The sequence below is a fragment of the Mesorhizobium sp. M4B.F.Ca.ET.214.01.1.1 genome, from assembly GCF_004791545.1.
Taxonomy (GTDB): domain Bacteria; phylum Pseudomonadota; class Alphaproteobacteria; order Rhizobiales; family Rhizobiaceae; genus Mesorhizobium; species Mesorhizobium abyssinicae.
The window spans coordinates 1-56351 of sequence record NZ_SRUX01000018.1; the positions used below are offsets into that span (position 1 = coordinate 1).

The window sequence follows — 56351 nt, forward strand, 5'->3', positions numbered from 1 at the left end:
AGGCGTATGACGCTTGTCCGCTGCAGCGCCGCGCCAACCAATCCGCTTGGCGCTGCAGCGGACTCATAGGGGGAGAACTGTTACCTATGTATCCGGTCCATTCTGTTACCCATCTATCGGCTGGACACTGGCCGCAACCTCGTCGCCTTTCCTGAAACGTTAGCGATTGGCGAGACCGGCGATGAGAGCGCCCCTCTCCCCGTCACTATACGGGGAGAGGATGCCGGCAGGCAGGTGAGGGGCAGCGCCAACGCCTGAGGAATATCCGCTGGCCAGCTCAAATGCGCCGTACTCGCTCAAATACCCCCAACAAAGAAAAAGGCCCGCGAACCTTACGGTTCGCGGGCCTTCGTCAGCCGTAAACGAAGCGAAATCAGCTCTTCAGCTTGGCATTGCAGAGGCTGTAGAAGCCGCCGCCCTTCTGGATCCACCTGAGCCCATTCAGCGTGTTGGCGTCCTTGTTGGCGTAGTAGAGCTCGAGGCAGGTGTGCATGCGGCCCTTGCCCGGCGTCTCGCTGGCATACTTCTTGGAGATCGCCGTCGGGAACTTCACGCCCTTGGGAGCGGCAACGGTGGGCTTCTCGGGCTCGCTGGTGTAGGTCGCCTCGGTCGGAGCCGGCACCGTGTCGTCGTCGTCCGCGGCAGCGCCGCACTCTGCCTTGCGGAAGTCGTTCCACTTCATGCCGTTCAGCTTGTTGGCGGTCTTGGCCGCCTGATACTTGGCGCTGCAATCGGCCATGCTGAGGCCCTTGCCGCCTTCAGCGGCGGCGGCTTTGGTGGTTGCCTTGGCGGGTTCCGCCGCGGCGGTGGCGCCGGGGCCGCATTCGGCCTTGCGGAAGTCGTTCCACTTCATGCCGTTCAGCGTGCCGGCGGCCTTGGCGGCCTGGTATTTGGCGCTGCATTCCTTGGCGGTCAGGCCCTTGGCGGGTTCTTCGGTCGCGGCCGCCGCCTTGGTCGTCTTGGCGGGCTTGGCGTCGGCAGCAGCGGCGGTGGCACCGGCGCCGCACTCGGTCTTGCGGAAGTCGTTCCACTTCATGCCGTTCAACGTGCCGGCGGCCTTGGCGGCCTGGTATTTGGTGCTGCATTCCTTGGCGGTCAGGCCCTTGGCCGCGTTGTCGTCGGTGGCAGCGGCGGCCTTGGTGTCGGTCTTGGCCGCATCGCTCGCCTTCGCCGTCTTCTTGGCGGCTTTGGTCTCGGCGGTCGTTGCCGCCGCGTCGGTGCCGCATTCAGCCTTGCGGAACTGGTTCCATGTCTGGCCGTTAAGTGTTCCGGCGTCCTTGGCCGCGTTATACTTGGTGCTACACTCGGCCATGGTCAGCGCATTGGCCGGCGCCGCCAGGAACAGGGTTGCGACGGCTAATCCCGTCAAGGTTGCAAGTCGGTGGATGAGCATGGCGTTTTCTCCGTTGCTGCCGCCCATAGGTTGTCCCTTTGCGAAACCAATAGCCCTCAACGCCCGCCCGCGCCAGATGCCAGCGGCGCGGACACCCTCACAAACTGTGTTGCTCCCGATAAGGTGATGGAATCCTTGCGCTCAGATGCCCTCGAGCAAGGTCTGGCGGGCGATTCCGGACCCCATGGAGCTGCAACGCCTGGTCGTTCCCGCAAGAAGGACCGCCATGATAGACTGTCGAATCGCTTGCACGGCCCGCAACAATGATTTTCTAAGGAATGGTAATATATAATCACGAAATGTGATGTTCGGGTGCGGCTCAATTGTGGCAATACGAGCGGCTGAAAAACCGACGGGGATCAGGGAACGCATGGCAGGGCAGTATTTCGGCACCGACGGTATTCGCGGACGCGCCAACAAGTTTCCGATGACGGCGGAAGTCGCCATGAGGGTCGGCATGGCCGCCGGCCTTTCGTTCCAGCGCGGCAGCCATCGCCACCGTGTCGTGCTCGGCAAGGACACCCGGCTTTCCGGCTATATGATCGAAAACGCCATGGTCTCGGGCCTGTGCGCCGCCGGCATGGACGTGTTCCTGCTCGGTCCCATCCCGACGCCGGCCGTCGCCATGCTGGTGCGCTCGCTGCGCGCCGATATTGGGGTGATGATCTCGGCCTCGCACAACCCCTACTACGACAATGGCATCAAGCTGTTCGGCCCTGACGGCTACAAGCTCTCCGACGAGATCGAGGAGCGCATCGAGGGCATGCTGGACAAGGACATCGATCTGGCGCTTGCCGATTCCGACGGGCTGGGCCGCGCCAAGCGCGTCGACGGCGTGCATGACCGCTATATCGAATTCGCCAAGCGCACGCTGCCGCGCTCGATGTCGCTGTCGGGCCTGAGGATCGTCGTCGACTGCGCCAACGGCGCCGCCTACAAGGTGGCGCCCGAGGCGCTGTGGGAACTCGGCGCCGAGGTCGTGGCCATCAATGTCGAGCCCAATGGCTTCAACATCAACAAGGAATGCGGCTCGACCCATCCGGCCGGCCTGCAGAAGAAGGTGCATGAGGTGCGCGCCGATATCGGCATCGCGCTCGACGGCGACGCCGACCGGGTGGTGATCGTCGATGAGAACGGCACCATCGTCGACGGCGACCAGATCATGGCGCTGATCGCAGAGTCCTGGCACCAGAGCGGGCGGCTGGCCGGCGGCGGCGTCGTTTCGACGGTGATGTCCAATCTCGGCCTGGAACGCTTCCTCGGCGACATGAAGCTGCAGCTGCACCGCACCAAGGTCGGCGACCGCTATGTCGTCGAGCACATGCGCGCGCATGGGCTGAATGTCGGCGGCGAGCAGTCGGGCCACATCGTGCTCTCCGATTTCTCGACCACCGGCGACGGGCTGGTCTCGGCGCTGCAGGTGCTGGCCTGCATCAAGCGGCAGAACCGGCCGGTCAGCGAGCTGTCGAAGAAGTTCGAGCCGGTGCCGCAGCTTCTGAAGAATGTCCGCATCGCCGGCGGCAAGCCGCTCGAGGAAGCGCCGGTCAAGGCGGCGATCGAGGAGGCGCGCAACCGGCTTGGCAAGGCCGGGCGCCTGGTCATCCGCCCCTCCGGCACCGAGCCGCTGATCCGCGTCATGGCCGAGGGCGACGACCCGCAGCTGGTCGAGGCTGTCGTGAACGATCTCGTCGGCATCATTTCGGAAACCCGCAGCGCCGCCTGATCCGAGCGCGCACGGCCGCCGAATTCGCGAAGCCCGCCATCCGGCGGGCTTTTTTGCGCAATCGCCTCGGCAAGGCCGGGCCGGCCGGGCGAGCAGTTCGCTCTAAAATTGTATAGATTCGTAGTTAATCGGTACGGTTAAACGGCTTTTAACCTTTGCAATTCATTATCCACACCCGAGGTCAATCGCATTCGGGCGGATTCGTTGTTCCGAGGCTTCTTAGGGGTGACAAGCATGTTCAATACAGCAAGAATGGCACTGTTTGCCGCGCTGTTCGCGGGGGTGGCCGGACCGGCGCTTGCCGCCGATCTCGCGGAACCGCCAGTGGTCGAAGCGGCGCCGCCGCCGGTCACCTACGAGCAGCCCGTCGACGTCGGCGGCTGGTATATCCGCGGCGACATCGATTATCACTGGTCGCGTTTCGGCGGCGGCGACTATATCACCTATGGCGCGGCACCGCAGATCCCCGGCAGCTTCGACAGCGGCAAGCTGAAGGGCGCCTTCTCCGCCGGCGCCGGCGTCGGCTACCAGATCAACCAGCACTTCCGCACCGACCTGACGGGCGACTGGATGTTCGGCTCGAAGTTCCGCGGCTCGACCAGCGGCTTCTGTAACACGCCCGCTCCTGGCACGCCTTGCGTGTCGACCGACACCTCGTCCTATTCGGCGCTGCTGCTCCTGGCCAATGCCTATGTCGATATCGGCACCTGGCACGGCTTCACGCCCTATGTCGGCGCCGGTATCGGCGGTGCCTGGGTGAAGTGGGACACGCTGCACAACAGCGACGCCGACGGCGATTTCTTCCATCGCGGCGGCAAGGGCTGGCGCTTCGCCTATGCCCTTATGGCCGGCACGTCCTACTGCCTGACCGACCGCGTCAAGCTGGACGTCGGCTATCGCTACAGCCACATCAACGGCGGCAAGATGTTCGACTACGAGGCGACCAGCAACGTCGGCCCGGGCTACGACCGCGGCATCGACGTGCACGAAGTGCGCGGCGGCCTGCGCTACCAGTTCGGCAGGTCCGACTGCGCCCCGCCGCCGGAGCCTTATGTTCCGGAGCCGGAGCCGATCTACACCAAGTAAGCGCCTGAATATTCGAGAAGTTCCTCAGCCGCCCGACCTTGCCGGGCGGTTTTTCGTTTGCAAGAAAAGTCAGGTCGAAAGCTCTTCGAAATCAATTCGCTAACGCTCTGTTATCCTTAACCGGCACTTAACCACTATGGTTAACAATGCTCCTTGAAAAACGGTGCTGCGCTTGCGGCGCGCGCCAAGTTCGGGAGCCGGGGACATGGTATTCAAATCGCGTATTGCGCTGGCGCTGGCCGCCATCGTGCTGATGCCGGTGACGCAGGCGCTGCCGGCCGACTACGATCCGCCGATCTATGTCGACCAGGCGCCGGACTACGTGCCGGTCGAGGTCGGCTCGGGATGGTATCTGCGCGGCGATATCGGCTACGCGTTCAGCCATCCGTTCGAGCATCAGATCTCGGCGAGCGGAGCGACCAGCTTCACCAACGACAGCAGCCTGTTCACGGGCAGCATCGGCATGGGCTACCACCTCAATGACTTCCTCAGGGTCGAACTCAATGGCGGCATCCTGCCGACCAACAAGTTCGGCGACCACGCAGTGGTGCCGGACGGCTGCGCCGGCCACACCAATACGGTGACGATCGGGCCCGGCGGCGTCATCATCATCGGCACGGCCCCGGATACGGAAGACTGCGTGGCCACGAACCGCGCCACCAACAAGGGCTACAGCGTGATGGCCAATGGCTATGTCGACCTCGGCACCTATGTCGGCATCACGCCCTATGTCGGCGGCGGCATCGGCGTCGCCTACAACAAGTATTTCAAGACCCAGGGCGAGCGCAATTGCGTCGAGATCGCGCCGGATTCGTCGGGCGGCGGCGGCTTCACCTGCGATGATCCGGCGGGTTACCAGGGATCGGAGGATTCCGAAGCAAAATTCAACCTCGCCTATTCGATCGGCGCCGGGTTCTCCTATCAGGTGAGCAAGAACCTCTCGGTCGATCTCGGCTACGAGTACTTCTCGGTGCCGAGCGCCAAATACGTGGCCTTTGACAGCGGCGCCTTCAACATCCACAAGGGTATCGACTACCAGACGGTCAAGCTCGGGCTGCGCTACGATCTCTGGTAGGTCCGCCGGGGCAGGATTCTTGACGGCGGGTCCGTGGCCCGCCGTTTGCTTTTGCGGGCCGCTGCTTGCCGACTCAGCGCGAGTATCCCGCCAGCGACAAAAACTTTCCTCTTGACGCCGGAAGCCTGAACGCATATCGCCGTCCGTGGGCCACCCCTCCCCAACGAGGGGCCACTATCTGGAAGGATAGACCACGATGACGACGCTTACGAAGCCCGGACTCCGTCCGGCAAATCCCAATTTCTCCTCAGGTCCCTGCGCAAAACGTCCCGGCTGGTCGGTCGAGGCGCTGAAAGCTGCCGCGCTCGGGCGCTCGCACCGCGCCAAGATCGGCAAGAGCAAGCTCGAACAGGCGATCGAGCTGACGCGCGACATCCTCAAGGTTCCGGCCGACTACCGCATCGGCATCGTGCCGGCGTCCGACACCGGCGCGGTCGAGATGGCGGTTTGGTCGCTGCTCGGCGAGCGCGGCGTCGACATGGTCGCCTGGGAAAGCTTCGGCTCGGGCTGGGTCACCGACGTGGTCAAGCAGCTGAAGCTCGCCGACGTGCGCAAGTTCGAGGCCGGCTATGGCGCGCTGCCGGACCTGGCCGGCATCGATTTCGACCGCGACGTGGTCTTCACCTGGAACGGCACGACGTCGGGTGTGCGGGTGCCGAACGGCGATTTCATTCCCGCCGATCGCAAGGGTCTGACCATCTGCGACGCGACCTCGGCGGCCTTCGCGCAAAGGCTCGATTTCGCCAAGCTCGACGTCGTCACCTTCTCCTGGCAGAAAGTGCTGGGCGGCGAGGGCGCGCACGGCATGCTGATCCTGTCGCCGCGCGCCGTCGAGCGGTTGGAGACCTACAAGCCTTCGTGGCCGCTGCCGAAGATCTTCCGCCTCACCTCGGGCGGCAAGCTGATCGAGGGCATCTTCAAGGGCGAGACCATCAACACGCCGTCGATGCTGTGCGTGGAAGATTATCTCGACGCGCTTCATTGGGCGAAATCAATCGGTGGCCTCGACGCCCTGGTCGCCCGCGCCGACGCCAATGCGGCGGTGCTCGACCGGTTCGTCGCCAAATCATCCTGGCTCGGCCATCTCGCCGTCGACCCGGCGACGCGCTCGAACACCTCGGCGTGTTTTTCCTTCACAGATCCAGATGTCGCGGCGCTCGACGCCGACGGGCAAGCGGCTTTCGCCAAGGGGCTGGTCTCGGCGCTCGACAAGGACGGCGTCGCCTATGACATCGGCGCCTATCGCGATGCACCGCCTGGCCTGCGCATCTGGTGCGGCGCAACCGTCGAGACCGCCGACCTCGAGGCGCTGCTGCCTTGGCTCGACTGGGCCTTTGCCGCGCAGAAGGCGTCGCTGAAGGCAGCGGCCTGAGTTTCTGGCGGGCGGCCCGCAAAGGCCGCCCATTCCCAACCGGATCAATCTCATTCGAAGGAGGCCGCTATGGCGCCCCGCGTTCTCGTCTCAGACAAGCTTTCAACCACCGCAGTGCAGATCTTCAAGGATCGCGGCATCGAGGTCGACTATCTGCCCGATCTCGGCAAGGACAAGGAAAAGCTCGCCGAAGTCATCGGCCAGTATGATGGCCTCGCCATCCGGTCGGCCACCAAGGTCACCGAAAAGCTGATCAACGCCGCGACCAATCTCAAGGTCGTCGGCCGCGCCGGCATCGGCGTCGACAATGTCGACATCCCGGCGGCCAGCCGCAAGGGCATCATCGTGATGAACACGCCCTTCGGCAATTCGATCACCACCGCCGAGCACGCGGTCGCGATGATCTTCGCGCTCGCCCGCCAGATCCCGGAGGCCAATGCCTCGACGCATGCCGGCAAGTGGGAAAAGAACCGCTTCATGGGCATCGAGATCACCAGCAAGACGCTGGGCGTGATCGGCTGCGGCAATATCGGCTCGATCGTCGCCACGCGCGGCGTCGGGCTGAAGATGCATGTCATAGCCTTCGACCCGTTCCTGTCGGACAGCCGCGCAGAGGAGCTCGGCGTTCAAAAGGTCGAGCTCGACGAGCTTTTCGCGCGCGCCGACTTCATCACCCTGCACACGCCGCTGACCGACAAGACACGCAACATCATCGACGCGGCGGCGATCGCCAAGATGAAGACCGGCGTGCGCATCATCAACTGCGCCCGCGGCGGCCTGATCGTCGAGGCCGACCTGGTTGCGGCGCTGAAGAGCGGCAAGGTGGCGGGCGCCGGCATCGACGTGTTCGAGGTCGAGCCGGCCGAGAACAACGAACTGTTCGGCATGGAGAATGTCGTGGCGACGCCGCATCTCGGCGCCTCGACCACCGAGGCGCAGGAGAACGTCGCGCTGCAGGTGGCCGAGCAGATGTCCGACTACCTGATCAAGGGCGCCGTCTCCAACGCCATCAACATGCCCTCGATCACCGCCGAGGAAGCGCCGCGGCTGAAGCCCTTCGTCAAGCTCGCCGAGGTGCTCGGCGCCTTTGTCGGCCAGGTCACCGAGGATCCGATCAAGGAGGTCGAGATCCTGTTCGACGGCTCGACCGCGACCATGAACACGCGCGCTTTGATCAGCGCGGCCCTTGCCGGCCTGATCCGGCCGCAGGTCTCCGACGTCAACATGGTGTCGGCGCCGATCATGGTGAAGGAACGCGGCATCATCGTCGCCGAGGTCAAGCGCGACAAGTCGGGCGTCTTCGACGGCTACATCAAGCTGACCGTCACCACCGAGCACAGGACCCGGTCGGTCGCCGGCACCTGCTTCTCGGACGGCAAACCGCGCTTCATCCAGATCAAGGGCATCAATCTCGACGCCGAGGTCGGCCGCGACATGCTCTACACGACCAATGCCGACGCGCCCGGCATCATCGGCCTGCTCGGCACGGTCTGCGGTGAGAACGGCGTCAACATCGCCAACTTCCAGCTTGGCCGCAACCGGCCGGGTGGCGACGCCATCGCGCTGCTCTATCTCGACGCGCCGTTCCCGGAAACGGTCCTGGAGCAGGTGCGGGCGCACAAGTCGATCGACTCGGCGAAGCGCCTGCGGTTCGACGTCGGCGCCGACTGAACGAAGTCTCGCCGTTTGCATGACAGCGCCGCGCGTGCGATAGCCGCGCGGCGCTTGCATTTGTGCCGGCGTCGGCTTGGCGGGAGCGCCCGGGAGCAAAGCCGCGGCATCGCGCCCCGCTCGCCCGGGCAAATGGCGCGGCAGGCAAAATTCTTATGCCTTTGGCCGTTTTCGGCGGCAAAGAATGGTCGCGTTCGCCGGGTCTTGACGCTATAGAGGCCTGTCGTTTTCAAGCCGCAAGTCGGCATCTCAAGGGAAAAGCAACATGGCCAATGTGGTGGTCGTCGGCTCGCAGTGGGGCGACGAAGGCAAGGGCAAGATCGTCGACTGGCTGTCGGAGCGGGCCGACGTCGTCGTGCGCTTCCAGGGCGGCCACAATGCCGGCCACACGCTGGTCGTCGACGGCAAGGTCTACAAGCTGTCGCTGCTGCCCTCCGGCGTGGTGCGGCAGGGCAAGCTGTCGATCATCGGCAATGGCGTGGTCTTCGATCCGCACGCGTTCGTCGCCGAGGCGGCGAAACTGAAGGCGCAAGGCGTCGAGGTGACGCCGGACCGCCTGAAAATAGCCGAAAACACCGCGCTTATCCTGTCGCTGCACCGCGAGCTGGACGGATTCCGCGAGGACGCCGCCTCCAATTCCGGGACGAAGATTGGCACGACCCGCCGTGGCATCGGACCCGCTTACGAGGACAAGGTGGGCCGGCGCGCGGTCAGGGTGATGGATCTGGCGGATTTGGAAACGCTTCCCGTGAAGGTCGACAGGCTGCTGACGCATCACAATGCGCTGCGTCGCGGGCTCGGCCACCCGGAAGCGACGCATGAGGCGATCATGCAGGAGCTGACCTCGGTCGCCGGCGACATCCTGCCCTACATGGACCGGGTGTGGAAGGTTCTCGACGACCGTCGCCGCGCCGGCGAGCGCATCCTGTTCGAAGGCGCGCAGGGCACGCTGCTCGACATCGACCACGGCACCTATCCGTTCGTCACCTCGTCCAACACCGTCGCCGGCCAGGCGGCAGCCGGGTCGGGCGTCGGTCCGGGCGCCATCGGCTATGTGCTCGGCATCACCAAGGCCTACACGACGCGTGTCGGCGAAGGTCCGTTCCCGACCGAGCAGAAGAACGAGATCGGCGAGTTCCTCGGCACGCGCGGCCATGAATTCGGCGTCGTCACCGGCCGCAAGCGCCGCTGCGGCTGGTTCGACGCGGTGCTGGTGCGCCAGGCGGTGGCCGTCAACGGCATCAAGGGCATCGCGCTGACCAAGCTCGACGTGCTCGACGGGCTGGACGAGATCAAGGTCTGCACCGCCTACCGCCTCGATGGCGAGACGATCGACTATCTGCCGGCAAGCCAGGGCGCGCAGGCACGTGTCGAGCCGGTCTACGAGACGCTCGAAGGCTGGAAAGGCACCACCGCCGGCGCGCGCAGCTGGAACGATCTGCCGGCCCAGGCGGTCAAGTATGTCCGATACATCGAGGAGCTGATCGGCGCGCCGGTGGCGCTGCTTTCCACCAGCCCGGAGCGGGATGACACGATACTTGTGACCGATCCGTTTCAAGACTAGTTTCTCAGCCTTTCCAGGCATAGCGGCTGATTTGCGGGGGCCGGCCCGGGAACAAAATGCAGGTCCACTGAAGCATGGCAGATTTCATCACCGTTCTGAAAAAGACGATCGACAGTCTCAGCGAGAACACGCCGGAGATGCGGTCGAAGGTCTATGACAAGGCGCGGGCGACAATCGCCAAGAAGCTTGCGGACCACGTCCCGCCTTTGGCGCCGTCGGTCGCCGATCAGCAGAAGCGCACTCTCGAGGATGCCATTTCCAGCGTCGAACGGGGCTATGCCAAAAGCGCGCCGGCGGCCGATCCGCTGGCCGAGCTGGAGCACATCTTCTCCTCGATCGACCGCAACAAGAACCAGCCGAGCCATGTCCGGCAGCCTGTCGTCGCCAAACCCGAACCGGCCAGGCCGGAGCCCGCCAAGCCCGAACCGTTCCGGCCGGCGCCGCCCGTCGCCAAGACGGAGCCAGGCTGGCAGAAGGCGCCGCCAGCGCCGCCGCCATTCGAGACCGATGTCCCCCTGGCTGGCATGGACAGCTCGGTGCCGAACGACCAGGATGAGGTCTTCGACAACGACCAGGAGCCGGCGCCGGCCGAAACTTTCCAGCGGCTGCGCCCCGCCGCGCGCAAGCGCAGCTATGGCGGGCTCATCGCCGCGGCCGCCGTGCTCGTGGTGATCGGCGGCGGTGGCTACGGCATCTGGCTGAACAAGGACGCGTTCGGCTCGATGCTCGGTCTTGGCGGAGATAAGACCGTCACCACCGAGCCGCTGGTGAAGCCGGCCAAGCCTGCCGCCGACGCCGCGGCGGCGCCGCCGGCGGCGGGCGCCGGCGAACCGGCCGAGGCGACCAAGTTCACCCAGCGCCTGACGCCCGAGGGCAAGGAGACCGATCCCGGCCCGGCCGGCGGGCAAAGCGGCATTGGCGAAGGCGAATCCGTCGCTGCGCTGACGACACCGCCGTCAGCCGCTCCGCCGCCAGTCAGCCAGCCGGCAGCGGCTACCGCCGCACCCGCGGTTCCCGCGCCCGGTGCAACGCCGCCGGCCGATGCTGCCGCACCTGCCGCTCCCGCCGATGCTGCCGCACCCGCCGCGCCGGCTGATGCGGCCGCTGCGCCGCCAACACCGGCCGCCGGCGCACAGCCCGCGCCGGCAGCCGGCGCCGCACCGGCCGCTGGCGCTGCGCCAGCCGCACCGGCCGCCGCGCCGACTGAAACCGCGCTGCCGGTCGGCCAGAAGGCGATCTTCTATGAAGAGCGCACCAGCACCCAGCAGGGCTCGGCCGAGCCCGGCAACATCGTCTGGTCGCTGGTGCAGGAATCGCCTGGCGGCGACCTGCCGCCGGAACCGGCGATCCGCGCCGAAGCGACCATTCCGGGCAAGGACATCCAGCTGCGCATGACGATCAGGCGCAACACCGACCAGACGCTGCCGGCCAGCCACATCATCGAGATGATCTTCCTGACGCCGGAAGGGTTTGACGGCGGCGGCGTCGACAACATCCTGCGCATCGCCATGAAGAGCTCCGAACAGGATGCCGGCAGCCCGCTGATCGGCATCCCGGCCAAGATCGCAGACGGCTTCTTCCTTGTTGCTCTCAACGACACCAAGGCTGACGAGGACGCCAATCTGACGCTGCTCAGGGGCCAGGACTGGATCGACGTTCCGGTCGTCTACAAGACCGGACGCCGCGCCCTGCTCACCATGGAAAAGGGCATTCCCGGCGAGAAGGTGTTCGACGAGGCGCTGAAAGCCTGGCAGGCGAAAACGTCGGGATGAGGAAGGGCTGTCGTCGGCTCAGAAGCCTTGGAACAGCCTGGCGGCGAAGACGTCGTAGCGTGACATCAGAACTGCCGATGTTCTTTCAGCGGAACGCCATGCTTGTCGACATAGTCGTTCCAAGCATCCATGGTGGCGCGGTTCTCAAGCTTCCATAGTGGCGTTTTCTCGGCGGCGACCGCTTCGGCTATCCCGGCTTCGGCGGCTCGCGAGACGTTCACATTGAGCCCCTTCGCTTCCTTCATGATCTGTGAATCGATCGACAGATTTGCCGGCTGACGAACCGCGTTCGCGGCTATCTTGCGCATGATGGCCTCCGCAACATGCGTATATGCGCATTGTACGGTTACGGCAGCGAGGCGGCGTTGATTGCCGCTCACCCCTCCATCTCTTCCCGCAGCATCTCCAGCTCGAGCCACTCCTCTTCCAGCGCCGCGAGCGTTACCCGCTCCTTGTCGAGGGCGGCGATGGTCTTCTGGAACGAGGCCGGATCGCGCTCGTAGTAGGAGGGGTCGGCGATGTTGTTCTCCAGCCGGGATATCGAGGCGGTTACTGCCTCGATCTTCTTTGGCAGCGATTCCAGCGCGAATTTCTGCTTGAACGACAATTTCTTCGCCGGGCCTTTCGGCGCGGCCGTTTCAGATCTCGCTGCGGCGGGCGTTTCGCCGGCCTCCGCCCTTGGCCTTGCCTTGCGGTCTTCGAGCTTCGAGCCGCCGCGCTGCGCCAGCATGTCGGAATAGCCGCCGGCATATTCGATCCAACGGCCGCCGCCATCCGGTGCGATCACGCTGGTGACGGTGCGGTCGAGGAAATCGCGATCGTGGCTGACCAGGATGACGGTGCCGGCGAAGCCGGCCACCATTTCCTGCAGCAGCTCCAGGGTCTCCATGTCGAGGTCGTTGGTCGGTTCGTCGAGCACCAGCAGGTTGGCCGGCCTGGCCAGAACGCGGGCGAGCAGCAGGCGCGCCCGCTCGCCGCCCGAAAGCTCGCGCACCGGCGTGCGCGCCTGCTCCGGCTTGAACAGGAAGTCCTTCATGTAGGAGACGACATGGCGCTGCTCGCCATTGACGAGAAGGTTCTCGCCGCGCCCGTCGGTGAGGTAATGCGCCAGCGTCTCCTGCGGATCGACGGCCTCGCGCTTCTGGTCGAGCGTGGCGATCTCGAGATTGACGCCGAGCCGCACCGAACCGGCATCCGGCGCCAATTCGCCGGTCAGCATCTTCAAAAGCGTCGTCTTGCCGGCGCCGTTCGGCCCGACCAGGCCGACGCGGTCGCCGCGCTGGATGCGGGTGGAAAAACCCTTGACCACGGTGAGGTCGCCGAAGCTCTTTTCGATGCTCTTGGCCTCGATCACCAGCTTGCCGGACTCGGCGGCGTCGCTGGCCACCAGGGTGGCCGTGCCCTCGGCGCCGCGATGGCTGCGGAAACGCTGGCGCATGGTCTGCAACTCGCCGAGCCGTCGCATGTTGCGCTTGCGCCGTGCAGTCACGCCGTAGCGCAGCCAGTGCTCCTCGCGCACGATCTGGCGGCCGAGCTTGTGCTGCTCGCGCTCTTCCTCTTCCAGCACCTGGTCGCGCCACTCCTCGAAATGGCCAAAGCCCTTGTCCAGCCGCTTGGTCTGGCCGCGGTCGAGCCAGACGGTGGCGCGTGATACGCGCTCGAGGAAGCGGCGGTCGTGCGAGATCAGGATCACCGCCGAGGAGGTGCGGGCAAGGTCCTCCTCCAGCCATTCGATCACCGACAGATCGAGATGGTTGGTCGGCTCGTCCAGCAGCAGAATGTCGGGCTCCGGCGCCATGACGCGGGCAAGGGCGGCGCGCCGCGCCTCGCCGCCGGACAGGTCGTTCGGCCGCTCCTCGCCGGTGAGGCCGAGATGCTCCATCAGATAGGTGGCGCGGTAGGGATCGTCGGCCGGCCCGAGTCCCGCCTCGACATAGGCGCGCACATTGGCGAAGCCATCCATGTCGGGCATTTGCGGCAGGTAGCGCACCGTCGCCGAAGGCTGGCGGAACACCTCGCCGTCCTGCGGCTCGATCATGCCGGCGGCGATCTTGAGCAGCGTCGACTTGCCGGAGCCGTTGCGGCCGACCAGCGCGATCTTGTCCCCGGCGGATGCGCTGAGTGCCGCCCCGTCGAGCAGCGGCGTGCCGCCGAAGGTCAGTCTTATCCCGTCGAGATTGAGAAGAGGCGGGGCCATGTCAGCTTTCAGGAAGAGGATAGGGGTGAGCGAGCAGCAGCGCGCGGCCGTGGCCGAGAGCGACCTCAAGCCGCCCCTTGACCTCGTTGGATATAGTCAGCGACGAGCCGAACGCCACCTCGACATGGTCGAGCGGCCATTTGGCGCCGGTGACGCTGAAGCCGGAAAGATCGGAAAAGCCGAGCACTGAAACCAGCGTGCCGTCGGCATAGTCGAAGCCGGCCTTGCCCGGCAGAAGGGGGATGCCCTCCTGCGCGCCGCTGGTCAAAAGCACGCTGATGCCGGCCTCGGCCAGGCGGACGGCGAGCGCCAGATGCAGGAAGGCGTGGTCGGCACGCTTGCCGCCGAAGGCGCCGGCCAGCACCAGGCCGGTGGCGCCGCGCTCGAGGGCGGCAGCGATCGCCAGCTCGCCGTCCGTCTTGTCCTTCTCGGCCGGAAACACCTGGCGCGGCACGGCGGCCAGATCATGCGGCAAGTCCGCCGGCACGGAATCGAAATCGCCGACCCAGAGCTCGGGCGTCAGGCCCAGCATGCGGGCATGGCCGATGCCGCCGTCGGCGGCGATGACGCGCGCGCCGGCGAGCTGGCTGTCGAGCCTAGGCGTGCGGACGAGGTCGCCGCCAAGCAGGATGGTGAATGTGCCCATGGGCGTCGCCCTTATCAGCCTCGCCGGCGAAACGGAAGCGGCGCCTTGGAAACCCGGCAAACTTCCGCTTGCGCGGTGCCGTGGCCGGGCCTATGTGTCGAAACGCTCTAACGGGGTGCCGGACGCGGGTTTTCGCGGGCCGGCTGAGAGGCAATCGCCAACCCGCTGAACCTGATCCGGTTTGTACCGGCGGAGGGATTAGACGTTTCGGAACATCCGACGCCTCAATTCCTTTCAACACCAACGAAGGAGGCGCCGATGCGCACGCTCTTATCCCACCTTGTTCTGGCCACCGGCCTGGTTTCGCTTCTCGCGGGCCCTGCGGCCGCGAAGGACAAGCTCACCGTCTACACCTATGAAAGCTTCACCGCCGAGTGGGGGCCAGGCCCGGCGGTGAAGAAGGAATTCGAGGCCGAATGCGGCTGCGATCTCGAATTCGTCTCGGTCGCCGACGGCGTGGCGTTGCTCAACCGCGTCAAGCTGGAAGGCGCGGCGACCAAGGCCGACATCGTGCTCGGCCTCGACACCAACCTGACGGCGGAAGCCAAGGCGAGCGGCCTGTTCGCACCGCATGGCGGCGTGTCCGGCCTCAACGTCCCCGGCGACTGGAGCGACGACACGTTCGTGCCGTTCGACTACGGCTATTTCGCCGTCGTCTACGACACCGAAAAGCTTAAAGTCCCGCCGAAGAGCCTGAAGGAACTGGTCGAGGGCAGCGCCACCGACAAGATCGTCATCCAGGATCCGCGCACCTCGACGCCCGGCCTCGGCCTGCTGCTCTGGGTGAAGTCGGTCTATGGGGACAAGGCGCCGGAAGCCTGGGCCAAGCTCAAGCCCAAGGTGCTGACGGTGACGCCGGGCTGGAGCGAGGCCTATGGCCTGTTCACCAAGGGCGAGGCGCCGATGGTGCTGTCCTACACGACCTCGCCGGCCTATCACATGGTCGCGGAAAACACCGAGCGCTACCAGGCCGCGTCCTTCGAGGAGGGCGAATATCTGCAGATCGAGGTTGCCGGCATCACCACGACAGGGGCGAAGAACCCGCTGGCGGAAAAGTTCATCGCCTTCATGACCGGGCCGAAATTCCAGGATGTGATCCCCGAAACCAACTGGATGTTCCCGGCCGGCAAGACCGACAAGCCGCTCAATCCGGCCTTCGACAAACTGGTCAAGCCGACCAAGACCTTGCTGTTCAGCGCCGAAGAGGTCGCCGCCAACCGCAAGGCCTGGGTGGACGAATGGCTGGCGGCGATGAGCAAGTAGGTTTTTCGATGCTTGCGCCAAGCCACCCCCCGCAAGGGGGGAGAGATCACACAATCTTCGGAAGGGAGCCTTTGCCGCTGAGGACAGGCGCCGGCTCGGATGACTTGGCATCCTTCCTCTCCCCCGTCGATCGGGGGAGAGGTGGCGTGCGAAGCTCGACGGAGTGGGGGTCGACCTTGGCGCGCATCAAGACGATGCTTGCACGCGATCCTCTTTCCTGTGTCCGCTGCGGCGGTTTCCAGGTGGTTCCCCCACTCCGTCGCCGCTTCGCGGCGCCACCTCTCCCCCCTCCGGAGGGAGAGGAAAGCAGCCTCCGCGGGGGAGATGGCCGGCAGGACAGAGGGGGGCGCGAAGGAACTCGACGTTCATTGAGTTCGAGCCAACCAGCCATCCGGAGACTGGTGGTGCAGCGTGCAGCTCGCGCCTCGCTCTGACCCCCGTATCACCGCCGGCATCGCCGCGCTAGGCGCCATCACCTTGCTGATCGGCGGGGCGTTTGCCGGCCTTGTCATCGAAGGCGCGCATGATTTCTCCGGCGCCGCCTCGGCCTTCGATCCCTATCTGCTACGCGTCGTGCGCTTCACGCTGTGGCAGGCGCTGTTGTCGACGCTGCTTTCCGTCGTGCCGGCGCTGTTCGTCGCACGGGCGCTCGCCCGGCATCCGCGGTTTCCGGGCCGCGGGCTGATCCTGCAGCTCTTCGCCCTGCCGCTGGCGCTGCCGGCGATCGTTGCGGCGCTCGGGATCCTGGCGCTCTACGGCAGCGCCGGCTATTTCGCCGGCCTGCTCGGCGGTCGGGATTGGCCGGGCATCTACGGACTGTCCGGCATCCTCGTCGCCCATGTCTTCTTCAACCTGCCTTTGGCCACGCGCCTGTTCCTCGAGGCGCTGGGCACTGTGCCGGCCAATCACTGGCGGTTGGCAAGCCAGCTCGGCATGGGCGTCAGGCACGCCTTCCGGCTGATCGAGTGGCCGGCGCTGCGGGCGGCGCTGCCCGGCGTCGCCGGGCTGGTGTTCATGCTGTGCATCACCTCCTTCACCATCGTGCTGACGCTCGGCGGCGGGCCGGCCGCCACGACGCTGGAGGTCGCCATCTACCAGGCGCTGCGCTTCGATTTCGATCCGGCGCGGGCGGTGACGCTGACGCTGCTGCAGATCGCGCTGACCTTTGCCGTGGTGCTGGCGCTGACGCGGCTCGGCGCCAACACGGCCGGCGACGCCAACCTGCCGGTGGCGGCGCGTCGGTACCTTTCGGCGAGCCCCACGGAAACCTTGCTGAACGCGGCCCTGATCGTGCTCGCCCTGCTGTTCGTGGCCGGCCCGATGGCGGCGACGGTCGCGGCGGGCCTTGGCGCCGACCTTGGCCGGCTGGCCGGCGAGGGCGCGGTGCGACAGGCGACGCTGACCAGCGTGGTGCTGGCCTTCCTGTCGGCGTCGCTCGCGGTGACGATGTCGCTGGCGCTGATCGCGGCGCGCCGGGCGCTGGCCCTTAAACGCCGTGCCGGCCGCAAGACATTGCTGGAACATGCAGCGGATACCGGCGCCGGCTTCGTCCTCGTCGTGCCGCCCATCGTCGTCGGCGCCGGCTGGTTCCTGCTCTTGCGCACGGTCAGCGACGTCTTTGCCATTGCCCCGCTGATGGTCGTCACCGTCAACGCGGTGATGGCGATGCCCTTCGCCATCCGCGCGATCCGCCCCGCCTATGACGCGGCAAGCGAACGCCACGAAAGGCTCTGCCTGCTGCTCGGCATATCCGGCTGGAACCGGCTCAGCCTGATCGACTGGCCGTCGCTCAGGCGGCCGCTCGCCACCGGCTTCGCCTTCGCCATGGCGCTGTCGCTCGGCGATCTCGGCGTCATCGCGCTGTTCGGCAGCGATTCCGTGCAGACCTTGCCCTATCTTCTCTTGGCGCGCATGGGCAGCTATCGCACCGCCGACGCCGCCGGCCTGGCGCTGCTGCTCGGCCTCGTCTGCCTGGCGCTGGTGCTTGCCGCCGACCGGCTCGGGCGCGGGGAGAGATCATGATGCCGGCGAACGAAAGCAGGGCGAAAGGGGTGACGGTTCGGCTGGAGGACGTGTCATTCGACTATGGCGAAGCGCCGTTCCGTTTCGACGTCGGGTTCGCCGCCGCGAAGATCACCGCCATCATGGGGCCGAGCGGTTCGGGAAAGTCGACGCTGCTCAACCTTGTGGCCGGTTTCGAGGCGCCGCGTTCGGGGCGCGTGCTGATCGACGGCAGCGATGTCAGCGCCGCGCCGCCTTCGGCACGGCCGGTCTCGATGGTTTTCCAGGAGAACAATCTGTTCGCCCATCTTTCGGTGGAGCGCAATGTCGGGCTCGGCCGCTCGCCATCGCTCAGCCTCGGCGATGCCGACCATGCGGCGATTGCCGAGGCGCTGGCGCGTGTCGGCCTTGCCGGCAAGGAGAGGCGGCTGCCGCGCGAGCTTTCCGGCGGCGAGCGGCAGCGGGTTGCGCTGGCGCGTGTGCTGGTGCGCGACCGGCCGGTGCTCTTGCTCGACGAGCCGTTCGCCTCGCTCGGACCGGCGCTGCGCGACGACATGCTCGATCTGCTCGCCAACGTCCATACCGAACGGCAGATGACGGTGCTGTTTGTCACGCACCAGCCCGAGGACGCGCGCCGCATCGGCCAGGACGTGGTGTTCCTCGACAACCACACGGTCGCCGCGACAGGGACGGCGGCCGATTTCTTCGACGGCTCTGGACCGGACGCCTTCCGGCGCTATGTCGGAATGGAGGCGGCCAAAGGGTCGCGCCTCGACGACCGCGGATGAGGCGCTCGGGTCCTGTTCGATGCAGGCCGTTGCCTCAAAACCACAGTGCATTTTCGGGCGGCATGCATCGCCGCCGGATCATGGCATGTTGCCCGGAAGCGGACATAATTTGCGCTCAAACCGGGCTCGGGTGATGCAGCGTTTGCTTGCCTTGACTGGAGGAGTATGGCTAGGTCCGCCCATACTGGTCCGGCATGGGCCGTGATTTGCCCGCAAAGATTTGGAAAGGAAGCCGATCTGCCGACCGGCAAGCATAGAGTGCTGACGAAACCGCTGGCGCGTCTCCTCGCGTTGGCCGGCCTTGCCGTGGCGCTGGCCAGCTGCCAGATGTTCACGCCGCCGGATGTGCAGGAATCCGGTTTCCAGCCGTCCGACAAGCCGATCACCGTCGACAATGTCGTCGCCAACTCGAAGCTTGCCGAAATGGCGAAGGCGCAGCACCCGCGCATCCTTGCCACCTATGGCGGCGAATATTCCGATCCCAAGCTCGAGCGCATGGTCGCCAAGGTCGTCGGCAGCCTGACGGTGGTGTCGGCCAATCCGACCCAGACCTATCGCATCACCATCCTCAATTCGCCCAACGTCAATGCCTTCGCGCTGCCCGGCGGCTACCTCTATGTCACCCGCGGCCTGCTGGCGCTGGCCAATGATTCGTCCGAGCTCGCCGCCGTCATCGCGCACGAGATGGGCCATGTCACCGCCAATCACGGCCTGCAGCGCCAGCAGCTCGAAGCCGAGGAAGGCTTGGCGACCAAGGTGGTGTCGGACGTGCTGGGCGACAGTCCGACGGCCAAGGCGGCGCTCATCCGCGGCAAGCTGAGGCTCGCCCAGTTCTCGCGCAACCAGGAACTGCAGGCCGACGCCATCGGCATCAAGTCGATCGGCGAGGCGGGTTATGATCCCTATGCCGCCGGCCGCTTCCTGCAGTCGATGTCGGCCTATACCGATTTCCGCTCGATCAGCGGCGCCACCGATGCCAGCCTCGACTTCCTGGCCACGCATCCGAACACGCCGCAGCGCATCGAGCTTGCCCAGCGGCTTGCCCGCAACTTCGGCCCGCCGGGCATCGGCACGCGCGACCGCGACGCCTTCCTCGCCGGCATTGACGGGCTGCTCTACGGCGATACGCCGGAAGAGGGCTATGTGCGCGGCCAGACCTTCCTGCATCCGGGCCTCGGCGTGTCGTTCACGGTGCCCGACGGCTTCGTCATCGACAATTCGGCGGCGGCGGTGACGGCAACCGGCCCCGGCGACATGGCGATCCGCTTCGATGGCGTCTCGATCGACAAGTCGCGGGCGCTGACCGACTATATCCGCAGCGGCTGGGTGGCCGGCCTCGACGAGTCAAGCGTTCGCCAGGAAACCATCAATGGCAACGAGGTGGCCGTGGCGCATGCCGGCGCCGACGGCTGGCAGTTCGACATCGCTGTGATCCGCGCCGGCGGCCAGGTCTACCGGCTGCTGACGGCGGCACCTTCGGCCAGCACCGCGCTGGAGCCGGTGGCGCGCTCGGTCAGCGGCTCGTTCCGCATCCTGAGCGCTGCCGAGAAGGCGGCGCTGAAGCCGCTGCATATCCGCGTCGTCACAGTCCAGGCCGGGCAGACCATGGGCTCGCTCGCCGCGCAGATGGTCGGCGTCGACCGCAAGCTCGACCTGTTCAGGGTGCTCAACGCGCTATCGCCGGGCGCCGCCGTCTCGACCGGCGACAAGGTCAAGATCGTCACCGACAGATAGGCTGGGGCAGACAGAAGTCAGGCGGCGGTCGCCAGGAATTCAGGATTCTGCTCGACCAGCGCGACTTTCAGCTTTTCCATGGCGCGGGCCTCGATCTGACGGACGCGCTCCTTGGAGATGCCGAGCGCCTCGCCGAGCGCTTCCAGCGTCGCGCCCTCGTCGGTCAGCCGGCGCTCCTCGATGATCCTCAGCTCGCGCGCGTTGAGTGCGCCGAGCGCCGCCTTCAGCCACAGCGAGCGGCGTTCGATGTCGATCGTGTCGCCGACGACCTCGTCGGGCAGCGGATCGTCCGAAATCAGGAAATCCATGCGCTCGGCCGGACCGGAATCATCGCCAAGCGGCGCATTGAGCGAGCTGTCCGGAGCCGACAGGCGCGAATCCATCATCGCCACGTCGGCTTCCGGCACGCCGAGTGCCGCCGACACCTCGCGATAGAGCGAGGCGTTGGAAATCGGCTCGGCGCCGTTCGCCAGCCGGGCGCGCAAACGCCTGAGATTGAAGAACAGCGCCTTCTGCGCCGAGCTGGTGCCGCCGCGCACGATCGACCAGTTGCGCAGGATGTAGTCCTGCATCGAGGCGCGAATCCACCAGGTGGCATAGGTCGAGAAGCGCACTTCGCGTTCCGGCTCGAAACGGGCGGCTGCTTCCAGCAGGCCGACATGGCCCTCCTGGATCAGGTCGCCGAGCGGCAGGCCGTAGTGGCGGAACCGCGAGGCCATGGAGATGACCAGGCGCATATGGGCGACCGTGATGCGGTGCAGCGCGTGCTGGTCGTTGTCCTCCTTCCAGCGCAACGCCAGAAGATGCTCCTCCTCGCGCTCGAGATAAGGAGCCTTCATCGCCGCGCGGACCATGGTCCGTCCTGCCGTGTCGTCGATCATGCCGCGCTCCATTTTCCGATATCGCGGACATTCCGGTGTCCGGATACCATCCCTGGCGTCAGCGGCGGTTGAAATGGCGGCGCCGCGCCCTACAAAGCCAAGAACGTGCCATGCCGGGGAATGTTCCGCAGCGACGGCCGGGCGGCTTTGCGTTGTCTCGGACGACTCTAAACAGCAGGGAGCCTGCTTGCGGATCGGTTCTCGCATACGCTTGAGCATGTCATTCCTGGAATGCCAGATTTTTGAAATCTGGTTCCTTATTTTGCTCAGCCCTATCTGTCAGTTTCCGGCTCTCACAGACGCGCCGGGGCACCGGCCAAAAACGGGATCACAGAAAAATGAAATGGCTTAAGTCGCTCATCATCGCCGGGACGCTGCAGGCCCTGGCGGTCACCGCCGGCCATGCCGGCGCCAATCTCGACCAGATCAAGCAGGCCGGCGTCCTCAAGGTCGGCACGGAAGGCACCTACGCGCCCTTCACCTATCATGACACGTCCGGCGCGCTGGTCGGCTTCGACGTCGAGATCGCCAAGGCGATCGCCGACAAGCTCGGCGTCAAGGTCGAGTTCCTCGAAGGCAAATGGGACGGGCTGATCGCGGGCCTCGACGCCAACCGCTACGACGCCGTCATCAACGAGGTCGGCATCACCGACGCGCGCAAGGCCAAGTACGACTTCTCCGATCCCTACATCGCCTCCAAGGCGGTGCTGATCGTGCGCGGCGACAACACCGACATCAAGACCTTCGCCGATCTCAAGGGCAAGAAGTCGGCGCAGTCGCTGACCTCCAATTTCGGCAAGCTGGCCGAGACCAACGGCGCCGAACTGGTCGGCACCGACGGCTTCGACCAGTCGATCCAGCTTCTGCTCACCGGCCGCGCCGACGCCACCATCAACGACAGCCTGTCCTTCCTCGATTTCAAGAAGCACAAGCCCGACGCCAATGTGAAGATCGCCGCGCAGGAAGAGAATGCCGACTATTCCGGCGTCATCGTGCGCAAGGGCGATCCGGAGCTGGTCGCCGCGATCAACAAGGCGCTGGCCGACATCAAGGCGGACGGCACCTACAAGAAGATCGCCGACACCTATTTCGGCCAGGACGTTTCGCAGTAAGCCAGGCCGTCTTGCACTTCGATCCCGGCGGGCCGTCTTTGACGGCCCGCCGGTTTTCGCGTGATATGCACCGCGCAGCCCCTCGCCGGAGCCACCCGCCGCGACGCCGGAGGTGATGGACGGTTATCCAGGCTGCACCTCAAGGAGAGGGCCCCGTGCCGCACTGGCTGCAATTGATGCTGGAATCGCTGCCGACGCTGTTGTGGGCGGCCCTGATCTTCACCGTGCCGCTGACGCTTTTGTCGTTCGCCTTCGGGCTCGTCGCCGGGCTGGCCACGGCGCTGCTCAGGCTGTTCGGCCCCAAGCCCCTGGCGGCTGTGGCCCGCTTCTATGTCTGGATCTTCCGTGGAACGCCGCTCCTGGTGCAGCTCTTCCTGATCTTCTACGGCCTGCCCTCGGTCGGCATCCTGCTCGACGCCTTTCCCGCGGCGCTGATCGGCTTCACGCTCAATATCGGCGCCTACACGTCGGAGATCATCCGCGCCGTCATCGGCTCGGTGCCGAAAGGGCAGTGGGAGGCGTCCTATTCGATCGGCATGACCTGGAGCCAGGCGATGCGGCGCACGATTCTGCCGCAAGCAGGGCGCGTCGCCGTGCCGCCGCTGTCCAACACCTTCATCTCGCTGGTCAAGGATACCTCGCTGGCCGCAGCCATCACCGTGCCGGAGATGTTCCAGGCGGCGCAGCGCATCGTCGCCACCACCTACGAGCCCCTGATCCTCTATATCGAGGCGGCGGCGCTCTATCTGGTGATGAGCTCGGTGCTGTCGGCACTGCAGGCGCGGCTGGAGGTGCGTCTCAACCGTTACGGCGGCTTCCTGGAGGCGAACGCATGATCGGCCTCGACAAGATCGAGAAGCGGTTCGGCGACAACCTCGTGCTGAAGGGGGTCACCGTCAGCATCGAGGAAGGCAGCGTGACCGCGCTCGTCGGCCCGTCCGGCGGCGGCAAAAGCACGCTCCTGCGCTGCATCAACCTGCTGGAGATTCCGACCTCCGGCACGGTGCGGATCGGCGAGGAGACGCTGGAATTCCGCCCGGGCACCAAGGCGCACGCCAGGGACATCCAGCGCATTCGCCTGCAGACCGGCATGGTGTTCCAGAACTTCCAGCTGTTCCCGCATCGCACCGCGATCGAGAACGTCATGGAGGGGCTGGTGACGGTGCTGAGATGGCCGGAGGCGAGGGCGCGCGAGCACGCGCTGGCGCTGCTGGAGAAGGTCGGCATGGCGCACAAGGCCGATGCCTGGCCGGCGACGCTGTCGGGCGGACAGCAGCAGCGCGTGGCGATCGCCCGCGCGCTGGCGCCGTCGCCGAAGGTGCTGCTCTGCGACGAGCCGACCTCGGCGCTCGACCCGGAGCTGGCGCAGGAAGTGGTCGAGGTGCTCGGGCAGCTCGCCCGGGAGGGCACGACCATGGTGATGGCCACGCACGATCTGAGGCTCGCCTCCAAGATCGCGCAGGAGGTGGTGTTCCTCGATGCCGGCGTCGTCGTCGAGAAAGGCCCGGCCTCGGTCGTGTTCGACAGGCCGGAGCGCGAGCGGACGAAACGCTTCATCGCCTCGCTGCGGCAGGAGGAGGCTCAGAAGGGTAGCTGAGCCCCCTACCTCCCCCTTGTGGGGAGGTCGGACCGAAGGTCCGGGTGGGGGGTCGGCGCCGCACCCCCGCCCCGTGCTTCGCAGCGACCCTCCCCACAAGGGGGAGGGTAAAGTCCCAGCAACAAAAAACCCGGCGCGAGGCCGGGTTTTTCGTATTCTTGAGCGAAAAAGCTCAGGCAGCTTCTTCCTGCTCGGCTTCCTCGTTGTCGGCCTTGGCGCCACGCTTCGGGCCCTTGTTGAGGTTGACCTCGATGAGGCGAACCGCCTCGGTCTCCGACATGCGGTTGACGGCCGCGATCTCGCGGGCCATGCGGTCGAGCGCGGCCTCGTAAAGCTGGCGCTCGGAATAGGACTGCTCCGGCTGGTTGTCGGCGCGGTAGAGGTCGCGCACGACTTCCGAGATCGAGATCAGGTCGCCCGAATTGATCTTGGCATCATACTCCTGGGCGCGGCGCGACCACATGGTGCGCTTGATGCGGGCGCGACCCTGCACGACCTTCAGGGCGCGGTCGACATAGTCCTCTTCCGACAGCTTGCGCATGCCGATGGAGGTCGCCTTGGCGACCGGCACCTTGAGGCGCATCTTGTCCTTCTGGAAGTCGATGACGAACAGTTCCAGCTTGTGGCCGGCGACTTCCTGCTCGTCGATCGAGACGATCTGGCCGACGCCGTGCGCCGGGTAGACGATGAATTCGCCGGTCTTGAAACCGTGACGTGCTGCGCTGGACTTCTTCTGCGGGGTGATCGTTGCCATTACGCCCTGAACTCCTTGTTGTAGCGCCGGCATGGCGGCGCCGGCTGAAACTCGCGCGATCGGGGTCACCGACCGTTAGCCGCACAACAGATGAACCCATCCGGAAAAACTGGGGCCAGCCAACCGCACAATTGCGACCGCCTGCCCCAGATCGCTCTGGTCCGGATTGTGAAGTTCACCTTTCAGTGATTTGGGGCGTCTGCGCCATAAATCGACGTTGTGTCACCGGCATGTTTGGCTGATGTAGCACAAAAAGTCGGAAGAATCAAGGTTTTGCTGCATTCGCGAAGGCCGTGCGCCATCCCTGCCTGTCAAGACAGTTCCTGTTTCGCACCTGTTACGCAGCGTCATGCCGGCCGAACCGGCCGTGTCGCTTTTGATTTGCGCATGATCCTTTCCGAAAATCGAAAGCGATTTTCGGGGTCATGCGCTAGTCGCCTTCGCCGGGCTCGGCCGAGAAATATTTCTCGAATTTGCCAGCCTCGCCATCGAAGGTCTTGGCGTCGGCCGGCGGCTCTTTCTTGGCGGTGATGTTCGGCCACTTCTCGGCATATTCGGTGTTGACCTGCAGCCACTTCTCGAGCCCCGGCTCGGTGTCGGGCTTGATCGCGTCGGCCGGGCATTCCGGTTCGCAGACGCCGCAGTCGATACACTCGTCGGGGTGGATGACGAGCATGTTCTCGCCTTCGTAGAAACAGTCGACCGGACAGACCTCAATGCAGTCCATGTATTTGCATTTTATGCAATTGTCGGTCACGACATAGGTCATCGTAGGCTCCGTGACGTCCCGTTTTTGCTGGGCTTTTTGGTGAGGTAACGCCTTTGCCGGCCGCTGGCAAGGGCGGCCGTCCCCGGCGCCGCCGGCGTGCCCGGAAAGGATTTTCCAGACGGCCCACCGGACAAGGCCGGTCTTGTCTCAATCCTCTCTCAATCCTCGCCGAGCAGCCGGTCGGTTTCCCGCCGTTCTTTCTTGGTCGGGCGACCGCTGCCAGCTTCGCGCAGCGCCGGAATGGCGTCCGGAACCGCCTCGCCCTTCGGCGTGGGCTGTGGCGACATGTCCTCATAGAGCAGGCGGGCCTCCTCGGCGGGGCCGCGCCTGGCGCCGGCGCCGAGCACCTTCCAGACCAGGATGCGTCGGTCCAGAGTGAGGGTCAGGACGTCGCCGAGGCGGACAATATCGGAGGCCTGCGCTGCTTTGTCGCTGTTGATGCGCACGCGGCCAGCGACCACGAGCTTGGCCGCCAGCGAGCGCGATTTCACCGCGCGCGAGAAGAACAGCCATTTGTCGATGCGCTGGCGGGCATCGGTAACCATCGTACCCGCGGGCTACTTCTTCAGCTGGTCGCGCAAGGCGGCGAGCTTGGCAAAGGGCGAGTCCGGATCGAAGCGCGCCGGCCGCTCCTCGCGCGGCTTGGCCTGGAAGGCAGGCTTGCCGGCCTGCGCGCCGCCCTTGCCGTCCTGCCTGCCGCCTTTCCAGTCGGACCTGCCGTCGCGGCGGTCGGGACGTTCGCCTTGCGGCCTGCCCTCGCGGCGTTCGCCTGCCTCGCCTTGCGGTCTCGGCTTGAACTTGGAGCGGTCGAAGCGAGGCTTGCCGTCGCGCTGATCGCGGCGTCCTTCCTGGGCCCCGCCCGGCTGCCCGCCGGCGGCGTCAGCCTGGCCCTCGCGCGCGGCCTGACCGTTGCGCGGGCGATTGTCCCTGCGGTTGTCGTGGCGATGGCGCGGGCGCTGGTCGAAGCGGCCCTGCCGCCACAGAAGGATGGGCTTCGGCTCCTCGGCCTCGGCGGCCGCCTCGCTGGAGGCGGCTTCCGGCGTCGCGGCAGGCGCGGCGGACACCGCTTCGGCCGCCAGCGACTCCTCGGTTACCGGCTCTGCGGCGACGGCGTCAACTTCGGCTTCTGCCTGCGGCTCGACTGCCGGAGCAGTATCCGCAGGCTGCTCGGTGACGGCTTCCGCGGCGAGTGGGGCCTCTTCCGCGACCGGCTCGGCAACCATCTCGATGACGGGTTCGGCCGAAACTTCAACCATGACATCCGACGCCACAACGGCATCCGGGCCAGGTTCGGAACCCTCGGCCGGTGTTTCGACGCCGGCTTCGGCAGACGCCGCTTCGGCCGCGGCGGCCAGCTCGGCCTTTGCCGCTTCCTCGGCCGCAAGCTTGGCGGCGGCGGCTTCGCGCGCGGCATTGTCCTGCGCTTCGAGCCGCGCCTTGACCTCGGCGGCCGGCTTCGGCTCGGCGCGGTAGCCGAGGCCCTTCAGGATCTCTTCCATATCGTCGGCGGTGGCGCCGAGGATCGACATCATCGGCGGCGTCACCATGAAGGCGTGGCCGTCATAGGCGCCGTCGGGACGCTGGCCGAGGCCGGGCTTCCAGTTGGTGGCGGGACGGATCAGGTCGGCCAGCCGCTCAAGGATGTCGACGCGAACGGCGCGGCGGCCGAGATTGCGATAGCCGGCGAGCTTGTAGAAGCTCTTGTCGAAGGCGGGATCGATGACCACCGAGGTGCGGCCCGACGCCAGCGCATGAACGACGTCGCCAAAGCCGGGCTTGTCCTTGCCGTCGTTCTTCAGCGCCCACAGCAGCGTCACCAGCCCGGCCGGCGCCGGCTTGATCAATGCCGGCAAGAAGACGTGATAGGCGCCGAAGCGCACGCCCAGCCGGCGCAGCGCGGCGCGGCCCTCCTGGTCGAGCGACTTCATCTCCTCGGCGATGTCGCGGCGGTTGATGAGGCCGAAATGCTCGACGAGCTGGAAGGCGATGCCGCGGCCGATGCCGGTGAGTTGCTCGGCATTCTTGAGGTCGACCAGGGGCTTCAGCAGCGACTCGATCTGGAAATTGACGAAGCGCTCGGCGCGCGCCGCCACCTTGTCGCGGGCCGGACCGGTGAGCTGCTCGTCGGCCAGCAGCACGAGGCGCGGCTTCAGCGGCTCGTCGCCGGCAACCAGCGTTCCGATCGGCGCGCCGATCCAGCGTAGCGTGCCGTCCGAGCCAAGCGCGAGATCGCCATTGGCGCAGGCGCCGAAGCGCTCGGCGCGTGTCTCGAATTCCGCGGCAAGCGCCTTCTGGGCGGCCGTGCGCACGGCCTTGGCATCCTCGCCGCCGGCGCTCTGGTCGGCGGTGAAGCGGAACCCCTGCAACTCGCCGACATGATGGCCTTCGACGAGGACGGTTCCGGTTGGGCTGATTTCGGCTTCAGGCATGGTATTTTCTCTAAGGCGCCGCATGAGGACGGAAGTCCTGCGGTCTACGAAGCGTTTCGTCAACCGCTCATGCAGCGCATCCGACAATCTGTCTTCGATTTCGCGCGTCTTTTCCTGCCAGTGTGCCTGATCGGCCAGCCAGCCAGGGCGGTTGGCGACGAAAGTCCATGTGCGGATCTGGGCAATGCGGTGCGACAGCGTGTCGATGTCGCCGTCGGTCGTGTCGGCGCGGCGCACCTGCTCGGCCATGTAGTTCTCGTCGACATGGCCATGTCGGGCCAGGTCCATGTAGATCGAGGCGATCAAGTCTGCATGCTGGGCCGGCGCGATCTTGCGGTAGTCGGGCAGGGCGCAGGCCTCCCAGAACAGCGCGACGCGCTTGGCGTCGGTGGCGAGCGCGCGGATAGCCTCGTCGCGCGACAGATGCTCCAGCGCCTGCGCGTCCACCGCCGGCAGGGCGCGCGTCAGGCCCTCGACCGGGGCGTTGGTCTCGATCGAGCGCTTCAGCGCGTCGAGGCTGGCGAAGTCGAAATCGGCGGTGCGCCACTGCATCACCTTCACCGGATCGAAATCGTGGCCCTCGATCTTCTTGATCAGCTCCTCGTCCAGCGGATCGACCTGACCGGTGACGCCGAAGGTGCCGTCGCGCAAATGCCGGCCGGCGCGGCCGGCGATCTGGCCGAGCTCGGCGGCGGTCAGGTTGCGGTACTGGTAGCCGTCGAACTTGCGGTTCTGGGCGAAGGCGACATGGTCGAGGTCGAGGTTCAATCCCATGCCGATGGCGTCGGTGGCGACGAGATAGTCGACATCGCCGGCCTGGAACAGCGCCACCTGGGCGTTGCGGGTGCGCGGCGACAGCGCGCCGAGCACGACGGCCGCGCCGCCCTGCTGGCGGCGGATCAGTTCGGCAATGGCATAGACCTCGTCGGCGGAGAAGGCGACGATCGCCGTGCGCCTGGGCAGGCGGGTGAGCTTCTTCGAACCGGCATAGGCAAGGTGCGACAGCCTGGGCCGCGTCACCACCGAGACGCCTTTCAGGAGGCGCTGAAGTATGCCGTGCATGGTGGCCGCGCCCAACAGCAGCGTCTCCTGGCGGCCACGCAGATGCAGGATGCGGTCGGTGAAGATGTGGCCGCGCTCGAGATCGCCGGCAAGCTGCACCTCGTCGATGGCGACGAAGGCGGCATCGGTCTCGCGCGGCATAGCTTCCACTGTGCAGACCGAATATCTGGCGCCCGGCGGCTGGATCTTCTCCTCGCCGGTGATCAGCGCCACCTTGTGGGCGCCGACCTTCTCGCAGACGCGCGAATAGACCTCGCGCGCCAGGAGCCTGAGCGGCAGGCCGATGACGCCGCTCTCATGCGCCACCATGCGCTCGATGGCGAGGTGGGTCTTGCCGGTGTTGGTGGGCCCAAGCACAGCCGTCACGTCACGGCCGGAAAGGATCAACGGCTGAGGATGTTTCGGCTGGACGTTCATCGGCCCGGAAATAGACTCTCTGCCGCTCGTTGTCGGGAGCACGCCAGCGATGGCGCGTGTGACAGGCGACACATAAGGACTTCATGCGCGAAGCGAAAGCGGAATGTTCCGCGGTCAGTCTCCCTGACTCCATATGAGGGTCCGAAATGCGGTCTCGGTTAATGGTTGGAACGAGTCTGGAACGAATCGGCGACGAATCACTGACTCGCCGAGATTCAGGTTTTGTTCACGGCTACATGTGGGTTTTTCGACGGCGAGTCTCACCACATGCTGAATCTCTTGATTGGCCCGATTCATGCAAGGCGAACGCGAGTCGCGCGGCGCCGTTAACCTTTGCCGATCGGCGACGGACCCTGATCTTCCGGCCTTGCCCAAGATTATGAAATTCTTGACTTTTCCTAACGCGCGTTAACCTTTTGGGGCGGATTTTCGGTCCTCGGCGTTAACGTTCCGGCCAAAGCCGGAACGAATCGGCGACGAATCAGCGATGACGGTGTTTTCCCGGTTTGTTCACCCCAACATGTTGTGTCGTGGCAAAGTTTTCCACCGAGAATCCACAGGGTTGCGAACAGCTTTTGCACAGGCTCCGTGACGGCCGTTAACTTTTGCGTGCCGGATCGGGGCAGGGCGTCGCGCGGGAGACGCCGCGGGGGCGGCAACGGCAACAAAAAACGGGCCGGTCTCCCGGCCCGTTTGTCAGATCGCTGTCTCGGAATTTCGGACCCGAACGCGTCGCGTCTTCAGGCGAATTGGCGGGCCTCAGGCGAAATACTGGCCGCCATTGGCACTGATGGTCGAACCGGTGATGAAGCCGGCTTCGTCGGAGGCGAGGAAGACGACGCAGCGCGCGACCTCTTCCGGCTCACCGAGCCGGCCGACGGGGATCTGCGGGATGATGCGCTCGTTGAGCACCTTCTCGTCGATCGCCTTGACCATCTCGGTGGCGATGTAGCCGGGGCAGATGACGTTGACGGTGATGCCGGCGCGGGCGCCCTCCTGGGCCAGCGCCTTCGAGAAGCCGATATCGCCGGCCTTGGCGGCGGAATAGTTGACCTGGCCGGCCTGGCCCTTCTGGCCGTTGATCGAGGAGATGGTGATGACGCGGCCGAACTTGCGGTCACGCATGCCGCCCCACAGCGGATGCGTCATGTTGAAGACGCCGGACAGATTGGTGTCGATGACCTCTTTCCACTGCTCGCGCGTCAGCTTGTGGAACATGGCGTCGCGGGTGATGCCGGCATTGTTGACGAGCACCGAAACCGGGCCGAGATCGGCCTCGACCTGCTTGATGCCGGCAGCGCAGGCGTCATAGTCGGCAACCGACCATTTGTAGACCGGGATGCCGGTCTCGGCCTTGAACTTCGCGGCCGCCTCGTCATTGCCGGCATAGTTGGCCGCAACCGAATAGCCGGCCTTTTTCAGAGCGATCGATATTGCCGCGCCGATGCCGCGCGATCCGCCCGTGACGATTGCTACCTTGCTCATGTGGTCCTCCCTTTAAATCGTCAGCGAATAGAGAGCAGCGAAGCGAATAGGATCTGTCGTCCCGGCGCGCGACGCTTTTCTTCTTTATTCGCTACTCCCTTTTCGCTATTCGCTGAGCTCAGAGCGCTTCGACGCACATGGCGACGCCCATGCCGCCGCCGATGCACAGCGTGGCAAGACCCTTCTTGGCGCCACGGCGGCGCATCTCGAAGACCAGCGTGTTGAAGACGCGGGCGCCGGAGGCGCCGATCGGGTGACCGATGGCGATGGCGCCGCCATTGACGTTGACGATCGACGGATCCCAGCCCATGCCCTTGTTGACGGCGCAGGCCTGCGCCGCGAAAGCCTCGTTGGCCTCGACAAGGTCGAGGTCCTTGACCGACCAGCCTGCCTTCTCCAGCGCCCGCTTCGAGGCCGGGATCGGGCCGGTTCCCATGATCGCCGGATCGACGCCGGCGGTCGCCCAGGAGGCGATGCGGACCAGCGGGGTGATGCCGCGGCGGGCGGCTTCGGCCTCGCTCATCAGCAGCGCGCCGGCAGCGCCGTCGTTGATGCCGGAGGCATTGGCGGCGGTGACCGTGCCGTCCTTGTCAAAAGCGGGCCTAAGCTTGGTCATGGCGTCGAGCGTCGCGCCGTGGCGGATATATTCGTCCTGGTCAACGATCGTATCGCCCTTCTTGCCCTTGATGGTGAAGGCGACGATCTCGTCCTTGAACTTGCCGGCCTTCTGCGCGGCCTCGGCCTTGTTCTGCGAAGCCAGCGCGAACTCGTCCTGGTCGTCGCGGGTGATCTGGAACTGGCGCGCGACATTCTCAGCGGTGTTGCCCATGTGATAGCCGTTGAAGGCATCCCACAGCCCGTCCTTGATCATGGTGTCGATCATCTTGTAGTCGCCCATCTTGACGCCGGCGCGCAGATGCTGGGCATGCGCCGAGAGCGACATCGATTCCTGACCGCCGGCGACGATCACCTTGGCATCGCCGGTGGCGATCTGCTGCATGCCGAGCGCGATTGCGCGCAAGCCCGAGCCGCAGACCTGATTGAGGCCCCAGGCAGTGGTCTCCTTGGGAAGGCCGGCGTTGATCGAAGCCTGGCGGGCCGGGTTCTGGCCCTGGGCAGCGGTCAGCACCTGGCCGAGGATGACCTCGTCGACTTCGGAAGGCTCGACGTTGGCGCGCGCGAGCAATTCCCTGATCACGACAGCGCCGAGTTCATGTGCCGGGGTGGCGGCGAAGCTGCCGTTGAAGGAGCCGACTGCTGTGCGCGCGGCACTGGCGACAACGATGCCATTGGATGCGGACATTTTCTTCTCCAGACTTCGAGGTGTGGTGTTTTTGGGTGTCGTTGAGGAACTTTCTTGCCCTTTCCCGGTGCCAAGTCAAACCGGAAATGGGCATGCCGGCCATGCGCGGCAAGCAGGCCTGCGCCGGCCAGGGCGGCGGTCCTCGCTTCGCTGCGCAGCATATTCCGGCCGCCGTGCAGCATTAATCGATCTTGCACTGCACAAACCGCTTGGAATTGTGACGCTTTTGCGCATATCCTTGACAGGGCGCAATCGTTACCGGCTGCTTACTCAAATGCGCCGGTGTCCGGGGAGGATACTGATGGCCGCAAAAGACGACCCGATCGTCATCAAGAAATATGCCAACCGCCGACTCTACAACACCGGCACCAGCACCTATGTGACGCTGGAAGACCTCGCCGACATGGTCAAGAAGGGCGAGGAATTCACCGTCCAGGACGCCAAGACCGGCGACGACATAACGCATCCGGTGCTGACCCAGATCATTTTCGAGCTGGAGAACAAGGATGGGCAGAACATGCTGCCGATCCCGTTCCTGCGCCAGCTGATCGCCTTCTACGGCGACCAGATGCAGATGATCGTGCCGAGCTTCCTCGAGCAGTCGATGATCGCCTTCTCCAAGGAGCAGGAGCGTTTTCGCGAACAGATGAAGGGCGCGTTCGGCAAGTCGCCGATGGACATGATGAAGATGTCGACGCCGATGAAGGCGCTGGAGGACCAGACGCGCCGCAACATGGAGATGTTCCAGAACGCCATGCGCATGTTCACGCCGTTTCCGTCGGCGACCTCGAATGGCACTGCGCCTGCTCCGGCCGAGCCGGTGAAAAAGGAAGCGCCGGAAAAGTCCGATGACCTCCAGGAACTGAAGGAACAGATCGCGGCCATGCAGCGCAAGCTCGACACGATGTCGTGACCGGCACGTTGCCAGGCGAAGCCGGCCTGACCTGAATCTCAACAAGCCCTGGAGCGACGCGCCCCAGGGCTCGGCTTTGATAAGCACCAGTTCCGCTAAATCCCGACGGGCCTGTCGTAGCGGGCGCGGGGCCGGATCAGGCGGTTGCTCACGACCTGCTCGACGGCATGCGCGGCCGAGCCGACGCTGCGCCCGAGCGCGAACAGCCGGAACGGCGCGTCGGGCGGCAGATGCAGCTGGCGCGTTATCGCGGCCAACGCGAAGTCGATGTTCGGACGCGCCCCCGTTGCGCCGAGAACGGCCTCGCCGAGGCGGGACATACAGCCATCGATCTCGACATCGGCCAACAACGCCTCCGCCCTTGGGTCGCCCTCCGGATAGAGTGGATGGCCAAAGCCGGGCAGCGGCCGGTCGTGGCCAAGCCAGCGCTCGACCGCCGCATCGGCTCCCAGCCGTTCGGCGTCCTCGACCAGATTGAGCAAGGCCTCGCCGGCGCCGCCATGGCGCGGTCCGGACAGGGTGGCAAGACCGGCAAGCAGGCAGGCGGCAACCGACGCGCCGGTGGACGCGGCGACCCGCGTGGCGAAGGTCGAGGCGTTCAACTCGTGATCGGCGAGCAGCACCAATGCCCTGCGTATCAAATTGGCGCCGGCAGCGCCGACCGACCAGCCGCGCGCCAATCTCTCATGCACGGCGCCGTTTCCCGCGGCCGTGCCGAGCGCCTCGGCCAGGGCCGCGATGGCGTCGGCGGCGTCGCGGTAGAGCATGGCTGGCCCGCGTCCCAGCGAAGGCCGGCCTTCGGCAGCCAGCTCAGCCAGCGTTACGAATGCCGCATGGCGACCGCTTTCGCGCGCGTCACGGCGGCCGGGCGAGGCAAACGACACCGGGACGTCCGCTGCCCAGAGCAGGCTTGCCGTCTCCTCCAGCGTGGCCGCGCTGGAGAGCGTCACAGCATCCTTTCCGCGATAGAAAAGGCCGCCATGCTGGATGGTCGAGATCGAGGTGGCAAAAGCCGGCTCGCCCCAGTCGATGGCGCTTTCTGCGATCGCTCGCGGGCTTCGGCCGCGCGCGCGGCGGGTGGCGAGGGCGGCGATGTCGTCGGCGCGATACTGGCTGCGGCGCGGATCGGCTGCGTCCGGACGCATGCCAATACGGCCCCGGCTGACATAGGCATAGAGCGTCTGCGGCCGCACCTTGAGCCGTTCCAGCGCCTCCTCACGCGTCAGCCATTCGGACATGTTGTTTGTCATGCAGCCGATTGCTTGGATATATTGATTCACTTGATCAAGATTGATGCCTCGAACTTGCACCATTAATTCAAGTCCGTAAATGGCGAAGGAGACGGACATGGCAAACGGGCTCGATGATGTGGTGGCGGCGGAAACCGTGCTTTCCGATGTCGACGGCCTCGGCGGCCGGCTGACGATCCGTGGCCATTCGCTGCCGGAACTGGCCGGCCGCTGGCGCTATCCGCAAGTGGCGCGCCTGTTGCTCGACGGCTTCTTCGACGACCTTCCCGGCGATGCTGAACTGGCCGGGGCGATCGGCCGGGCGCGGGTCGAGGTGTTCCAGCGGCTGCAGCCGATTTTTCCGACGCTGGCCGCGCACGATGTCTACAGCGGCATGCGTGCCGGCATCGCCTTGCTGCCTGATGGCGGGACGCTGGCGGATGCGCTCCGGCTGATCGCCGCGCCAGCGGTACTGACACCGGCCTTGCTGCGGGCAAAACGGGGCGACAAAGCGGTCGCGCCGGACAAGGGTGCCGATCATGCCGCCGACATGCTGCGGATGCTGAGCGGCAAGGCGGATTCACCCGACCTGGCCAGGGCGCTCGACACCTATCTGGTCACCGTCTGCGACCATGGCCTCAACGCCTCGACTTTTGCTACCCGCGTCGTCGCCTCGACCCAGGCCGGGCTGACCTCGGCGATCCTGGCCGGGCTCGGCGCGCTCAAGGGGCCGCTGCATGGCGGCGCGCCCGGACCGGTCATCGAAATGCTGGACGCGATCGAGGCGAGCGGCGACGCCGCCGGCTGGCTGCGCGACGAGATCGTGCATGGCGAGCGCATCATGGGCTTTGGCCACCGTATCTACCGGGTGCGCGATCCGCGCGCCGACGTGCTGAAGGCGGTGGTGCGGCAGCTGGGCGGCAAGGGTGGAACCGGCCGCCGGCTGACCTTCGCCGAAGAGGTCGAGCAGGCAGCGCTCGAGGTGCTGCGGGTTGCCAAGCCGCAGCGCTCGATCCAGACCAATGTCGAATTCTACACCGCGCTGCTGCTTGAGGCGGCGGGCTTTCCCGCTGAGGCGTTCTCCAATGTCTTCGCCGCGGGCCGCATCGCCGGCTGGATCGCCCATGCGCGCGAGCAGCAGACGACCGGGCGGCTGATCCGGCCGCAGTCGCGCTATGTCGGGCCGGTGCCGGATCTCGTCGCCTGAGGTCGCTCTCCGCCTTCAGGCGGAGAATCTCGCTCATGAGCGAAATTTCATGTGATCACGCGAGCGTGTTCGTGTTCTTGCCTTGGTCAGGACTTATATGCTGCACTGCAACATAGGTCCGCCGCGGCCGCGCCGACCCGATTCCCGGGCCGGATGAGGCTGCTGCACCCAACGACAGGAACGCCATGACGACGAACGGCAAGGCGGAGGAAAACAAGAAGATCAACGTCGCGCTGCAGGGGGGCGGCTCGCACGGCGCCTTTTCCTGGGGCGTGCTCGACCGCCTGCTGGAGGACGGGCGGCTGGAGATTTCTGCGGTGTCCGGCACCAGCGCCGGCGCCATGAACGCGGTGGCGCTGGCCGACGGCTTCGTCCGTGGCGGCGTCGAAGGCGCTCGCAAGAAGCTCGACGATTTCTGGCGCGCGGTGGCGCGGAAAGGCCGCTTCAGCCCGGTGCAGCGCATGCCGTGGGACGTCGCCTGGGGCAACTGGTCGATCGAGAACACGCCGGGCTATGTCTTCTTCGACACGATGTCGCGGGTGTTTTCCCCTTATGTCGCCAACCCGCTCGGCCTCAATCCGCTGCGCGACGTGGTCAAGCAGGAGATCGACTTCGCCAATGTGCGCGCCTGCAAGTCGGTGGAGCTGTTCATCTCGGCGACCAATGTCGAGACCGGGCAGTTGCGCGTCTTTTCCGATGGCGAGATCGACCTCGACACGGTGATGGCCTCGGCCTGCCTGCCGCAATTGTTCCGCGCCGTCGAGATCAAGGGCGTGCCCTACTGGGATGGCGGCTATGGCGGCAATCCGGCGCTCTATCCGTTCTTCAAGACGACTGCCACCGAGGACGTGCTTCTGGTGCAGATCAATCCGGTGGTGCGCGAGGGCACGCCGAAGAGCGCCAACGAAATCCAGAACCGCATCGACGAGATCACCTTCAACGCCGGGCTGTTGCGCGAATTCCGCTCGATCGCCTTCGTCAAGGAATTGATCGCCGCCGGCCGGCTGCCGCATGGCGAGTACCGCGACATCCGCATGCATCGCATCGATGCCGACGAGGCGTTCAAGGATCTGTCGGCGTCGTCCAAGGTCAATGCCGAATGGGCCTTCCTCGCCTATCTGCGCGATCTTGGCCGAAGTGCCGCCAGCGACTGGCTGGAGGAGAACTACGACGCCGTCGGCAAGCGGCCGACGCTCGATCTCTCCGGCGAACTCGACGACGGCTACCGGCCAGTGCGCGGCCCGGCGCCGGGCCGGCGGGTCAAGGAGTTTCTCGCCATACGCAGGAAGCCCGAGCAGGCGCGGCGCGGAGCCTAGCGCAACCGGGGCACCTCAACCCTTCCGCAGCACCAGGTCGATCACCCTGATCAGTGCGGCGGCGGCCTGCCGCTGCTCGTCCGGATTGCTGATGCGCGTCTTCATGCCCTCCAGCCCGTCGAGCAGCATGTCGGCGAGCAGCCGCGCCGAAAGTCCCTTGGCGGCGAGGGCGACGCCGTTGCCTTTCGCTTCGCCCTCTATGGCCCTGGCAATGTGCTCGACAAGGCCGCCGCGCCAGCAGCCGACGAGGTCGGCGACGCTCGACTTCATGTCGAGCAGTTCGGCGCCGTGCGGGGAGGCGTGCACGGCGCCTATCATCGAGATCAGCGCGGCGTCGACGGCGCGCATCATGCGTTCGGCGAAGGCGCCGCCGCCTTCGAGCTCGCTCTTTGCCTGTTCGACCGAACGGCCGAGCAGCATCAGGGCGATGGCGCGGAAAATGTCGGTCTTGTTCCTGAACAGCAGATAGAGCGCCGGCCGCGACATGTCGGCGGCGCGCGCGATGTCGTCCATGGTGGTGCGCGAAAAGCCATAGGCGAGGAACACCTTCATCGCGCCCTCCAGAATGCGGGCGCGCTTGGGGTCGACGGCAATGTCCTCGGCTTCGATCATGGCGGCAAGTCTATCCTGTATGAACTCTATTGACAAAATGACGGATTTTGTCAAGTTGTATGAAGACGAAGTGGCCGAGACCTGCCATTTCGCTTCTGGCTGTGGACGACAACGAAGGGTATCCCCATGCGCCTCACCGTCGATGGACAATCGTTCGACATCGATGCCGATCCTGAAATGCCGCTGTTGTGGGCATTGCGCGATCTCGTCGGCAAGACGGGCCCGAAATTCGGCTGCGGCATCGCCGCTTGCGGCGCCTGCACCGTGCATGTCGACGGCCAGCCGGTGCGCTCCTGCTCGCTGCCGGTCGGCGGAGTCAGCGGCGCGATCACCACGATCGAAGGCATCAGCGCCGGCGGCAAGCTGCATCCGGTGCAGCAGGCCTGGCTCGAGGAGCAGGTGGCGCAATGCGGCTACTGCCAGGCCGGCCAGATCATGAGCGCGGTGGCATTGCTCGAGGAGGTGGCGGATCCGAGCGACGACGACATCGACAACGCCATGGGCGGCAACCTCTGCCGCTGCGGCACCTATCCGAAGATCCGCGCGGCGATCAAGAAAGCCGCGGCGCTGAAGACGGCGGGGCTCTGATCATGGCCAGCATCGGAAAGATCGCCCGCCGCACCTTCCTCATCGGCGCCGCCGCCGTCGCCGGCGGTGTCGCCGTCGGCTACTATTACTACCGCAAGCCCTTCGCGAACCCGCTCGAGGCCGATCTCGGCAAGGGCGAGGCGACCTTCAATCCTTATGTGAAGATCGGCGCCGACAACGCCATCACCATCGTCGCGCCGCGCGCCGAGATGGGGCAAGGCGTGTCGACGACGCTTGCCGCCATGGTCGCCGAGGAGCTCGATGTCGGTCTCGACCAGGTCAAGGTCGAGCATGGCCCGGCCTCCTATGCCTATTACAACGCGGCGATCCTGCAGGAGGGCGGTCCATTCGCCTTCTTCGACGAGAGCATGACGGCGGAAGCGGTGCGTTCCGGCCTCGGCGTCGTCGGGAAGCTGCTCGCTTTGCAAGGCACGGGCGGCTCGTCCTCGATGCGCGACGGCTTCGACAAGATGCGGCAGGCGGGCGCTGCCGCAAGGCAGATGCTGATCGCGGCGGCGGCGCAGAAGCTCGGCGTTTCCGCCGGCGAGCTGGAAACCGCCAGCGGCACGGTCCTGCACAAAGCGTCGGGAAAATCGGTCACCTATGGCGAAGTCGCCGCCTCAGCCAGCACCATGCCGCCGCCAGCCGAGGTCAGGCTCAAGGACAAGGCCGACTGGAAGCTGCTCGGCAAGCCGCAGAAGCGCGTCGACATGCTGGCCAAGGTCACCGGCGCGCCGATCTTCGGCATCGATGTCAGGCTGCCGGAGATGCTCTACGGCACGGTGAAGATGAGCCCGCGCTTCTGGTCGAAGCCGGTGAGCGCCGACCTCTCCAAGGCGGGAAAAATGCCGGGCGTGGTCAAGATCGTGCCGATCGAGACCAGCTACGGCCATGGCTTCGGCGTCATCGCCGAAAACACCTGGGCGGCATTCAGGGCCGCCGAGGCGATCGAGGCCAAATGGGCCGACCCCGAATATCCGCTGGACAGCGCCGCCATCGACGCGGCGCTGAAACAGGCGCTCACCACCAAGGGCTCGGCATTGCGCAACGACGGCGATGTCGACACCGCCTTCGCCGACGCGCCACGCGAAAAGATCGTCGAGGCCGACTATGCGGTGCCGTACCTGGCGCACGCGACGATGGAGCCGATGAACGCCACGGCGCGGCTGAAGGACGGCGCCCTCGACATCTGGTGCGGCAACCAGGCGCCGACGCTGGTGCGCCAGCTCTGCGCCAACGCGGTCGGCATCGAGCAGGACAAGGTCACGGTGCACACAACCTTCCTCGGCGGTGGCTTCGGCCGGCGCGTCGAGATGGACTATGCGCTGTGCGCGGCGCTGATGGCCAGGGAAGCCGGCGGTCGTCCGGTCAAGGTGACCTGGACGCGCGAGGAGGACATGCGCCACGACGCCTACCGCCCCGCGGCAATCGGCAGGTTCCAGGCGCGGCTCGGCGACGATGGCCTGCCGGTCGCGGTCGACATGAAAATGTCGTCGCCATCGGTGATCGCCAGCACCTTGCGGCGGCTGTTCCCCTCGCTGTCGGCGATGGGACCGGACAAGACCATCGTCGACGGCGCCTACGACCAGCCCTACACGATCCCGAACTACCGGGTGAGCGGCATCGCCGCGCCCGTCTCGATCCCCGTCGGCTCGTGGCGTTCGGTCGGCAGCTCGATCAATGGCTTCTTCCATGAAGGCTTCATGGACGAGATCGCGGCCGCCGGGAAAACCGACCCGGTCGAACTGCGCAAGAAGCTGATGGCCGCCTATCCGTCGGCGGTGAAGGTGGTCGAGGCAGTCGCCGGGATGGCGAAATGGGGCGAGGCGCTGCCGGCCGGCAAGGCCAAGGGCATAGCCTTCACGCTGTCCTTCGGCAGTTGGGTCGGCGAGATCGTGCAGGTCGCGGACACGTCGGCCGGCATCCGCATCGAGAAGGTGTGGATCGCTGCCGATGTCGGCACCGCGCTCGATCCGGACATCATCAAGGCGCAGCTCATCTCCGGCGCCATCTACGGCCTGTCGGCGGCGATGGGCCAGGAAATCACCTTCGCCGACGGCATGGTCGAGCAGTCGAACTTCCACGATTTCGACGCCATGCGCATCTTCCAGGCCCCGGTGTTCGAGGTGGCGGTGCTGGAGAATTTCCACAAGATGGGCGGCGTCGGCGAGGTCGGCACGCCGCCGGCCGCTCCGGCGCTCGCCAATGCCATCTTCGCGCTGACCGGCAAGCGCATCCGTAGGTTGCCGCTGTCGAAAGAGGTGACCTTCGCATGAGGAAGCTTCTCATCATGCTGACGCCTGCTGCCATCATGTTGCTGGCGGCGCCTTTTGCAACCGCGCGGGAGTCCCAGCAACCAGCCCCAGCAGCAGTCGACACGGCCAAGGGCCTGCCCGAATGGGACAAGGTCTATGCGGTGTTCTCGCATCCACGCTGCGCCGACTGCCATGTCGCCGACGATCGGCCGCGCTGGTCCGGCGCTCATTATGGCGGCACGCGCGTGCATGGCTTCAATGTCCAGCGCGGCGCCGACGGCTCCGGCTTCGGCAATCCCGGTCTGCGTTGCACGACGTGCCATTTCTCTAGCAATTCCAAGGCATTGCACGGGCCGCCGGGGGCCGAGAACTGGCATCTGGCGCCGGCCGAGATGGTCTGGTTCGGAAAGTCCTCGGCCGAAATCTGCGCCCAGATCAAGGACCCCGCTCGCAATGGCGGGCGCAGCCTGCAGGATGTCGCGCTGCATGTTCGCGACGACAAACTGGTTGCCTGGGGCTGGGCCCCGGGAGCGGATCGTGAGCCGGCGCCAGGCTCGGCGGAGGAGACATACACAGCGATCGAGAACTGGATGGCGGCGGGCGCGCCCTGTCCGGCAGCGCAATAATCCATCAAAGTTTCTGACTATTTTGCGTTGCAACTTTGAGGTAGAAGCGGCGCCTCGCCTATCACGGCAAATTGAATAGGGCCTTGCGCGCACCCATATCGGCGACGCGCCCGCATCTGAAAGAAGCGGCCTGGCCGAACCCCGCAGTGGAAACGACGACGATGCCGAAAATCAGGTTTCACAAGCTTGCAGCCATTGTTGTGCTTATCGGATTCGCAGCCTGGATGGGAACGGGTGAATTCTCGTCCGTGGGCAGCGCCGCCGCCGACAAGCCGAAGGCAGAAGACGCCTCGAAGGCTACGCAGCCGGAGGCCGCCAAGCCGAAAGCCCCTGAGGCCGAGGCGAAGGCGCCGCTGCGCACCGTCGCGGTGGTGACACCGCCGCGCAAGACCTATGCGCGCGCCATCCGCATCTCCGGGCTGACCGAAGCCGACAAGCGGGCGGTGCTGGCGACGCGCGTCGCCGGCGTCATCGACCAGCTGCCGGTCAAGCAGGGCCAGCGCGTCAAGACCGGCGACCTGGTGCTGATGCTGGCGGCCGAGGAGAAGATCTCCAACGTCGACAACGCCAAGCAGCTTCTGGTGCAGCGCCAGGCCGAGCTGGAAGCGGCCCTGCGGCTGATGAAGACCGGCAATCTGCCGGCGCTGCAGCTCGACACCGCGCGCTCGAACCTGACGTCCGCGCAATCGCAGCTGGAGACCGCGCAAGCCGAACTCGACCGCAACGAGGTCAAGGCGCCGTTCGATGGCGTCATCGACCGCGTTCCGGTGGAACTGGGCAGCTCGGTGATGCAGGGCGGTGAGGTGGCGACCATCCTGAAGCTCGACCCGGTGATAGCGCGCGGCGAGGTCAGCGAGCGCGACCTGCGCTACATCAAGATCGGCGACGAGGCCAATGTGCGCCTTGTGAACGACCAGAAAGTCACCGGCACGGTGCGCTACATCAGCCGCGACGCCTCATCGCAGACCCGCACCTTCCGTGTCGAAGTGGCGATCCCCAATGCCGATGGCGCCATCCCCGCCGGCATGACGGCCGAAATCACGCTCAGCGCGCAGCCGACCGACGCGGTCATGCTGCCGCGTTCGGTGGTGACGCTCGGCGACAAGGGCGACCTCGGCATCCGCGCCGTCGGCAAGGACAACAAGGTGGCGTTCTACCCGATCGATCTCGTCGACGACACGCCGAACGGCCTGGTGCTGGGCGGCATTCCGGGTGACGCGCGCATCATCGTCGCCGGCCAGGAGCTGGTTAAGGAAGGCGACGCGGTCAAGCCGGTCGAGGCCGACCAGGCTACGATCAACAAGCTGATCGGCGAAGCCACCTCCGGGACGCAGTAGCGCAGTCCGACGTCGGGCGCGCCCGGCGTCGGCCAATTCGCTACTCCTCGAAGACAACAGCAGGCATAAGTCATGGATATCGTCAGACTCGCCATCCACAACGCCCGCCTCACAATATCCGCGCTGCTGTTCCTGCTCGTGGCGGGCTGGGTCGCCTATCAGTCGACACCGAAGGAAGCGGAGCCGGACGTTCCGATTCCGATGATGTATATCAGCCTGATCTATCAGGGCATCTCGCCGGAGGATTCCGAGCGTCTTCTTCTGCGTCCGATGGAAAGCAAGCTGAAGAGCCTGAAAGGCCTCAAGGAGATGCGTTCGGCCGCCTTCCAGGGCGGCGGCTATGTGCTGGTCGAGTTCCAGCCGCAGACCAATCTGGCGACGGCGCTGCAGGACACGCGCAGCAAGGTGCAGGACGCCAAGGCCGACCTGCCGCAGGCCGCCGAGGAGCCGACCGTCAACGAGGTCAACGTCTCGGAATTCCCGGTCCTTGTCGTGACGCTGTCGGGCGACGTGCCGGAGCGCGTGCTGACGGCGGCGGCGCGCGAATTGCGCGACCGCATCGAGGAAGTGCCCGGCGTGCTCGAAGGCTCGCTGCAGGGCGCGCGCGACGATCTGGTCGAAGTCGTCATCGACCCGGTCAAACTGTCCTCCTACGGGCTGCAGCTCGACCAGGTGATGCAAGGCGTCGGCGCCTCCAACAGCCTGGTCGCGGCCGGCAATCTCGAAGGCTCGGAAGGCAAATACGCGGTCAAGGTGCCGTCGCTGATCGAGACGCCGGAGGATGTCGCCAACCTGCCGGTCGTCGCCACGCCGAATGCCGTGGTGCAGGCCAAGGACATCGCCACCATCCGCTCCACCTTCAAGGACGCCGAGACGGTGACGCGCCTCGACGGCAAGCCGGCCATCGCCATCGAGGTGAAGAAGCGCATCGGCGCCAATCTGATCGACACCCTGAACCATGTCAGGGAAATGTCCGACAGCTTCATCAAGACTATGCCGGAAGGCATGCATGTCACCTACACGCAGGACAAGTCGGTCTTCGTCAACCAGCTGCTCGGCGACCTGCAGAACCACGTCATGATCGCCGTCATCCTGGTGTTCATCGTCATCCTCTATGCGCTGTCTGGCCGCGCCTCGCTGCTCATCGGGCTGGCCATTCCGTCGTCCTTCCTGATCGGCATCCTGCTGCTCGCCATGATGGGCTACACGATCAACATGATCGTGCTGTTCAGCCTCATCCTGGCGGTCGGCATGCTGGTCGATGATGCCATCATCGTCACCGAATTCGCCGAACGGCGCATGAGCGAAGGCATGCCGAAGGCGGATGCCTTCGCGCTGGCCGCAAGGCGCATGGCCGGTCCGGTCATCGCCGCGACGATGACGCGCATCGCCGCCTTCTCGCCGCTTTTGTTCTGGCCGGGCATCATCGGCGACTTCATGAAATACATGCCGATCACGCTGATCGTGACGCTGTCGGCCTCGATGCTCTATGCGCTGGTGTTCGCGCCGACGCTGGGCGCCATCTTCGCCAAGGCGCCCAAGCATCATGAGGACGAGAACCGCGACGGCTGGTACATGGCGCTGGTCAAGCAGGCGGTACGCTTCCCCATCACCGTGATCCTGCTCACCGTCGGCCTGCTGGTCGGCGTCGGCTTCGCCTATTCGAAATACGGTGCCGGCGTCGAATTCTTCCCCAGCGTCGAGCCGGATTACGGCCTGCTCTACGTGCATGCGCGCGGCAACCTTTCGCTGGCCGAAATGGACGCCGCCACCAAGGAAGCGGAAAACCGGCTGCTCGGCTGGCCGGGGGTGAAGTCGGTCTATACGCGCGCCGGCAAGACGCAAGGCGGCGGCCAGGACATTCCTGAGGATGTCGTGGGCGTCATCCAGTACGAGTTCGTCGACTGGCGCGAGCGCAAGTCGGCCAACCAGATCCTCAGCGACCTGCGCGGCGTCATGGCCGGCATTCCCGGCGTCGATGTCGAGGTGCGCGTGCCGGAGGCCGGCCCGCCGACCGGCAAGCCGATCCAGATCAGGCTTTCGGCCGCCGATCCCAAGGGGCTCGACGACAAGGCGCGCGCGGTGGCGGCGCGGATCGCCAAGATTCCCAACGTCATCGACATATCGGACGGCCTGCCGCCGCCGGGCGTCGACTGGGCGCTCGAGGTCGACCGCGCCAAGGCGGCGCAATACGGCATCAGCCCGACCTCGGTCGGCACGGTGGTGCAACTGGTCACCAATGGCCTGAAGCTCTCGGAATACCGGCCCGCCGGGGCGGACGACGCCGTCGACATAAGGCTGCGCCTGCCCGAGGACCGGCGCACGCTGTCGACGCTGGATGAGCTGAGGGTACAGACCTCGCAAGGCTCGGTGCCGATCTCGAACTTCGTCGTGCGCAAGCCCGAGCCGACGGTCGGCATCCTCAACCGCATCGACGGCGCGCGCACGGTGGTGGTGCAAGCCAATGTCAGCGCCGGCGCGCAGGTCGCGGCGGTGCAGCAGGAAGTGACCAAGGCCGTCTCCGAGATGGAGCTGGGCAGTGGCATCCGCTGGAAGCTCGCCGGCTCCAACGAGGACAGCGCCGAGGCCGGCGCCTTCCTCAGCAAGGCCTTCGGCGCGGCGATCTTCCTGATCTTCCTGGTGCTGCTCATGCAGTTCAACAAGTTCACCAGCGTCTGGCTGGTGCTGTCCTGCGTGGTCATGGCGACGGTCGGCGTCTTCCTCGGGCTGCTTCTGACGGGCGAAGCCTTCGGCATCGTCATGTCCGGCATCGGCGTCATCGCGCTCGCCGGCGTGGTGGTGAACAACAACATCGTGCTGATCGACACTTACGACCGGTTGCGCGAGGAAGGCTGGGACAAGATGGACGCGGTGCTGCAGACCTGCCGCGAGCGCGCCCGTCCGGTGGTGCTGACGGCGGTGTCGGCGATCCTCGGCGTCTTGCCGATCGCCTTCGGCCTCGGCCTCGAGATCTTCCATCACGAGACGACGATCAACGCGCCGTCGACGCAGTGGTGGATCTCGCTGTCGTCAGCGATCGTCTTTGGCCTGTCCTTCGCCACCTTGCTGACGCTGGTGGTGACGCCATCAATGCTGATGGTGTTCACGCGCAGCAAGGACAGTCGCTTCAACGCGTTTTCCCGGCGGCTGTTCGGTCGCGGCAAGGGCAAGGTTTCAACGACTGTCCCAGGCGACGATGCGGGCGCCGAGCCGGCCGTCGCCTTCCAGAAAGCCGCCGAATAAGTCAGCTCAACCAGGAAGATAAAGGCCGCCCGGGGAACAACCGGGCGGCCTTTTGCATTGTCCCAGCATAACTTCACCTCACGGCGAGGGCTTTCTCATGACGGTCAGCACACTTCTCGTCATCATTCTCATCCTCATCCTGATCGGCGCCGTGCCGGCATGGCCGCATTCGCGCTCCTGGGGCTATGGCCCTTCGGGCATCGTCGGCGTCATCCTGGTGGTGCTTTTGATCCTGTTGTTGATGGGCAGAATCTGATCCCTTATGCGACCGAGCCTCCTCGGAGGCCCGGTCGTCGTCGGCCGCAGTCAGGCGGCCTCGCGCGAAGCGGGAGCGACGGCAATGCCGATATCCCGCATGGCCTCCTTCACCGCCTGATCGAGAGCGGTGTGCGGGATTTCGCCGATGATCTTCTCCAGCCGTGTCGAGACCAGCTGGTGCTCCTCGAAACGAAGGTAGGACATCGAGACGATCTCACGCCACATCGCCACGAACGGGCTGCCGGCGCGCAGCACCCACCACGGCATTAAGCCGAGCTTCAGCTTGCGCCCGAGCGCATGCTCGGCCGCGGCCTTGATATCGAGGTCGGTGACGGCATGGCCGGGGAAGTTGAGCGCCTCGTAGAAGCCGAGCTTGTCGAGATTGCGCGCCAGGCCGACGAAAGCCGCTGCGAAATCCGGCAGATAGGCCCATTCGTGGGCGAGATCGGCCGGACCGGGCGCCGTGTAGATGCCCTTCGCCATCTTGGCGGCGACGACCAGATCGAACCAGGAACCGCTGCCGGTGCCGCCGAAGAAGTCGCCCGCCCTGAGCAGAATGGTGCGCACGCGGCCGGCCTCGGCCTCGCGGCGAAACAGATACTCCATGGCGACGCGGATGCGGCCCTTCTCGGTCGTCGGCCGGAATGGCGTGTCTTCCGTGATTACGCGAGGCATCGGCGAGCCGTAATTGTAGACGGTGCCGGGGAACAAATGCAGCGCGCCGTTGGCGCCGCAGGCGGCCATGACATTCTCGGCCATCGGCAGGCATTTGCCCCAGTCGGTGTAGATCGGGTTGAGGCCGTTGAAGATGATGTCGACGCCTTGCGTTGCGCGGATCAGCGAGCCGCGGTCGAGCGCATCGCCGGCTATCGCCGCGGCGCCCTTGAGCTCGGCCGGCACCTTGCCGCTGCGGGTGACGGCGCGGACGTCGAAGCCGGCGTGGATGAAGGCCTTGCCGACGACGCGGCCGAGCCGGCCGTTGGCGCCGAGGATTGCGATCTTGGTCATTTCTCGTCTCCGTGTTTGCGTTAGACCCTCAATCTGGGGCTTTCGCAAATGAATGGAAATTGACTGAAGTTGACGCTCTGATATTCACAAATGAATGGCAGAAATCGACTGGAACCTGATCAAGAGTTTCGTCGCCGTGGCGGAGACCGGCAGCCTGTCGGCCGCCGCGCGAAAGCTTGCGGCGAGCCAGCCGACACTTGGCCGCCACATCGCCGAGCTCGAGCAGGCGCTCGGCGTGACGCTGTTCCGTCGCGGCCGCAGCGGCTACGCGCTGACCGAGGCCGGCAGCGTGCTCTACGAGCGCGGCCGCGCGGTGAGCGAGCAGGCGAGCGCCTTTTCGCTGCTGGCGCTGGGGTCGGTCGAAGCGATCGAGGGCACGGTGCGCATCGCCGCCAGCGAGGTGGTGGCGGCCTATGTGCTGCCGGAGATCACGGCGCGACTTGGTGTCGAGGAACCGGGCATCGAAGTCGAGATCGTCGCCTCGAACCAGGTCGAGAACCTGTTGCGCCGGGATGCCGATATCGCCATCCGCATGGTCAAGCCGGCGCAGAACGAGCTTGTGGCGCGCAAAGTCGCCGACATTCCGCTCTGCGCCTGCGCGGCCAAATCCTATCTCGGCAGGGCCGGCCGCCCGCTGGAGCCCGCCGACCTTGCCGGCCATGCGCTGATCGGCTTCGATCGCAGCGACGAGATGATCCGAGGCTTTGCCGGGTACGGCATTCCGGTCAGCCGCAGCAGCTTTCGCTTAAGGACCGACAATCAGATCGTTTTGTGGGAGGCGGTGCGGGCCGGTAATGGCATCGGCCTTGGCCAGCGTCCGCTGACCGAGCGCGATCCGCTGGTGGAGATCGTGCTGCCACAGCTTCCACTGCCGGTGCTGCCGGTGTGGCTGGCCATGCATCGCGACGTGCGCAGCAGCGTGCGCATCCGCCGCGTCGCGGACTTCCTCTACGAGGAGCTGAAGCGCTATTCGGCCGGCGCCGGCTAGCGCATGATGCCGAAAAGTGTGAAGCGGTTTTCGGACGACATCATGCTCTATTTCTCTTATCTCAGAGCCGGATGGATTTCAGGTCGATCCGACCTGAAATCCATCCGGCTCGGGAGCGAACTCGGCGCGGTGAGCAAGCCCGGCCATCAACAGGACGACGATCAACAGCCCCGACAGGGCGACAAAGATCGGGCCGAAGCTCGAATGCTCGGCGACGAAGCCGATCGCCGACGGCGCCACCAGTATGCCGGAATAGCCCATGGTGGTGACGACGCTCATGCCGGTGCCGGAAGACATGCCTTCCTGGTTGCCGCCGGCCGAGAAGATGATCGGCACCATGTTGGCGATGCCGAAGCCGCAAAAGGCAAAGGCGGCAATCGCAAGCCAGGGCGATGGCGACAGGCCGGCCACCAGCATGCCGGCGGCGGCGACAAGGGCCGAGCCGCGCAGCGTCGCCACCGCGCCGAAGCGGTTGCGCACGCCGTCGCCGAGGAAGCGCATCAATGCCATGACGCCCGAAAAGGCCGCGTAAGCAAGGCCGGCGATGGCAAGGTCGGCGCCGAGCTCCTGCTGCAGGTAGAGCGCCGCCCAGTCGAGCACCGCGCCCTCGGAGACCATCGTCAGCAGCGCCATCAGCCCGACCAGATAAACCACGGGGTGGGCCGGCAGCGAGAATTTCTGGTGCTCGGCGGCCTCGGGCTTGTCCTCAACAATGAGGTAGCCGACAGCGAGCGCGATTACCGCGAAGGCGAGCACCGTCACCACCGTGGCATGGGCGAAATGGCCGTAGTTCTGGATGGCGAAGCCGCCCAGCGCGCCGCCGGCGAAACCGCCAAGGCTCCAGAAGCCGTGCGAGGACGACATGATGGCGCGGGAGAGCCTTCTTTCCACCGCCACCGCGTTGGCGTTCATGGCGACGTCCATGCCGCCGATCGAGCCGCCGAAGATGAACATGGCGATGGCCGCCAGCGGCACATTGGGGGCGAGCGCAACGGCCAGCAGGCCGAAGCTGCCGCACAGGCCGAACCAGCGCAGCACGGCGCGGGAGCCATGCCTGGAGATCAGATGGCCGCACCAGGTCATCGCCGTCACCGCGCCGGCGCCGAACAGGAGGATCAGCAGGCCGAGCGTGAATTTCGAGATGTCCAGCCGGGTCAGGAACACCGGGATCTGTGGTGCCCAGCTGCCGGTCAGAAAGCCGTTGGCGAGGAAGATGCCGGCCACTGCCCAGCGTCCGCGCGTCGCGGCTTGCATCGTGATGTGCACGCTCATGATGTGAAGTACGCCGGTGGATTTGCGCAGAAAATTAGATCGATTCAATTCATAGTCAAGCGCTTAGCAGGCGGAAGTGCTTGGGCCAAAGCGGCGACATCGGGTTGGTTCACAGCGTCAACGACAACTCGTGGACAGGCCATCCGCATGCCGGCGCATGTGGCTGCAGGCTGACCGCCAAGTCAGCCAAGGACAGTTATCAAGACATTCGACTCTTGAGAAAATCGGTTATCACACCAGCCGTGATCGCTGGATGCTCCTCCGGGAAGAAGTGTCCTCCCGTCATCGCCCTTCCCTGTACATCGACCGCCCACCGGCGCCAGAGAGCCAAGGGACCCCCAGCATCGTCGTACCAGCTCGCCAGGGCGCCGCTTTCGCTCCAAAGGGCGAGCAGAGGGCAATTGATGCGCCGGCCAGCACCGAGATCTGCAGCGTCGTTCTCGCGGTCGATACTGGCCGCTGCGCGATATTCCTCGCAGATTGCATGGATATGGCCAGGATCGCTCAGGGCGGCAACATAGGTCTCTCGAACCCAGTCGGGAAAAACGTCTCGCGGTGTTCCCCACTCACCAAGCGCATTGTCCACGACTGCGTCGGGCGCGGAGAAAATCAGGCGCTCTGGAAGAGGAGATGGTTGCGCGAGAAGCGAAAACGGCCAGAAAGCCAAGGCAAGGCGCGCGTCAGCGCGATCCCACACGTCGAAAGTTGGCACAACGTCCAACACCGCGACGTGAGATACCCATGCGGGATGGTCAAGCGCGGCCCGATAGGCAACTCTGCCTCCTCGGTCGTGGCCGACTATGGCGAAGCGATCATGGCCGGCGGATCGCATGGCTTCCACCAGCGTCGTGGCGATCTCGCGCTTCGACATAGCGTCTCTCAAGCGCTCGTCTGGACAATTGCTTCGCCCGTATCCGGGCAGGTCGGCCGCAATCACCTTATATTCGCCCGCCAACAATGGGGCGATCTCGCGCCACATCAGGTTCGTCTCTGGAAAGCCGTGCAGGAGAAGTACGGGAAACCCGTCGCCACCTTCGTAAACGAAAATTGCGCCGCGCTCGCCTTCAACCACGCGGCTTGTGAAGCCGGGAATCTCTGTCGTATCTGTCATCATGACTTTAGAACGGCAACGAGCCGCTAAAGTTCATGGCGGGTCAGCCGAACGAACGTCGTCGCCTTTGAACACAGCACCAGATTCGCTAGTGATCCTTCGGCCGCCTTGCCTCGAACTCGGCCTTTTTGGCCTCCGACGCCTCGGTCTGGTGGAGCGCCTGCCATTCGGCATAGGGCATGCCGTAGACGATCTCGCGCGACTCGTCCTTGGAGAGCGCGACGCCCTCGGCCTCGGCCGCGTCGCGATACCAGTTGGAAAGGCAGTTGCGGCAGAAGCCGGCAAGGTTCATCAGGTCGATGTTCTGCACGTCGCCGCGCTGGCGCAGGTGGTCGATCAGCCGGCGGAAGGCGGCGGCCTCGAAATCGCGCTTCTGCTCGTCGCTGAGTTCGGTCATGTCATGCACTCCTTGGGCCCTTCTCAGGCCCTATGATACCGGCCCGGTGCGCGAGCCGAACATCTTCACCCGATGTATATCGGGACGGCCATCGATCGCGTCAACGATCGGCGCCAACCGCTCGGCCCAGGCGAGGGCGCCCTCGCGCCCGGCGATCAGATCCTGGCGGATCTCGAGCAGCGCGTGGGCAAAGCCGTTGACGATGGCGTGCCGGAACATGGTGTCGCCGCGCAGCGCGCCGTCATAGGGTTCGTTGTCGCCGACCACGAGGTTCTTGTCCTCGGCCAGCATGTCGATCAGCGGTCGCGCCACCCGGTCGTCCAGGTCCCACAATATGCCGACATGCCAGGGTCGCCGGATGCCTTGCATTACCGGCGTAAAGGAATGGATTGAGAAGATGAAGGGCGCCTTGGCGGAAGCCTCGGCCACCGAGGCGATCATGGCGCCGACGGCGTCGTGATAGGGCCGGTAGAAGCGGTCGAGCCGTCGCTCGCGCTCTTCCTCGGCCATGGGATAGTTTCCGGGCACGATGGTGCCGTCATAGAGCTGGCGGATCAGGGTCGGGTCGTCTTCGCCGCGATTGGGATCGATCAAAAGCCGCGAGAAATTGGCCAGCACCGCCGGCACGCCGAGCGTCGCCGCCAGTTCGCGCGTCACCGTCTCGACGCCGATGTCGTAGGCGATGTGGCGCTCGAACTCGCTCGCCGGCAGGCCGAGGCTGCCATACTCTTCCGGCAGCGCGCGGCGGGCATGATCGCCAAGCAGAACGATGCCTCGCTTGCGGTCGCCTTCGACAATATCGAAAGGCGCGAAAACTGTGGATCGGGTCATCGGCTGGAAATGGTCTGGTCGCTGGCTTCCCGGCAGGGTGGTAACGTCATTCCACGAAGAGGACGCTGGCGCAATGCCGTTGTTTGGCCACGGTTTCTGCGAAGAATCCAACGCATGGCGGCAAATCGCGCCTGGGGCCTTTCTAAATCGATTGGAATTGAACAAAACGGCGCGTTGACATGCGCCCGGAGTTTGCCGAAAAGGGGCGTCGAGAGATGCAGATGTCGTTCTTGAGGGGTTTCAGGATGGGTTCCGCCGGCAGGCCGCGCATGCGCCGCGCCTTCGCCTTGCCGATCCTGACCGTCGCCACCGGGCTCACAGCCATGGTCGCGGCGTCGCCCGCCCGGGCCGATTTCCGCGTCTGCAACGCCACCCAGAACCTGGTCGGCGTCGGCATCGGCTACCGCGCCAAGGCCGGCTGGATCACCGAGGGCTGGTGGCACATCGAAGGGTCGAGCTGCAAGACGCTGATCGAGGGTCCGCTGTCATCAAGGTTTTACTATCTTTATGCAGAAGACGCCGAGCGCGGCGGGCGCTGGGACGGCCCGATCAACATGTGCGTGGCCGAAAAAGAGTTCAAGATCGCCGGCGTAACCGATTGCGTCGCCCGGGGCTTCCAACGCGCCGGATTTCAGGAATATGACACGGGCGAGCAGGCAAGCTGGATGGTCCAGCTGACCGACGAGCCCGCAACGGGAGGCGCACCAGCGGCCCCCGCCCCGGGAACAAACAGTCAATGAGACGTAACCGTAAGGTCAAGATCCTCGCCACCATCGGTCCGGCTTCCTCGTCGGAGGAGATGCTGAAAAAGCTTTTCGAAGCCGGCGCCGATGTCTTCCGCATCAATATGAGCCATACCGACCACGATTTGATGCGCACGCTGGTCGGGCGCATCCGCGCGGTCGAGGAAACGGTCGGCCGTCCGATCGGCATTCTCGCCGACCTGCAAGGGCCGAAGCTCAGGGTCGGCAAGTTCGCCAATGGCAAGGAGACGCTCAGCGTCGGCCAGACCTTCACGCTCGACAACAATCCGGAGCCGGGCACGTCGAGCAGGGTCTATCTGCCGCATCCGGAAATCCTGAGTTCGGTCGAGGCCGGCCATCGTCTTTTGATCGACGACGGCAAGCTGGAGCTCAGGGCGGTGAAGAGCGACGGCAAGTCGATCACCTGCACCGTCGTCGCCGGCACCACGATTTCCGACAAGAAGGGCGTCAGCCTGCCCGACACCGACCTGCCGGTCGGCGCGCTGACCGAGAAGGACCGCGCCGATCTCGACGCGGTGCTCGCGGCAAGCGTCGACTGGGTGGCGCTGTCCTTCGTGCAGCGGCCGGAAGATCTCGCCGAAGCGCGCAAGATCGCGCGCGGCCGGGCGCTGATCATGGCCAAGATCGAGAAGCCGCAGGCGGTTACCCGCCTAGCGGAGATCATCGAACTGTCGGACGCGCTGATGGTCGCGCGCGGCGACCTTGGCGTCGAGATGCCGCTCGAGGCGGTGCCCGGCATCCAGAAGCAGATCACGCGTGCGGCGCGCCGCGCCGGGAAGCCGGTGGTGATCGCAACGCAGATGCTGGAATCGATGATCACCGCGCCGGTGCCGACCCGCGCCGAGGTGTCTGACGTGTCGATCGCCGTGTTCGAGGGCGCCGACGCCATCATGCTTTCGGCCGAATCCGCGGCCGGCGCCTATCCGGTCGAGGCCGTGGCGATGATGAACCGCATCGCCACCAAGGTCGAAACCGACCCGACCTATGCCGGCATCATCAACGCGCAGCGCTCAGAACCGGAAGCGACGGGCGCCGATGCGATATCGCTCGCCGCTCGCGAAATCGCCGAAACGCTGAAACTGTCGGCGATCGTCACCTATACGGCCTCCGGCACGACCGGCCTGCGCGCCGCGCGCGAGCGACCGCAAGTGCCGATCGTGGCGCTGTCGCCGATCCTCAACACGGCGCGGCGGCTGTCGCTTTTGTGGGGCACGCATTGCGTGGTGTCGCCCGATGCCGTCGACCTCGACGACATGGTCGACCGCGCCTGCCGCATCGCGATCGACGAGGGCTTCGGCAAGCCGGGCGACCGCGTCATCATCACCGCGGGCGTGCCGCTGAGGACGCCGGGCTCGACCAACATGCTGCGCATCGCCTATGTCGGGTCGGAGACGCAGGCCAGCCGCACCTAGCTCCTGGGCTTAGTCCGCTGCAGTTCCGAGCGCTCTTGCCGCACCTTCGGCGTGATCGACACGCCGCAGGAAGTGGCGCGCGCGAGGGATGGGATCATGCAGATACTGATCCGGCCCGCGCATCTTGCGCCGGTTGAGTTCGGCGGTGTCGAGCAGATCGAAGTCGACCCTTTCGAGCGCGCAGTGCCAACCGGCGCTGTGCGCGGCCCATCCTCTTTTGTGGTGCACCAGAAGCCGCTCGCGCCGGGAATAGCCATGGTAGTCGAAGGCGATCACGCCGTTCGTCACATAGATGTGGTTTCCCGAAAAGCCTTCGCCCGGAATGATCCGCTCGCCGTAAAATCTCCCTTGGGAGGATGACCGAGGAAAGTGCCCGCAAGGATGTGGCAGGCGCCGTAGCCAAAGAAAATGCGGTCCGGCAGTGCCCAGAATTTTTCGGGGTTTTTCTTGATGCCGTGCTTCAGGACATACATCAGGTCGGCGCCAGCTCGGCGTCGGGCACCGTGATGTCGGGACATTGTCCCTGGTTGTAGGCATCGTCGGCAAGCCGCGCCTCGACCCTCCTCGCCATCGCCTGCAGGTCGATGCTCTTGCCGGCGGTCTTCTCGATGGCGCCGACGACGAGATCCGGCGCGATCCAGTCGGGTTTGTGGCCGAGATTGTGTACCCAGACCAGCTCGGCGCCGGGGATATCGCGGGCAAGGCCGGTCGAATGGATGGTGGCGTAGACCACCTTGTCGTGGTCACCGGAAATGATGACGGTCGGCGCCTTTATGTCATGGTAGTGCGGCGAAGCGTCGAGCGCGTAGCTGTAGAGCCCAGCCACATCGGCGGCGTTGGCGCGAAAGGCGCCTGGCCGCAGCACCAGGGGAATCGAGGCGGCGGCGACGTAGCCGTCCGGCGCCTTGTTGGGAGAAAAGACGCAGGCCGTGGCGGCATCGATGCGCAGCGCTCCGGCCGGATAGGCTAGCGTCTCGGAAAACAGCGGGCCGATCAGCGGAATGGCCGTCAGATTGTAGTACCAGGCCGTCGCCCCGCCCGGCCAGGGATGGCTGGCGGGCGACAGGAAGACGAGGCCCAGCGTCTTGTCCGGATGCTTGCGGGCAAAGGCGGTGGCGACCGCGCCGCCGAAGGAGTGGCCGACGACGATCGCCTTTTTCATGCCAAGCTGATCCATCAGCGCGGCGATGGTGTCGGCCTGCGCCGGCAAGGTCTCGTTGTCGCCGCGCTCCGACCAGCCAAAGCCGGGCCGGTCTAGAAACAGCATCTCGGCCCGGCCTTCGAGCAGCGGCCGCAGCGGCAGCATCTGATCCTTGAGATTGGCGCTCGCGCCGTGGATGAAGACGATCGGCGGCAGCTCCGCATTGGCCGGCGCCGGAACATGGACATAATGGATGCGCGCGCCGCCGATGTCGGCGAAGTCGCCGACCGGCAGGTTGCGGCGCTCGATCAGCCAGGCACCGGCGCGGGTGACGCCGACAAAGGCAAGGACGAGCGCGAGGAAGAAGGCAAACGCAGCGTAGATGAGGTTCATGCGGAAGAAATACGAGCCGGAGAGAAATTAGTTTTGGTAGGGGAGTAGGGGAGTAGGGGAGTAGGGGAGTAGGGGAGTGTGTTCCATGAAGCACTGCCTACTGCCTTACTCCCCTATTCCCCTACTCCCTTATCAGATGCCTTCGCCGGCAAGCTCTTCCGACAGCGTGCCGACCTGGTCCTGGGCGCTGCGCATCATCGGGTAGATGGCGAGCACCTTCTGCCAGGCTTCCAGCGCCGACTGCTTGTGGCCGGTTTCGGCCATGATCTGCGCCAGGCCGGACAGGGCGCCGAAATGGCGCGGCTCGAGATGCAGCGTGTGGTCGATGTCGGACATCGACTTGCCGTAGTTCTTCATCATGAAATGCAGCGTGGCGCGCCGGTTCCAGCCTTCGGCATAGGTCGGCTGCAAGGTCACCACCTGGTCGAGGAAATCGAGCGCGACGTCGTATTTCTGGTCTTCCATCGCCTTTTGCGACCATTGCATCATCAGGTCGATCGAGGCGCTGCCGGATTGCGACCATTCGCTCCAGATGCGCTGGGCAATGCGCTCGGCGGCCTTTTCATTGCGCTCGCGCTTCAGGTCGGTGAACAACTGGTCGAGGCGGGCTTGCTTGGTCACAGCCACAGGCGGCGCGGCCGGATCATTCGCCCAAGCGGGCGCCAAAGCGGCCGGCAGGACAGCGCCGGACAGGCAAAGGGTCGCGAGGAATGCAAAACGAATCCGCATCGCCGGAATCTAATCCCGGACGGCGGATCGGCAAAGTGATTTTAGCGTGAAGGGGCCGGCAAGCCGGCAATACCATCATAGACGCGCGGCGTGGTCTCTATGTGCATGTCGTTGTCCCAAAACCGCTTGGCACCTTTGGGCGACATGCACTAAGCCGCGCGCAAGGCTCAGCCCTGGCGCGCCTTGTAACGCGGGGCGGTCTTGTTGATGATGTAGATGCGACCCTTGCGACGAACCAGCTGGTTGTCGCGGTGACGCGCCTTCAGCGCCTTGAGCGAATTCTTGATCTTCATGGTCTTGCCTGTTCGGTCGGGGCCCGCTGCCGGGCCGAATTTTAAAGGCGCGCCCGAAAAAGCGCGCCTCTGAACTTGCGTGGCTCATAAACGAGGAGCCTTGCCCGTGTCAACCGCAAGCGTGCTTTATGGCCGGCTGAAATCGCGGGCAATCAAATGTTCGCCATCTTCGCTGCGTGGCATTGCGCAGCCGGGGTCGGGCTGGAATGGTGCCGTCGCCTCGCAAGATGATTTGGAGACGCACATGCGCCTGATGGTTCTATCCACCTGTCTTGCCGTGCTGGCGGCGGCCCCGGCCGCGCGGGCGCAGGAATGCGACCGCAACGACGACAGC

At 65.5% G+C, this 56351-nt stretch carries 50 protein-coding genes and 1 riboswitch (1 of these 51 running past the window's edge); of the genes, 27 read left to right on the forward strand and 23 right to left on the reverse strand.

The window, feature by feature from the left end:
- Positions 1 to 373 precede the first annotated feature (373 nt).
- Positions 374 to 1393, reverse strand: coding sequence for a hypothetical protein (locus EN857_RS28370; protein ID WP_135859419.1), 1020 nt, complete (start codon positions 1391 to 1393; stop codon positions 374 to 376).
- A gap of 370 nt (positions 1394 to 1763) precedes the next feature.
- Between EN857_RS28370 and glmM the strand changes: the two genes are divergently transcribed.
- From glmM to EN857_RS28405, 7 genes are all read left to right on the forward strand, one after another.
- Entirely contained in the window at positions 1764 to 3116 is a 1353-nt protein-coding gene (glmM, locus tag EN857_RS28375; protein ID WP_127393485.1) for a phosphoglucosamine mutase, read from the forward strand.
- A gap of 234 nt (positions 3117 to 3350) precedes the next feature.
- Positions 3351 to 4202 (forward strand): outer membrane protein, encoded by an 852-nt coding sequence (locus EN857_RS28380; protein ID WP_127311747.1) that lies wholly within the window; start codon positions 3351 to 3353, stop codon positions 4200 to 4202.
- Positions 4203 to 4407: 205 nt separating this feature from the next.
- Positions 4408 to 5277, forward strand: a complete 870-nt coding sequence (locus tag EN857_RS28385) for an outer membrane beta-barrel protein (RefSeq protein ID WP_127393486.1) — start codon at positions 4408 to 4410, stop codon at positions 5275 to 5277.
- Between the two features lie 196 nt (positions 5278 to 5473).
- A complete protein-coding gene (locus EN857_RS28390) occupies positions 5474 to 6649 on the forward strand; it encodes a phosphoserine transaminase (protein WP_127393487.1) in 1176 nt (391 codons plus the stop codon).
- 69 nt (positions 6650 to 6718) lie between these two features.
- Entirely contained in the window at positions 6719 to 8320 is a 1602-nt protein-coding gene (serA, locus tag EN857_RS28395; RefSeq protein WP_135859420.1) for a phosphoglycerate dehydrogenase, read from the forward strand.
- Positions 8321 to 8585: 265 nt separating this feature from the next.
- Positions 8586 to 9884: an adenylosuccinate synthase gene (locus EN857_RS28400; RefSeq protein WP_127285153.1), complete on the forward strand. Its 1299-nt coding sequence runs from the start codon at positions 8586 to 8588 to the stop codon at positions 9882 to 9884.
- Positions 9885 to 9958: 74 nt separating this feature from the next.
- The gene (locus tag EN857_RS28405; protein ID WP_135859421.1) at positions 9959 to 11656 is read left to right on the forward strand and encodes a hypothetical protein; all 1698 of its coding nucleotides are present in this window, start codon (positions 9959 to 9961) and stop codon (positions 11654 to 11656) included.
- Positions 11657 to 11721: 65 nt separating this feature from the next.
- On the opposite strand, the gene EN857_RS28410 is transcribed toward EN857_RS28405, so the two are convergent.
- From EN857_RS28410 to EN857_RS28420, 3 genes are all read right to left on the reverse strand, one after another.
- Complete coding sequence (locus tag EN857_RS28410) at positions 11722 to 11964, reverse strand: type II toxin-antitoxin system CcdA family antitoxin (protein ID WP_127286941.1); 243 nt, start codon at positions 11962 to 11964, stop codon at positions 11722 to 11724.
- A gap of 68 nt (positions 11965 to 12032) precedes the next feature.
- Positions 12033 to 13853: an ABC-F family ATP-binding cassette domain-containing protein gene (locus tag EN857_RS28415; RefSeq protein WP_127394084.1), complete on the reverse strand. Its 1821-nt coding sequence runs from the start codon at positions 13851 to 13853 to the stop codon at positions 12033 to 12035.
- A 1-nt stretch (position 13854) separates the two neighbouring features.
- Complete coding sequence (locus EN857_RS28420) at positions 13855 to 14499, reverse strand: thiamine diphosphokinase (RefSeq protein ID WP_135859422.1); 645 nt, start codon at positions 14497 to 14499, stop codon at positions 13855 to 13857.
- A gap of 101 nt (positions 14500 to 14600) precedes the next feature.
- Positions 14601 to 14714, forward strand: a riboswitch (TPP riboswitch).
- Positions 14715 to 14757: 43 nt separating this feature from the next.
- Here EN857_RS28420 and thiB point away from each other — a divergent pair.
- The 4 genes from thiB (at position 14758) to EN857_RS28440 (ending at position 20285) form a co-directional block, all read left to right on the forward strand.
- On the forward strand, positions 14758 to 15762 hold the full coding sequence (gene thiB / locus EN857_RS28425; protein ID WP_127392909.1) for a thiamine ABC transporter substrate binding subunit: 1005 nt from the start codon (positions 14758 to 14760) through the stop codon (positions 15760 to 15762).
- A gap of 411 nt (positions 15763 to 16173) precedes the next feature.
- Positions 16174 to 17784, forward strand: a complete 1611-nt coding sequence (gene thiP, locus EN857_RS28430) for a thiamine/thiamine pyrophosphate ABC transporter permease (RefSeq protein ID WP_127392910.1) — start codon at positions 16174 to 16176, stop codon at positions 17782 to 17784.
- Entirely contained in the window at positions 17784 to 18551 is a 768-nt protein-coding gene (thiQ, locus tag EN857_RS28435; protein WP_187331443.1) for a thiamine ABC transporter ATP-binding protein, read from the forward strand. Before thiP ends, thiQ begins: the two co-directional genes overlap by 1 nt.
- 258 nt (positions 18552 to 18809) lie before the next feature.
- Positions 18810 to 20285, forward strand: coding sequence for a M48 family metalloprotease (locus EN857_RS28440; RefSeq protein ID WP_245511354.1), 1476 nt, complete (start codon positions 18810 to 18812; stop codon positions 20283 to 20285).
- A gap of 17 nt (positions 20286 to 20302) precedes the next feature.
- On the opposite strand, the gene EN857_RS28445 is transcribed toward EN857_RS28440, so the two are convergent.
- Positions 20303 to 21166 carry an RNA polymerase factor sigma-32 gene (locus EN857_RS28445; RefSeq protein WP_127285705.1) on the reverse strand — a complete coding sequence of 288 codons (864 nt, stop codon included), beginning with the start codon at positions 21164 to 21166 and terminating at the stop codon, positions 20303 to 20305.
- A 338-nt stretch (positions 21167 to 21504) separates the two neighbouring features.
- On the opposite strand from EN857_RS28445, the gene EN857_RS28450 reads away from it, so the two are divergent.
- The 3 genes from EN857_RS28450 to EN857_RS28460 all read left to right on the forward strand — a co-directional run bounded on the left by EN857_RS28450 (position 21505) and on the right by EN857_RS28460 (position 23875).
- Positions 21505 to 22278, forward strand: coding sequence for an amino acid ABC transporter substrate-binding protein (locus tag EN857_RS28450; RefSeq protein ID WP_127285706.1), 774 nt, complete (start codon positions 21505 to 21507; stop codon positions 22276 to 22278).
- A gap of 155 nt (positions 22279 to 22433) precedes the next feature.
- The gene (locus EN857_RS28455) at positions 22434 to 23114 is read left to right on the forward strand and encodes an ABC transporter permease subunit (RefSeq protein ID WP_127311582.1); all 681 of its coding nucleotides are present in this window, start codon (positions 22434 to 22436) and stop codon (positions 23112 to 23114) included.
- Positions 23111 to 23875 (forward strand): amino acid ABC transporter ATP-binding protein, encoded by a 765-nt coding sequence (locus EN857_RS28460; protein WP_135859424.1) that lies wholly within the window; start codon positions 23111 to 23113, stop codon positions 23873 to 23875. Before EN857_RS28455 ends, EN857_RS28460 begins: the two co-directional genes overlap by 4 nt.
- A gap of 172 nt (positions 23876 to 24047) precedes the next feature.
- Here the strand turns inward: EN857_RS28460 and EN857_RS28465 are convergent, their stop codons facing one another.
- The 6 genes from EN857_RS28465 to EN857_RS28490 all read right to left on the reverse strand — a co-directional run bounded on the left by EN857_RS28465 (position 24048) and on the right by EN857_RS28490 (position 32094).
- Positions 24048 to 24629, reverse strand: coding sequence for a CarD family transcriptional regulator (locus EN857_RS28465; RefSeq protein WP_127285709.1), 582 nt, complete (start codon positions 24627 to 24629; stop codon positions 24048 to 24050).
- A 430-nt stretch (positions 24630 to 25059) separates the two neighbouring features.
- Positions 25060 to 25398 carry a ferredoxin FdxA gene (gene fdxA, locus EN857_RS28470; RefSeq protein WP_006202440.1) on the reverse strand — a complete coding sequence of 113 codons (339 nt, stop codon included), beginning with the start codon at positions 25396 to 25398 and terminating at the stop codon, positions 25060 to 25062.
- A gap of 158 nt (positions 25399 to 25556) precedes the next feature.
- Positions 25557 to 25943 carry an RNA-binding S4 domain-containing protein gene (locus EN857_RS28475; protein WP_135859425.1) on the reverse strand — a complete coding sequence of 129 codons (387 nt, stop codon included), beginning with the start codon at positions 25941 to 25943 and terminating at the stop codon, positions 25557 to 25559.
- Positions 25944 to 25955: 12 nt separating this feature from the next.
- Positions 25956 to 29306 carry a helicase-related protein gene (locus EN857_RS28480; RefSeq protein ID WP_135859445.1) on the reverse strand — a complete coding sequence of 1117 codons (3351 nt, stop codon included), beginning with the start codon at positions 29304 to 29306 and terminating at the stop codon, positions 25956 to 25958.
- Between the two features lie 759 nt (positions 29307 to 30065).
- Positions 30066 to 30791 (reverse strand): acetoacetyl-CoA reductase, encoded by a 726-nt coding sequence (gene phbB / locus EN857_RS28485; protein WP_127285533.1) that lies wholly within the window; start codon positions 30789 to 30791, stop codon positions 30066 to 30068.
- A gap of 118 nt (positions 30792 to 30909) precedes the next feature.
- Positions 30910 to 32094 (reverse strand): acetyl-CoA C-acetyltransferase, encoded by a 1185-nt coding sequence (locus EN857_RS28490; protein WP_127285534.1) that lies wholly within the window; start codon positions 32092 to 32094, stop codon positions 30910 to 30912.
- A gap of 301 nt (positions 32095 to 32395) precedes the next feature.
- On the opposite strand from EN857_RS28490, the gene phaR reads away from it, so the two are divergent.
- Positions 32396 to 33007 carry a polyhydroxyalkanoate synthesis repressor PhaR gene (gene phaR, locus EN857_RS28495; RefSeq protein WP_127285535.1) on the forward strand — a complete coding sequence of 204 codons (612 nt, stop codon included), beginning with the start codon at positions 32396 to 32398 and terminating at the stop codon, positions 33005 to 33007.
- Between the two features lie 95 nt (positions 33008 to 33102).
- Here the strand turns inward: phaR and EN857_RS28500 are convergent, their stop codons facing one another.
- The gene (locus tag EN857_RS28500) at positions 33103 to 34245 is read right to left on the reverse strand and encodes a citrate synthase (protein WP_135859446.1); all 1143 of its coding nucleotides are present in this window, start codon (positions 34243 to 34245) and stop codon (positions 33103 to 33105) included.
- A gap of 109 nt (positions 34246 to 34354) precedes the next feature.
- Here EN857_RS28500 and EN857_RS28505 point away from each other — a divergent pair, with 109 nt between their 5' ends.
- Positions 34355 to 35443, forward strand: coding sequence for a citrate synthase/methylcitrate synthase (locus tag EN857_RS28505; RefSeq protein ID WP_135859426.1), 1089 nt, complete (start codon positions 34355 to 34357; stop codon positions 35441 to 35443).
- 185 nt (positions 35444 to 35628) lie between these two features.
- Positions 35629 to 36759, forward strand: a complete 1131-nt coding sequence (locus EN857_RS28510; protein ID WP_135859427.1) for a patatin-like phospholipase family protein — start codon at positions 35629 to 35631, stop codon at positions 36757 to 36759.
- 15 nt (positions 36760 to 36774) lie between these two features.
- Here EN857_RS28510 and EN857_RS28515 read toward each other — a convergent pair whose 3' ends face one another.
- On the reverse strand, positions 36775 to 37371 hold the full coding sequence (locus EN857_RS28515; RefSeq protein WP_135859428.1) for a TetR/AcrR family transcriptional regulator: 597 nt from the start codon (positions 37369 to 37371) through the stop codon (positions 36775 to 36777).
- A 126-nt stretch (positions 37372 to 37497) separates the two neighbouring features.
- Between EN857_RS28515 and EN857_RS28520 the strand changes: the two genes are divergently transcribed.
- From EN857_RS28520 to EN857_RS28545, 6 genes are all read left to right on the forward strand, one after another.
- Positions 37498 to 37959: a (2Fe-2S)-binding protein gene (locus EN857_RS28520; RefSeq protein WP_127310916.1), complete on the forward strand. Its 462-nt coding sequence runs from the start codon at positions 37498 to 37500 to the stop codon at positions 37957 to 37959.
- A 2-nt stretch (positions 37960 to 37961) separates the two neighbouring features.
- Positions 37962 to 40235: a xanthine dehydrogenase family protein molybdopterin-binding subunit gene (locus EN857_RS28525; RefSeq protein ID WP_135859429.1), complete on the forward strand. Its 2274-nt coding sequence runs from the start codon at positions 37962 to 37964 to the stop codon at positions 40233 to 40235.
- The gene (locus tag EN857_RS28530) at positions 40232 to 40840 is read left to right on the forward strand and encodes a hypothetical protein (protein WP_135859430.1); all 609 of its coding nucleotides are present in this window, start codon (positions 40232 to 40234) and stop codon (positions 40838 to 40840) included. The genes EN857_RS28525 and EN857_RS28530 overlap by 4 nt, the downstream gene beginning before the upstream one ends.
- Positions 40841 to 41001: 161 nt before the next feature.
- Positions 41002 to 42177 carry an efflux RND transporter periplasmic adaptor subunit gene (locus EN857_RS28535; RefSeq protein ID WP_135859431.1) on the forward strand — a complete coding sequence of 392 codons (1176 nt, stop codon included), beginning with the start codon at positions 41002 to 41004 and terminating at the stop codon, positions 42175 to 42177.
- A 72-nt stretch (positions 42178 to 42249) separates the two neighbouring features.
- Positions 42250 to 45420, forward strand: a complete 3171-nt coding sequence (locus EN857_RS28540) for an efflux RND transporter permease subunit (RefSeq protein ID WP_135859432.1) — start codon at positions 42250 to 42252, stop codon at positions 45418 to 45420.
- A gap of 97 nt (positions 45421 to 45517) precedes the next feature.
- A complete protein-coding gene (locus tag EN857_RS28545) occupies positions 45518 to 45676 on the forward strand; it encodes a DUF3309 family protein (RefSeq protein ID WP_127283862.1) in 159 nt (52 codons plus the stop codon).
- A gap of 50 nt (positions 45677 to 45726) precedes the next feature.
- On the opposite strand, the gene EN857_RS28550 is transcribed toward EN857_RS28545, so the two are convergent.
- Positions 45727 to 46686, reverse strand: a complete 960-nt coding sequence (locus EN857_RS28550) for an SDR family oxidoreductase (protein WP_135859433.1) — start codon at positions 46684 to 46686, stop codon at positions 45727 to 45729.
- 94 nt (positions 46687 to 46780) lie between these two features.
- Between EN857_RS28550 and EN857_RS28555 the strand changes: the two genes are divergently transcribed.
- On the forward strand, positions 46781 to 47674 hold the full coding sequence (locus tag EN857_RS28555) for a LysR family transcriptional regulator (protein WP_135859434.1): 894 nt from the start codon (positions 46781 to 46783) through the stop codon (positions 47672 to 47674).
- Positions 47675 to 47752: 78 nt separating this feature from the next.
- Here the strand turns inward: EN857_RS28555 and EN857_RS28560 are convergent, their stop codons facing one another.
- From EN857_RS28560 to EN857_RS28575, 4 genes are all read right to left on the reverse strand, one after another.
- The gene (locus tag EN857_RS28560) at positions 47753 to 48928 is read right to left on the reverse strand and encodes an MFS transporter (RefSeq protein ID WP_187331442.1); all 1176 of its coding nucleotides are present in this window, start codon (positions 48926 to 48928) and stop codon (positions 47753 to 47755) included.
- 217 nt (positions 48929 to 49145) lie between these two features.
- The gene (locus tag EN857_RS28565; protein ID WP_135859447.1) at positions 49146 to 50057 is read right to left on the reverse strand and encodes an alpha/beta hydrolase; all 912 of its coding nucleotides are present in this window, start codon (positions 50055 to 50057) and stop codon (positions 49146 to 49148) included.
- A gap of 88 nt (positions 50058 to 50145) precedes the next feature.
- A complete protein-coding gene (locus EN857_RS28570; protein ID WP_127393989.1) occupies positions 50146 to 50454 on the reverse strand; it encodes a DUF1244 domain-containing protein in 309 nt (102 codons plus the stop codon).
- Positions 50455 to 50484: 30 nt separating this feature from the next.
- Positions 50485 to 51285 (reverse strand): N-formylglutamate amidohydrolase, encoded by an 801-nt coding sequence (locus EN857_RS28575; protein WP_135859436.1) that lies wholly within the window; start codon positions 51283 to 51285, stop codon positions 50485 to 50487.
- Positions 51286 to 51530: 245 nt separating this feature from the next.
- Here EN857_RS28575 and EN857_RS28580 point away from each other — a divergent pair, with 245 nt between their 5' ends.
- A complete protein-coding gene (locus EN857_RS28580) occupies positions 51531 to 52025 on the forward strand; it encodes a DUF1036 domain-containing protein (protein ID WP_127283857.1) in 495 nt (164 codons plus the stop codon).
- The gene (pyk, locus tag EN857_RS28585; RefSeq protein ID WP_127283856.1) at positions 52022 to 53461 is read left to right on the forward strand and encodes a pyruvate kinase; all 1440 of its coding nucleotides are present in this window, start codon (positions 52022 to 52024) and stop codon (positions 53459 to 53461) included. The genes EN857_RS28580 and pyk overlap by 4 nt, the downstream gene beginning before the upstream one ends.
- 9 nt (positions 53462 to 53470) lie before the next feature.
- On the opposite strand, the gene EN857_RS35880 is transcribed toward pyk, so the two are convergent.
- The 5 genes from EN857_RS35880 to ykgO form a co-directional block, all read right to left on the reverse strand.
- Positions 53471 to 53749: a hypothetical protein gene (locus EN857_RS35880; RefSeq protein ID WP_245511355.1), complete on the reverse strand. Its 279-nt coding sequence runs from the start codon at positions 53747 to 53749 to the stop codon at positions 53471 to 53473.
- On the reverse strand, positions 53746 to 53934 hold the full coding sequence (locus EN857_RS35885; RefSeq protein ID WP_245511356.1) for a hypothetical protein: 189 nt from the start codon (positions 53932 to 53934) through the stop codon (positions 53746 to 53748). Before EN857_RS35885 ends, EN857_RS35880 begins: the two co-directional genes overlap by 4 nt.
- Positions 53934 to 54995, reverse strand: coding sequence for an alpha/beta hydrolase (locus EN857_RS28595; protein WP_127393588.1), 1062 nt, complete (start codon positions 54993 to 54995; stop codon positions 53934 to 53936). Before EN857_RS28595 ends, EN857_RS35885 begins: the two co-directional genes overlap by 1 nt.
- Positions 54996 to 55127: 132 nt before the next feature.
- A complete protein-coding gene (locus EN857_RS28600; RefSeq protein ID WP_127393587.1) occupies positions 55128 to 55724 on the reverse strand; it encodes a hypothetical protein in 597 nt (198 codons plus the stop codon).
- 167 nt (positions 55725 to 55891) lie between these two features.
- The gene (gene ykgO, locus EN857_RS28605; protein ID WP_006203764.1) at positions 55892 to 56017 is read right to left on the reverse strand and encodes a type B 50S ribosomal protein L36; all 126 of its coding nucleotides are present in this window, start codon (positions 56015 to 56017) and stop codon (positions 55892 to 55894) included.
- 244 nt (positions 56018 to 56261) lie between these two features.
- Between ykgO and EN857_RS28610 the strand changes: the two genes are divergently transcribed.
- Positions 56262 to 56351 carry the beginning of a lysozyme inhibitor LprI family protein gene (locus tag EN857_RS28610; protein ID WP_127393586.1) on the forward strand. The gene runs 333 nt beyond the window's last position, so the window shows 90 of its 423 coding nt (coding positions 1-90); its start codon is at positions 56262 to 56264; its stop codon lies off the right edge, out of view.

What these genes read in the sequence shown, in the direction of transcription:
- EN857_RS28400 (WP_127285153.1), top strand. Translation starts at nt 8,586, where the DNA reads ATGGCCAATGTGGTGGTCGTCGGCTCGCAGTGGGGCGACGAAGGCAAG.
- EN857_RS28445 (WP_127285705.1), bottom strand. Translation starts at nt 21,166, where the DNA reads ATGATCGACGACACGGCAGGACGGACCATGGTCCGCGCGGCGATGAAG.
- EN857_RS28510 (WP_135859427.1), top strand. Translation starts at nt 35,629, where the DNA reads ATGACGACGAACGGCAAGGCGGAGGAAAACAAGAAGATCAACGTCGCG.
- EN857_RS35885 (WP_245511356.1), bottom strand. Translation starts at nt 53,934, where the DNA reads ATGTATGTCCTGAAGCACGGCATCAAGAAAAACCCCGAAAAATTCTGG.
- EN857_RS28460 (WP_135859424.1), top strand. Translation starts at nt 23,111, where the DNA reads ATGATCGGCCTCGACAAGATCGAGAAGCGGTTCGGCGACAACCTCGTG.
- fdxA (WP_006202440.1), bottom strand. Translation starts at nt 25,398, where the DNA reads ATGACCTATGTCGTGACCGACAATTGCATAAAATGCAAATACATGGAC.
- EN857_RS28390 (WP_127393487.1), top strand. Translation starts at nt 5,474, where the DNA reads ATGACGACGCTTACGAAGCCCGGACTCCGTCCGGCAAATCCCAATTTC.
- EN857_RS28565 (WP_135859447.1), bottom strand. Translation starts at nt 50,057, where the DNA reads ATGACAGATACGACAGAGATTCCCGGCTTCACAAGCCGCGTGGTTGAA.
- EN857_RS28385 (WP_127393486.1), top strand. Translation starts at nt 4,408, where the DNA reads ATGGTATTCAAATCGCGTATTGCGCTGGCGCTGGCCGCCATCGTGCTG.
- phaR (WP_127285535.1), top strand. Translation starts at nt 32,396, where the DNA reads ATGGCCGCAAAAGACGACCCGATCGTCATCAAGAAATATGCCAACCGC.
- EN857_RS28475 (WP_135859425.1), bottom strand. Translation starts at nt 25,943, where the DNA reads ATGGTTACCGATGCCCGCCAGCGCATCGACAAATGGCTGTTCTTCTCG.
- EN857_RS28550 (WP_135859433.1), bottom strand. Translation starts at nt 46,686, where the DNA reads ATGACCAAGATCGCAATCCTCGGCGCCAACGGCCGGCTCGGCCGCGTC.
- EN857_RS28515 (WP_135859428.1), bottom strand. Translation starts at nt 37,371, where the DNA reads ATGATCGAAGCCGAGGACATTGCCGTCGACCCCAAGCGCGCCCGCATT.
- EN857_RS28525 (WP_135859429.1), top strand. Translation starts at nt 37,962, where the DNA reads ATGGCCAGCATCGGAAAGATCGCCCGCCGCACCTTCCTCATCGGCGCC.
- EN857_RS28535 (WP_135859431.1), top strand. Translation starts at nt 41,002, where the DNA reads ATGCCGAAAATCAGGTTTCACAAGCTTGCAGCCATTGTTGTGCTTATC.
- EN857_RS28410 (WP_127286941.1), bottom strand. Translation starts at nt 11,964, where the DNA reads ATGCGCAAGATAGCCGCGAACGCGGTTCGTCAGCCGGCAAATCTGTCG.
- EN857_RS28520 (WP_127310916.1), top strand. Translation starts at nt 37,498, where the DNA reads ATGCGCCTCACCGTCGATGGACAATCGTTCGACATCGATGCCGATCCT.
- EN857_RS28600 (WP_127393587.1), bottom strand. Translation starts at nt 55,724, where the DNA reads ATGCGGATTCGTTTTGCATTCCTCGCGACCCTTTGCCTGTCCGGCGCT.
- EN857_RS28465 (WP_127285709.1), bottom strand. Translation starts at nt 24,629, where the DNA reads ATGGCAACGATCACCCCGCAGAAGAAGTCCAGCGCAGCACGTCACGGT.
- pyk (WP_127283856.1), top strand. Translation starts at nt 52,022, where the DNA reads ATGAGACGTAACCGTAAGGTCAAGATCCTCGCCACCATCGGTCCGGCT.
- ykgO (WP_006203764.1), bottom strand. Translation starts at nt 56,017, where the DNA reads ATGAAGATCAAGAATTCGCTCAAGGCGCTGAAGGCGCGTCACCGCGAC.
- serA (WP_135859420.1), top strand. Translation starts at nt 6,719, where the DNA reads ATGGCGCCCCGCGTTCTCGTCTCAGACAAGCTTTCAACCACCGCAGTG.
- EN857_RS28570 (WP_127393989.1), bottom strand. Translation starts at nt 50,454, where the DNA reads ATGACCGAACTCAGCGACGAGCAGAAGCGCGATTTCGAGGCCGCCGCC.
- EN857_RS28450 (WP_127285706.1), top strand. Translation starts at nt 21,505, where the DNA reads ATGAAATGGCTTAAGTCGCTCATCATCGCCGGGACGCTGCAGGCCCTG.
- EN857_RS28540 (WP_135859432.1), top strand. Translation starts at nt 42,250, where the DNA reads ATGGATATCGTCAGACTCGCCATCCACAACGCCCGCCTCACAATATCC.
- EN857_RS28490 (WP_127285534.1), bottom strand. Translation starts at nt 32,094, where the DNA reads ATGTCCGCATCCAATGGCATCGTTGTCGCCAGTGCCGCGCGCACAGCA.
- EN857_RS28415 (WP_127394084.1), bottom strand. Translation starts at nt 13,853, where the DNA reads ATGGCCCCGCCTCTTCTCAATCTCGACGGGATAAGACTGACCTTCGGC.
- EN857_RS28480 (WP_135859445.1), bottom strand. Translation starts at nt 29,306, where the DNA reads ATGAACGTCCAGCCGAAACATCCTCAGCCGTTGATCCTTTCCGGCCGT.
- EN857_RS28575 (WP_135859436.1), bottom strand. Translation starts at nt 51,285, where the DNA reads ATGACCCGATCCACAGTTTTCGCGCCTTTCGATATTGTCGAAGGCGAC.
- EN857_RS28560 (WP_187331442.1), bottom strand. Translation starts at nt 48,928, where the DNA reads ATGCAAGCCGCGACGCGCGGACGCTGGGCAGTGGCCGGCATCTTCCTC.
- EN857_RS28555 (WP_135859434.1), top strand. Translation starts at nt 46,781, where the DNA reads ATGGCAGAAATCGACTGGAACCTGATCAAGAGTTTCGTCGCCGTGGCG.
- EN857_RS28380 (WP_127311747.1), top strand. Translation starts at nt 3,351, where the DNA reads ATGTTCAATACAGCAAGAATGGCACTGTTTGCCGCGCTGTTCGCGGGG.
- EN857_RS28370 (WP_135859419.1), bottom strand. Translation starts at nt 1,393, where the DNA reads ATGCTCATCCACCGACTTGCAACCTTGACGGGATTAGCCGTCGCAACC.
- EN857_RS28580 (WP_127283857.1), top strand. Translation starts at nt 51,531, where the DNA reads ATGGGTTCCGCCGGCAGGCCGCGCATGCGCCGCGCCTTCGCCTTGCCG.
- EN857_RS28595 (WP_127393588.1), bottom strand. Translation starts at nt 54,995, where the DNA reads ATGAACCTCATCTACGCTGCGTTTGCCTTCTTCCTCGCGCTCGTCCTT.
- glmM (WP_127393485.1), top strand. Translation starts at nt 1,764, where the DNA reads ATGGCAGGGCAGTATTTCGGCACCGACGGTATTCGCGGACGCGCCAAC.
- thiB (WP_127392909.1), top strand. Translation starts at nt 14,758, where the DNA reads ATGCGCACGCTCTTATCCCACCTTGTTCTGGCCACCGGCCTGGTTTCG.
- EN857_RS28500 (WP_135859446.1), bottom strand. Translation starts at nt 34,245, where the DNA reads ATGTCCGAATGGCTGACGCGTGAGGAGGCGCTGGAACGGCTCAAGGTG.
- thiQ (WP_187331443.1), top strand. Translation starts at nt 17,784, where the DNA reads ATGCCGGCGAACGAAAGCAGGGCGAAAGGGGTGACGGTTCGGCTGGAG.
- EN857_RS28505 (WP_135859426.1), top strand. Translation starts at nt 34,355, where the DNA reads ATGGCAAACGGGCTCGATGATGTGGTGGCGGCGGAAACCGTGCTTTCC.
- phbB (WP_127285533.1), bottom strand. Translation starts at nt 30,791, where the DNA reads ATGAGCAAGGTAGCAATCGTCACGGGCGGATCGCGCGGCATCGGCGCG.
- EN857_RS28420 (WP_135859422.1), bottom strand. Translation starts at nt 14,499, where the DNA reads ATGGGCACATTCACCATCCTGCTTGGCGGCGACCTCGTCCGCACGCCT.
- EN857_RS28545 (WP_127283862.1), top strand. Translation starts at nt 45,518, where the DNA reads ATGACGGTCAGCACACTTCTCGTCATCATTCTCATCCTCATCCTGATC.
- EN857_RS28405 (WP_135859421.1), top strand. Translation starts at nt 9,959, where the DNA reads ATGGCAGATTTCATCACCGTTCTGAAAAAGACGATCGACAGTCTCAGC.
- EN857_RS28530 (WP_135859430.1), top strand. Translation starts at nt 40,232, where the DNA reads ATGAGGAAGCTTCTCATCATGCTGACGCCTGCTGCCATCATGTTGCTG.